This is a genomic window from Polaromonas sp. (genome assembly GCF_012927415.1).
GTDB lineage: Bacteria > Pseudomonadota > Gammaproteobacteria > Burkholderiales > Burkholderiaceae_C > Polaromonas.
This window is the reverse complement of the sequence record NZ_JABBPF010000208.1, coordinates 1-53,313: the sequence shown is the minus strand read 5'-3', so window position 1 is coordinate 53,313 and position 53,313 is coordinate 1. Positions and strand designations below refer to the sequence as shown.

The 53,313-nt window shown below is 59.2% G+C and carries 42 protein-coding genes, 2 tRNA genes, 3 pseudogenes and 1 CRISPR repeat array; of the genes and pseudogenes, 26 read left to right on the top strand and 21 right to left on the bottom strand.

The features are described 5' to 3' along the window. Positions 1–107: 107 nt before the first annotated feature. Positions 108–1,298, top strand: a pseudogene (locus HHJ19_RS17245) (PLP-dependent transferase). Positions 1,299–1,355: 57 nt separating this feature from the next. After that, the gene (locus tag HHJ19_RS17240; RefSeq protein WP_296909087.1) at positions 1,356–1,541 is read left to right on the top strand and encodes a hypothetical protein; all 186 of its coding nucleotides are present in this window, start codon (positions 1,356–1,358) and stop codon (positions 1,539–1,541) included. Between the two features lie 136 nt (positions 1,542–1,677). Here the strand turns inward: HHJ19_RS17240 and mnmH are convergent, their stop codons facing one another. Further along, a complete protein-coding gene (gene mnmH, locus HHJ19_RS17235; RefSeq protein WP_296909086.1) occupies positions 1,678–2,736 on the bottom strand; it encodes a tRNA 2-selenouridine(34) synthase MnmH in 1,059 nt (352 codons plus the stop codon). After that, positions 2,733–3,461, bottom strand: a complete 729-nt coding sequence (locus tag HHJ19_RS17230) for an arylesterase (protein ID WP_296909085.1) — start codon at positions 3,459–3,461, stop codon at positions 2,733–2,735. Before HHJ19_RS17230 ends, mnmH begins: the two co-directional genes overlap by 4 nt. On the opposite strand from HHJ19_RS17230, the gene HHJ19_RS17225 reads away from it, so the two are divergent. The 3 genes from HHJ19_RS17225 (at position 3,460) to rlmB (ending at position 6,136) form a co-directional block, all read left to right on the top strand. Beyond that, on the top strand, positions 3,460–4,203 hold the full coding sequence (locus HHJ19_RS17225) for an ABC transporter ATP-binding protein (RefSeq protein ID WP_296909084.1): 744 nt from the start codon (positions 3,460–3,462) through the stop codon (positions 4,201–4,203). The two genes, HHJ19_RS17230 and HHJ19_RS17225, sit on opposite strands and share 2 nt — an antisense overlap. A gap of 154 nt (positions 4,204–4,357) precedes the next feature. Next, the gene (locus HHJ19_RS17220) at positions 4,358–5,134 is read left to right on the top strand and encodes a hypothetical protein (protein WP_296909083.1); all 777 of its coding nucleotides are present in this window, start codon (positions 4,358–4,360) and stop codon (positions 5,132–5,134) included. Between the two features lie 219 nt (positions 5,135–5,353). Beyond that, positions 5,354–6,136 carry a 23S rRNA (guanosine(2251)-2'-O)-methyltransferase RlmB gene (gene rlmB / locus HHJ19_RS17215; protein ID WP_296909082.1) on the top strand — a complete coding sequence of 261 codons (783 nt, stop codon included), beginning with the start codon at positions 5,354–5,356 and terminating at the stop codon, positions 6,134–6,136. Position 6,137: 1 nt separating this feature from the next. Here rlmB and HHJ19_RS17210 read toward each other — a convergent pair whose 3' ends face one another. The 7 genes and pseudogenes from HHJ19_RS17210 to HHJ19_RS17180 all read right to left on the bottom strand — a co-directional run bounded on the left by HHJ19_RS17210 (position 6,138) and on the right by HHJ19_RS17180 (position 13,772). After that, the gene (locus HHJ19_RS17210) at positions 6,138–7,097 is read right to left on the bottom strand and encodes an aldo/keto reductase (protein ID WP_296909081.1); all 960 of its coding nucleotides are present in this window, start codon (positions 7,095–7,097) and stop codon (positions 6,138–6,140) included. A gap of 22 nt (positions 7,098–7,119) precedes the next feature. After that, a complete protein-coding gene (locus HHJ19_RS17205; RefSeq protein WP_296909080.1) occupies positions 7,120–7,704 on the bottom strand; it encodes a chromate transporter in 585 nt (194 codons plus the stop codon). Next, entirely contained in the window at positions 7,701–8,276 is a 576-nt protein-coding gene (locus HHJ19_RS17200; protein WP_296909079.1) for a chromate transporter, read from the bottom strand. Before HHJ19_RS17200 ends, HHJ19_RS17205 begins: the two co-directional genes overlap by 4 nt. Positions 8,277–8,520: 244 nt before the next feature. Continuing rightward, on the bottom strand, positions 8,521–9,300 hold the full coding sequence (locus HHJ19_RS17195) for an MBL fold metallo-hydrolase (protein ID WP_296909078.1): 780 nt from the start codon (positions 9,298–9,300) through the stop codon (positions 8,521–8,523). A gap of 325 nt (positions 9,301–9,625) precedes the next feature. Further along, positions 9,626–10,369: pseudogene (fabG, locus tag HHJ19_RS17190) on the bottom strand (3-oxoacyl-ACP reductase FabG). Between the two features lie 46 nt (positions 10,370–10,415). Further along, a complete protein-coding gene (locus HHJ19_RS17185) occupies positions 10,416–12,563 on the bottom strand; it encodes a 3-hydroxyacyl-CoA dehydrogenase NAD-binding domain-containing protein (protein ID WP_296909077.1) in 2,148 nt (715 codons plus the stop codon). Between the two features lie 3 nt (positions 12,564–12,566). Further along, positions 12,567–13,772: an acetyl-CoA C-acetyltransferase gene (locus tag HHJ19_RS17180; RefSeq protein WP_296909076.1), complete on the bottom strand. Its 1,206-nt coding sequence runs from the start codon at positions 13,770–13,772 to the stop codon at positions 12,567–12,569. A gap of 97 nt (positions 13,773–13,869) precedes the next feature. On the opposite strand from HHJ19_RS17180, the gene HHJ19_RS17175 reads away from it, so the two are divergent. Then, the gene (locus HHJ19_RS17175; RefSeq protein WP_296909075.1) at positions 13,870–15,033 is read left to right on the top strand and encodes an acyl-CoA dehydrogenase family protein; all 1,164 of its coding nucleotides are present in this window, start codon (positions 13,870–13,872) and stop codon (positions 15,031–15,033) included. 96 nt (positions 15,034–15,129) lie between these two features. Here HHJ19_RS17175 and HHJ19_RS17170 read toward each other — a convergent pair whose 3' ends face one another. Next, positions 15,130–16,182, bottom strand: a complete 1,053-nt coding sequence (locus tag HHJ19_RS17170; RefSeq protein WP_296909074.1) for an Ldh family oxidoreductase — start codon at positions 16,180–16,182, stop codon at positions 15,130–15,132. Between the two features lie 227 nt (positions 16,183–16,409). Here HHJ19_RS17170 and HHJ19_RS17165 point away from each other — a divergent pair, with 227 nt between their 5' ends. The 3 genes from HHJ19_RS17165 to HHJ19_RS17155 all read left to right on the top strand — a co-directional run bounded on the left by HHJ19_RS17165 (position 16,410) and on the right by HHJ19_RS17155 (position 19,104). Further along, complete coding sequence (locus tag HHJ19_RS17165; RefSeq protein WP_296909073.1) at positions 16,410–17,078, top strand: DsbA family oxidoreductase; 669 nt, start codon at positions 16,410–16,412, stop codon at positions 17,076–17,078. Between the two features lie 53 nt (positions 17,079–17,131). Then, complete coding sequence (locus tag HHJ19_RS17160; RefSeq protein ID WP_296909072.1) at positions 17,132–17,860, top strand: glutathione S-transferase; 729 nt, start codon at positions 17,132–17,134, stop codon at positions 17,858–17,860. A gap of 290 nt (positions 17,861–18,150) precedes the next feature. Beyond that, positions 18,151–19,104, top strand: coding sequence for a PA2169 family four-helix-bundle protein (locus HHJ19_RS17155; RefSeq protein WP_296909071.1), 954 nt, complete (start codon positions 18,151–18,153; stop codon positions 19,102–19,104). 126 nt (positions 19,105–19,230) lie between these two features. On the opposite strand, the gene HHJ19_RS17150 is transcribed toward HHJ19_RS17155, so the two are convergent. From HHJ19_RS17150 to HHJ19_RS17140, 3 genes are all read right to left on the bottom strand, one after another. Continuing rightward, entirely contained in the window at positions 19,231–19,572 is a 342-nt protein-coding gene (locus HHJ19_RS17150) for a hypothetical protein (RefSeq protein ID WP_296909070.1), read from the bottom strand. Positions 19,573–19,871: 299 nt separating this feature from the next. Further along, a complete protein-coding gene (ligD, locus tag HHJ19_RS17145; protein WP_296909069.1) occupies positions 19,872–22,472 on the bottom strand; it encodes a DNA ligase D in 2,601 nt (866 codons plus the stop codon). A gap of 27 nt (positions 22,473–22,499) precedes the next feature. Beyond that, positions 22,500–23,426: a Ku protein gene (locus tag HHJ19_RS17140; RefSeq protein ID WP_296909068.1), complete on the bottom strand. Its 927-nt coding sequence runs from the start codon at positions 23,424–23,426 to the stop codon at positions 22,500–22,502. Between the two features lie 278 nt (positions 23,427–23,704). Between HHJ19_RS17140 and HHJ19_RS17135 the strand changes: the two genes are divergently transcribed. Both HHJ19_RS17135 and HHJ19_RS17130 read left to right on the top strand, forming a co-directional pair. Continuing rightward, positions 23,705–24,295 (top strand): CHRD domain-containing protein, encoded by a 591-nt coding sequence (locus tag HHJ19_RS17135; RefSeq protein ID WP_366929421.1) that lies wholly within the window; start codon positions 23,705–23,707, stop codon positions 24,293–24,295. A gap of 735 nt (positions 24,296–25,030) precedes the next feature. Next, positions 25,031–27,385, top strand: a complete 2,355-nt coding sequence (locus HHJ19_RS17130) for a YgiQ family radical SAM protein (RefSeq protein WP_296909067.1) — start codon at positions 25,031–25,033, stop codon at positions 27,383–27,385. 300 nt (positions 27,386–27,685) lie between these two features. Here HHJ19_RS17130 and HHJ19_RS17125 read toward each other — a convergent pair whose 3' ends face one another. Then, positions 27,686–28,564 (bottom strand): CoA transferase, encoded by an 879-nt coding sequence (locus tag HHJ19_RS17125; protein WP_296909066.1) that lies wholly within the window; start codon positions 28,562–28,564, stop codon positions 27,686–27,688. A 150-nt stretch (positions 28,565–28,714) separates the two neighbouring features. After that, on the bottom strand, positions 28,715–29,911 hold the full coding sequence (gene pobA, locus HHJ19_RS17120) for a 4-hydroxybenzoate 3-monooxygenase (RefSeq protein ID WP_296909065.1): 1,197 nt from the start codon (positions 29,909–29,911) through the stop codon (positions 28,715–28,717). A gap of 159 nt (positions 29,912–30,070) precedes the next feature. Between pobA and HHJ19_RS17115 the strand changes: the two genes are divergently transcribed. Continuing rightward, complete coding sequence (locus tag HHJ19_RS17115; RefSeq protein ID WP_296909064.1) at positions 30,071–30,931, top strand: IclR family transcriptional regulator C-terminal domain-containing protein; 861 nt, start codon at positions 30,071–30,073, stop codon at positions 30,929–30,931. Positions 30,932–30,984: 53 nt separating this feature from the next. On the opposite strand, the gene HHJ19_RS17110 is transcribed toward HHJ19_RS17115, so the two are convergent. From HHJ19_RS17110 to HHJ19_RS17085, 6 genes are all read right to left on the bottom strand, one after another. Next, entirely contained in the window at positions 30,985–31,701 is a 717-nt protein-coding gene (locus HHJ19_RS17110; RefSeq protein ID WP_296909063.1) for an ABC transporter ATP-binding protein, read from the bottom strand. Beyond that, positions 31,698–32,474, bottom strand: coding sequence for an ABC transporter ATP-binding protein (locus HHJ19_RS17105; protein ID WP_296909062.1), 777 nt, complete (start codon positions 32,472–32,474; stop codon positions 31,698–31,700). The genes HHJ19_RS17110 and HHJ19_RS17105 overlap by 4 nt, the downstream gene beginning before the upstream one ends. Beyond that, positions 32,467–33,507: a branched-chain amino acid ABC transporter permease gene (locus HHJ19_RS17100; RefSeq protein WP_296909061.1), complete on the bottom strand. Its 1,041-nt coding sequence runs from the start codon at positions 33,505–33,507 to the stop codon at positions 32,467–32,469. Before HHJ19_RS17100 ends, HHJ19_RS17105 begins: the two co-directional genes overlap by 8 nt. Positions 33,508–33,616: 109 nt before the next feature. Further along, positions 33,617–34,480: a branched-chain amino acid ABC transporter permease gene (locus HHJ19_RS17095; protein WP_296909060.1), complete on the bottom strand. Its 864-nt coding sequence runs from the start codon at positions 34,478–34,480 to the stop codon at positions 33,617–33,619. A gap of 142 nt (positions 34,481–34,622) precedes the next feature. Then, positions 34,623–35,810, bottom strand: a complete 1,188-nt coding sequence (locus HHJ19_RS17090) for an ABC transporter substrate-binding protein (protein ID WP_296909059.1) — start codon at positions 35,808–35,810, stop codon at positions 34,623–34,625. 169 nt (positions 35,811–35,979) lie between these two features. Then, positions 35,980–36,477 carry a flavodoxin domain-containing protein gene (locus HHJ19_RS17085; RefSeq protein ID WP_296909058.1) on the bottom strand — a complete coding sequence of 166 codons (498 nt, stop codon included), beginning with the start codon at positions 36,475–36,477 and terminating at the stop codon, positions 35,980–35,982. A gap of 458 nt (positions 36,478–36,935) precedes the next feature. Here HHJ19_RS17085 and HHJ19_RS17080 point away from each other — a divergent pair. From HHJ19_RS17080 to cas6f, 14 genes and pseudogenes are all read left to right on the top strand, one after another. Continuing rightward, a tRNA-Pro gene (locus HHJ19_RS17080) sits at positions 36,936–37,012 on the top strand. Positions 37,013–37,053: 41 nt separating this feature from the next. After that, a tRNA-Arg gene (locus tag HHJ19_RS17075) sits at positions 37,054–37,130 on the top strand. A gap of 177 nt (positions 37,131–37,307) precedes the next feature. Next, positions 37,308–38,549, top strand: coding sequence for an integrase arm-type DNA-binding domain-containing protein (locus HHJ19_RS17070; protein ID WP_296909057.1), 1,242 nt, complete (start codon positions 37,308–37,310; stop codon positions 38,547–38,549). Between the two features lie 212 nt (positions 38,550–38,761). Then, entirely contained in the window at positions 38,762–39,022 is a 261-nt protein-coding gene (locus tag HHJ19_RS17065; protein WP_296909056.1) for an AlpA family transcriptional regulator, read from the top strand. Next, complete coding sequence (locus tag HHJ19_RS17060) at positions 39,019–39,507, top strand: hypothetical protein (protein WP_296909055.1); 489 nt, start codon at positions 39,019–39,021, stop codon at positions 39,505–39,507. The genes HHJ19_RS17065 and HHJ19_RS17060 overlap by 4 nt, the downstream gene beginning before the upstream one ends. Next, entirely contained in the window at positions 39,504–41,336 is a 1,833-nt protein-coding gene (locus HHJ19_RS17055; protein WP_296909054.1) for an AAA family ATPase, read from the top strand. The genes HHJ19_RS17060 and HHJ19_RS17055 overlap by 4 nt, the downstream gene beginning before the upstream one ends. An 877-nt stretch (positions 41,337–42,213) precedes the next feature. Continuing rightward, on the top strand, positions 42,214–43,026 hold the full coding sequence (locus tag HHJ19_RS17050) for a hypothetical protein (RefSeq protein WP_296909053.1): 813 nt from the start codon (positions 42,214–42,216) through the stop codon (positions 43,024–43,026). 18 nt (positions 43,027–43,044) lie between these two features. Further along, positions 43,045–44,082, top strand: a complete 1,038-nt coding sequence (gene cas1f, locus HHJ19_RS17045) for a type I-F CRISPR-associated endonuclease Cas1f (protein ID WP_296909052.1) — start codon at positions 43,045–43,047, stop codon at positions 44,080–44,082. Beyond that, positions 44,079–44,849, top strand: a pseudogene (locus tag HHJ19_RS17040) (HD domain-containing protein); the annotation flags it as partial. The gene cas1f and the pseudogene HHJ19_RS17040, both read left to right, overlap by 4 nt. 548 nt (positions 44,850–45,397) lie before the next feature. Then, positions 45,398–47,479: a type I-F CRISPR-associated helicase Cas3f gene (cas3f, locus tag HHJ19_RS17035; RefSeq protein WP_296909051.1), complete on the top strand. Its 2,082-nt coding sequence runs from the start codon at positions 45,398–45,400 to the stop codon at positions 47,477–47,479. Positions 47,480–47,644: 165 nt separating this feature from the next. Continuing rightward, complete coding sequence (gene csy1 / locus HHJ19_RS17030) at positions 47,645–48,961, top strand: type I-F CRISPR-associated protein Csy1 (RefSeq protein ID WP_296909050.1); 1,317 nt, start codon at positions 47,645–47,647, stop codon at positions 48,959–48,961. Continuing rightward, positions 48,951–50,063: a type I-F CRISPR-associated protein Csy2 gene (gene csy2 / locus HHJ19_RS17025; RefSeq protein ID WP_296909049.1), complete on the top strand. Its 1,113-nt coding sequence runs from the start codon at positions 48,951–48,953 to the stop codon at positions 50,061–50,063. Before csy1 ends, csy2 begins: the two co-directional genes overlap by 11 nt. A 20-nt stretch (positions 50,064–50,083) precedes the next feature. Continuing rightward, on the top strand, positions 50,084–51,121 hold the full coding sequence (gene csy3, locus HHJ19_RS17020; protein ID WP_296909048.1) for a type I-F CRISPR-associated protein Csy3: 1,038 nt from the start codon (positions 50,084–50,086) through the stop codon (positions 51,119–51,121). Positions 51,122–51,126: 5 nt separating this feature from the next. Beyond that, the gene (gene cas6f / locus HHJ19_RS17015) at positions 51,127–51,690 is read left to right on the top strand and encodes a type I-F CRISPR-associated endoribonuclease Cas6/Csy4 (protein ID WP_296909047.1); all 564 of its coding nucleotides are present in this window, start codon (positions 51,127–51,129) and stop codon (positions 51,688–51,690) included. A gap of 129 nt (positions 51,691–51,819) precedes the next feature. After that, positions 51,820–53,287: a CRISPR direct-repeat array (repeat unit 28 nt; unit sequence GTTCACTGCCGCACAGGCAGCTCAGAAA). Between the last annotated feature and the right edge of the window lie 26 nt (positions 53,288–53,313).

The window sequence follows — 53,313 nt, the reverse complement described above, 5'->3', positions numbered from 1 at the left end:
TGGGGGCCATGAACGAAGCGCAGGGCCGCCCCAAACGAAGTTCAACCCCCTCGGGGGGCAGCGCAGTACGCGCAGCGACAAGCGTGGGGGCCAGTTAATATGGAGGCATGAGCGCCATATCCACCCAGCTGATTCACCATTCCTACACCCCGCCCGACGGGTTTGAAGCGGTCGCCCCCGGCGTTCACAAGGCTTCCACCATCATTTTTCCCAGCGTCGCGGCCATGCATGATCGCGACTGGAAGCGCAGGACAGCCTACACCTACGGCTTGCACGGCACGCCCACCACCTTCACTTTGGAAGCGCGCATGGCCACACTGGAAGGCGGTAGGCACTGCGTCCTTGCGCCCAGTGGCCTGGCGGCTGTGGCGCTGGTCGACATGGCTTTCCTCAAAACCGGCGACGAGATGCTGCTTCCCGATAACGCCTACGGCCCCGGCAAAACCTTTGCCGAAGGCGAGCTGGCGAACTGGGGCATCACTGTGCAGTTTTACGATGCCATGAATCCGCCGGATCTTGCGGCCAAACTGAGCCGCAAGACACGTCTGGTCTGGCTGGAAGCGCCGGGCTCCATCACGCTGGAGTTTCCGGACCTACCGGCGCTGGTGGCAGTTGTCCAGGCCCACAACGCCGCCGCCGGTCCGGCGCACCCGCGTGGCGCCGTGACGGTTCTTGACAACACCAGGGGCGCCGGGCGCGCTTTACACGCGTGAGAGCTGGGCGCCGACATTTCGGTGCAGGCGCTCACCAAATACCCCAGCGGTGGCGCCGATGTGCTGATGGGCTCGGTGGTGACGCGCGACGCTGCGCTTCATGACGCAATCCAGCTTTGCCACATGCGGCTGGGCTACAACGTGGGCGGCAACGATGCCGAGCTGGTGCTGCGAGGCCTGGGCAGCATAGCGCTGCGTTACGCGGCGCAAGACGCCAGCGCGCGCGCGCTGGCGGCCTGGCTGCAGACCCAGCCCCAGTTCGAGGCCGTGTTTCACCCTGCGCTGGCAGATTCGCCCGGCCACGCGGCCTGGAAGCGAGACTGCACCGGCGCGGCCTGTCTGTTCAGCGCAGTGTTCAAGCCCGCCTTCACGCAGCAGCAGATCAATCATTTTTGCGACAGCCTGCGGCTCTTCAAACTGGGCTACAGCTGGGCCGGCCCGATCAGCCTGTGCGTACCCTACAACATTCAGGCTGCGCGCAGCATGCCCTGGCCTTATCAGGGAGGTCTGGTTCGTTTCGCCGTGGGTCTTGAGGCGGTTGCGGACCTGCAGGCGGACATGCTCCAGGCGCTGCGCGGGTTATGACTGCCGCCCGAGACCAATGCATTACAGTACGGGTTAATTATTCACGAAAGCTAAGCTGTGGCAACTCCCAATTACTCCTACGAAAAGCGCCAGAAGGAGCTTGCGAAAAAACGAAAAAAAGAAGACAAGCTCAAGCGCAAGGGCGAAGGCAAACCCGATGATGGATCGGATGACGGCGAGCAGACAACGGACATGCCCCATGGCACCCCGCCCGATCTGCCGCCCACTGAATCCGCACCCTGAGTTTTTCAATACTTAGATTTTAAGAAAAAAGGCCGCGGGTCCAATAATTATCGGCATAGCTCGCTATATAAATAATAGCGGCTACAACCCTAAAAAACCGCCATCACCGTCACCGGTGATGGCGGTTTTTTTATCCTCAAGCCTCGCCAAGCAGCGACCGAGCCAGCTCGGTCATGGCGGCCGCGCTGTGGTCGCTCGGCGAAAGCTGGCTCGCCGTTGGATACTGCGCGAAGTTGCGCTGCATCGACTGCAGATAGACCGGGTCGTAATGCATCAGCAGCAATTCGCGCACCACCGACGCGACTTCGCCACTGCGCGCTCGCGCCTGCCAGTCCAGCACCATAGCCTTGCCGCGCGCCTCGGTCAGGGCCGCCAGGCGATCACAGAAAAACTCGATGTCCCTGACGAAAAAGTCGTAGTCCTCCAGCAGCAACGCAACGCGTTCGTCCTCGGCCAGCTGCAGGTTCAGGCAGGGGCTGGAGCGCATCGCCGAGATCAGGCCTTCGGGAACCGCCACATTGCCGACCTTCTTGCTTTCGCTTTCAATGTAAACGGGCCGCGCCGCATCAAAGCCGCGCAATGCCGCCCAGATACGGCTGTCAAAGGCTTTCTGGCTGGGCTGCGGCAGGCCCGGAATCACGCCTAGCACCGAACTCCGGTGATGTGCCAGCGCTTCCAGATCCAGCACCTGTGCACCCTGCTGGCCAAGCGCTTGCAAAAGGCGGGTCTTGCCCGAACCGGTGGGGCCGCAGATGACGCGGTAGCGGTAGCGCTCTGCCAGCTGCGGCAAATCGGCCACCAGCGCGGCCCTGAAGGCCTTGTAGCCGCCATCGACCAGCGTGACCTTGAAGCCGATCTGGTCGAGAATCAGCGCCAATGAGCCGCTGCGCTTGCCGCCGCGCCAGCAATACACCAGCGGCTGCCATTCTCTGGGTTTGTCAAGCACACCCTGCTGGATATGCTCTGCGATGTTCTTGGCAACCAGCGCCGCGCCGAGTTTTTTGGCCTCAAACTGGCTGATCTGCTTGTAACGGGTGCCGACGATCTTTCGTTCCTCGTCATGCAGGCTGGGCCAGTTCAACGCGCCGGGAAGATGGTCCTCGGCGTATTCGCCTTCGCTGCGCGCGTCGATGATGTCGGAAAAATCACCCAGCTGGTTGAGGGCGTCTTCGGCGGAAATGCGGTCCAGGCTCACTTGAGGAGTTTCTTCAGTTCAGGCCATACATTGGCCAGCATCCTGGCTTGCGACTGCTCATTGGGATGAATCCGGTCGGGCTGGAAGTTCGCGGTCGGGTCGTCCGTGTCGCCAACGCCCTTCAGGAAAAACGGCACCAGCGCCACTTTCTCAGCCTTGGCGACCTTGGTGAAAAGGCCGGCAAAGCTGGCGCCATAAGCCGCGCCATAGTTGGGTGGCACCTGCATGCCGACCAGCAGCACTTTCGCGCCCGACTTTTTTGCCGCCTGCGTCATGGCGCTCAGGTTTTTCTCGCTCAGGTCGAGCGGCAAGCCACGCAGAGCGTCATTGCCGCCCAGTTCGATCACCACGGTGGCGGGTTTGTATTGCGTCAACAAGGCGGACAAGCGCGAACGTCCGCCGGAGGTAGTGTCGCCGCTGATGCTCGCGTTGACGACCTTCACAATTATCTTTTCGCCAGCCAGCTGTTTTTCTAGCAGGGGCACCCAGCCGGTGCCGCGCTTGAGACCGTACTCGGCGCTCAAGGAATCGCCGACGATCAAAATCACCGGAGCTGGCTGCGGTTTGGTCTGCGCAGGGATCTGGGCGGACGCAAGGCCGGGGGCGCCCAGCAGGCCGACAGCCAACAGCACAGCCAGGGACTTGCCTCCGATATATCGCAGCACGGCCTCAAGCTTGCTACAGTCGGCAAACACGAATTTAAAGTTTTCAGATAAGGATGACATGTTTGAACCTGTGGTTTCTGTGAGGGGCGACACTTCTTCAACGTCCGCCACGACATCGGCGTCTTCTGCTTCTGTAATTGTTTCCGTTGAGCATGTTTTCAAGTCGGTCACCGACTCCACCGGCACATTGACCATTTTGCGCGATATTGATTTCGCGCTGAACGCCCGTGAAACCGCTGCCATTGTCGGTGCCTCCGGCTCTGGCAAAAGCACGTTGCTGTCCATCATTGCCGGGCTGGATACGCCGACGCAGGGCACGGTTCGGCTGGCGGGGCAGGACCTGTTCGCGCTGAGTGAGGACGACCGCGCCGCCTTGCGCGCACAAAAAGTGGGTTTTGTCTTTCAGAGTTTTCAGCTCATGGGTAATTTGTCGGCGCTTGAAAACGTCATGCTGCCGCTTGAATTATCGGGCGTGCGGCAGGCGCGCGCGCTGGCCACCGACATGCTCAAGCGGGTTGGCCTTGCCGAGCGCTTGGGCCACTATCCCAAGGTGCTGTCGGGCGGCGAGCAGCAGCGTGTGGCGCTGGCGCGGGCCTTTGTCGTCAAGCCCGCCGTGCTGCTGGCCGATGAACCAACCGGCAGCCTGGACTTTGCCACCGGCGAGACGGTGATGAAGCTGATGTTTGAGCTCAACCAGGAGCAGGGTACGACGCTGGTGCTGGTCACGCACGACCCTGCGATCGCGGCGCGCTGCGAGCGGCGCATCACCATCGAGGCGGGGCGGCTTGTGCCTGGCGGTTAAGTGCTGAAAAGGGCTTTGGTCCATGTTTTATGGGCATAAGTAGCTATCAAAAATGTAGCAATTGAATACACGAAGGAAATTCAGGCCGCAGAATCGGAAGTAAAGCCAGTAAACAAGTCTGGAAACATCTCCGCAACAGTCACAAGGAACCACCATGAACACCAGGGCACTCAAAACGATCAAGGCACTTGCCATGTCAGGGGTGCTGGCATTGGCAGCTTGCGGCGGTGGCGGTAGTAGCAACACTGCGCCTGGTCCTTCTGCCAACGCGGAAGGCCTGTGGAGCGGAAGCACCAGCACATCCCGCTCGGTAACGGCCATTGTTCTTGACAATGGCAGCTATTGGTTCCTGTACTCCGTGCCCCGTGTCAACGCTGTCGTCGCCGGCTTCATACAGGGCACTGGTAATGCCGCGCTCGACGGCAGTTTTTCCTCGACCGACGGCGTTGACTTCAATCTCGAGGGGAGGGGCATCAATAACGCCACGCTGGCCGCCAGCTTTGTGGCCAGGCAAAGCTTCAATGGCTCGGTAAGCTACGCCAGCGCGAATCCGCCATTCACATTTACAAGCTCGTACAACGCGGACTACGACCAGACCCCAAGCCTGTCAGCAATCGCCGGCAGTTATGCGGGCATCGCTTCCGTTGCGGGCGGCACCGAGGCGACAACCATCACCATCAGTCCGCAGGGAGTAATTGCCGGCACCGGCCTGACAGCCAGCGCTTGCCAGTTTGTGGGCACTGCCGTGCCGCGCACAAAAGGCAATCTCTACGATCTGTCAATGGTCGTTTCTGGCGGAGGCGCTTGCGCCAGCGGTACCAGCGCGGTCAGTGGCATCGCCTACTTTGATACGGGCTCAAAACGTCTTTACCTGGCCGCGCTCAACAAATCCCGGAGTAGCGGCCTCAGCTTCGTCGGTATCAAGCCTTGAGGGCGGAAGCGGTTGCAGGCTATTCCGATCAGATTTTTGCCATTCGCTGAACGACCCGCAATATCCAAGTTTGCCAAGTTCGCCAGGATCCCGGATCGCTTGTTGAATATCTGCCTTGATCTTCGACCCATTTACAGGGTCCAGCGCTTGAGTACGCTGCAGGGGATCTTGTCTGCAATCCGCATCCGGCCTCCCAAGTCAAGCAGCGATAATCCCTGCATGTCTTCTTCCCCCAAAGTTCTTTTCGGTTTTCATGCCGTCGGCGTGCGACTCAAAACCGCCCCCAAGTCGGTTTTGGAAGTCTTTTTCGACGTGTCGCGCCGCGATGCCCGCATGCGCCAGTTCACCGATCGGGCCCGCGAGGCCGGTGTGCGGTTGATCGAGTCTGATGGCCTGCGGCTGGCCAAGATGTGTGGCAGCCATGGCCACCAGGGCGTGGTGGCGCGGGTCGACGCCGTGTCACAGGTCACATCGCTCGACGAATTACTGGAGCAGCTTGAAGCGGCGGGCATCGCCCAGCCTTTGCTCCTGGTGCTTGACGGCGTGACCGATCCGCACAATCTGGGTGCCTGCCTGCGGGTGGCTGACGGTGCGGGCGCGCAGGCCGTGATTGCTCCCAAGGACCATGCCGCTGGAATCAACGCCATTGTCGCCAAGGTCGCCAGCGGTGCCGCCGAGACGGTGCCCTATTTCATGGTGACCAATCTGGCCCGTACGCTGAACGAGCTCAAAGAGCGCAATATCCGGTGTATTGGCACCAGCGATGATGCTGAAAAGACGATTTACGACATGGACCTGACTGGTCCGGTCGCGCTGATTCTGGGTGCCGAGGGCGAAGGCATGCGCCAGCTCACGCGCAAGACCTGCGACGAGTTGGTCAGCATTCCGATGCGCGGCGCGGTGGAAAGCCTGAATGTGTCGGTTGCCAGTGGCGTTTGCCTGTATGAGGCTTTGCGCCAGCGCAGTACCCAAGTGGTTCAGGCGGCTTCGGCCACACCATAAATCAGGCACTTGCCTGGTTCAGTGCTGCCATCGCCTCTTCATCCAGCGTGAGCCGGGTGGCGGCCACCAGCTCGGCCAGCTGTGCCAGTGAGGTGGCACTGACAATCGGCGAGGTAACCGCAGGTTGCGCCATTAACCAGGCGATGGCGACCTGCGCTGGCGTTCTGCCGTAGCGCGTTGCCACGCCGTCCAGCGCCGAAAGGATGCGCAGCCCGCGCTGATTCAGGTATTTGGCCGTGGTGCTGGGGCCTCGCGCGCTTTTTTCGGCATCGGCCGCCTTGCGGTATTTGCCCGTCAGGAAGCCGGCCGCCAGCGTATAAAAATTGATCACCCCCACGCCCTGCTTGAGGCATAGCGACGCAAGCTCGTCTTCGAATACGGCCCGGTCGTACAGGTTGTACAGCGGCTGTAGGGTTTCATAGCGAGGCAGGTCGTTGCGTGCGCTGATTTCTAGCGCTTCGGCCAGTCGCGGTGCACTGTAGTTTGAGGCGCCTATGGCGCGCACCTTGCCCGCATTGATCAGTTCGCCAAAGGCGGCCAGTGTTTCTGCCAGCGGCGTGTCGGCATCGTCGTCGTGCGATTGGAAGAGGTCGATATGGTCGGTCTGCAGGCGGCGCAGCGAGTCTTCCACCGCCTGGCGGATGTAAGCAGGTTTCAGCCCCCGTTTGCCAGGCCCCATCGGCTTGCCGACCTTGGTGGCAATGACCACGCGATCGCGCTTGCCGCTTTGTTTCAGCCATTTGCCAATCACGGTTTCTGACTCGCCGCCGCTGTGGCCGGGCACCCAGGACGAGTACACATCGGCCGTGTCGATGAAATTGAAACCCGCATCGACCCATGCATCGAGCAAGCAAAACGAGGTCGCCTCGTCAACCGTCCAGCCGAAGACATTGCCGCCAAAGGCAAGCGGGGAAACCTGAAGGCCGGAGCGGCCCAGTTCGCGGTAGTGAGGATGTTTCATGCGGAGTGCTCGATGTTGGCGATTAAATGAGCCCGTACCAACCCAGCAGCGCGCCCGCGCCAAGCAGCCAGAGCAGGTGTATTTTTGTACGCCAGACGATCACGGCGGTCACGACCGTCAGCAGCCAGACCGGCCAGTCTTTCAGCGAGCTCGCATTAACCGTGGTCAGAATCCAGCCGGTAGCGATCAGCAGCGCCACCACGATGGGCGCCATGCCCTGCTTGAAAGCGCGCACTGCCGGCATCTCGCGATTTCGGTGACCCCATTGGGCGGCGGCATAGGTCAGGATGGTACTAGGGATCAAAATGCCCAGCATGGCCAGCGCAACGCCGAGCAAACCGGTCAGCATTCCGCCCGCGTTCATGCCTACATTCCAGCCGAGCAGGGCGACAAACAGCACATTGGGGCCTGGCGCGGCCTGCGCGATGGCAATCGAGGCGTTGAACTGCGCGTCGCTCAGCCAATGTTGCTGCTCCACCAGAAAGCGGTGCATGTCAGGTGCGGTCGTGATGGCGCCGCCAATCGAGAGCAGCGACAGCGTCAGGTAATGAAGAAACAGGCTGAACCATTCCTGCAGGCCAAAAACCACCGGAATTGACTCAGTCACGGCTTGAGCTTTTGATAAACCAGCACGCACGCCACGCTGCCCAGGCCAAACAGCACATAGAACAGGGGCCAGCGCAGCAGCGCGACAGCGACAAAACAAAGCACGCCAAAGACCACGCACAGTTTTGTGCCGAGCGCGTTCTGCCGCAAGGTGCCAAAAAGTTTGACACCGGTGGCTGCAATCAGCCCTGCAGCCACAGCGCCCATCCCGCGCAGGGCACCCGCCACGCCAGGGTGGTCAGCAAACTGGGCATACACCAGCGCCAGCAACAGCACAAGTATCAGCGGCACCGTGAGCATGCCGGCCAGCGCGGCCATCGCGCCTTTCAGCCCGAAGTAGCGCGCACCTATCATCATTGAGAGGTTGACCACGTTGGGACCGGGCATGATTTGCGCCACCGCCCAGTCTTCAACGAACTCCTCGCCCGTCATCCAGCGTTTTTTTTCCACCAGCTCGCGCTGCACGATGGCCAGCACGCCGCCAAAGCCCTGCAGCGCCAGCAGGGTAAATGACACAAAGAGGTCGGACAGCGATTGGGGTTGCGGATGATCTTGCGTCGGCAGGGAACTCATGAGCTCGATTGTCGTCGCTCGCCAAGGGCGTAACGGCACAGGAGTGAAAAAGTCAGTGTGCTTCTAAAAAAATAGCCACCGATGCCCGATTCGAGAAGGCCCCGGTCCTGACCAGCCAGTAACGTGTTGCCACGCGCGCGTTGGCGACCCCGGACAATTCCGGCAAGTTTTGCGAGGTGGGGGTTGGTGAGGACACTCGCGTCAGTTAGCTTTGCTTTCAAGGCAACCCATATGCGACGCAGGATCAGCCCCGCTTGTCGGTGCGGCGTAAGTAGGCCTGTGCGATATGGGTCAGGCGATCGGCACCGAAACTTCCGTCATGGCCGCCATGCACTACGGTAACCGGCAGCGTGAGCAGCCGTTCCATCGTGCGCCGATAGACGGCGATGTCAGCGCCAGGGATTTCGTCCAGCAACGGCCCGTCATAAATAGCGTCGCCCGAAAACAGGATACCGGTCACCGCCTCCCAAAGACCGATACTCCCTGGCGAATGGCCAGGCAGGTGCAATACTTCGAACGCCCGGTTCCCCAAATCGATGACGTCGCCTTCGACCAGAACCCGCGTCGGCGCAACTCCCTGCTGGCGATGGTTGCCAGGCAGATAACCCCGATAAGGCGCGGCCGTTAACAGGCCACCAGCGATGTCGTAGCCGACCTGCGCTAGTCTGGCTCGAGCGCGGTCGTCATAGTCTGCCAGATCTAGCGAATAGGACTCGCGGCCCTTCAAGAGGCTGTCGGCTTCGTCCTGGTGAATCAGGCGCGCGTCGAATTCGTGCAAGCCACCGACATGGTCGGCATGCGCATGGGTTGCGACCGCCAGTAGCGACTTGTCAAAGAGGTCATGCGCAGCCGCGCGCAGGCTCGCTACCCCCAGGCCTGTGTCCACCAGCAAGTCGGCTTCGCGGCCGCGGAGATGCCAGATGTTGCAACGTAGCAAAGGATGGACGTGCGGCTCCCAGATCAGGGTCAGGTCACCATCCACCATGCGCCGCTCAAACCACGGCTCGGCCAAGGGTAGGTTCATGTGAGTTTGCTTCAGGCGGGAATTTCGGCATTTGCCAGTGCTCGGCGCACCGGATTTAGCGTCCCGCAGACTTGGCGTAAACGCCAGAAGAAAGATAAAAGAAACAGGGGGTAAATGCGGACTGCCTTGACGGTTACCTTCGCGGCAATGTCCTCGCCAAAAAAACGGTTAAACCCGACAGAGGGTTTTTGGCGGGCTGCGATCAATCGAGCGGGAAATAGTGAACTTATCATGCGCTTATCGTCAATGAATTATCTGGTTTTGTCCACAGGGTGCCGGATGCATCCACTGGATTAATGATCTATTTATGCGTGCCGCTCGTCATTCAAACCGTCATTCCGCCCGATACCTCGATCACTGCGCCATTGACATAGCTGGCCTCGTCGCTTGCCAGAAAGGCGTACACATTGGCAATTTCCACAGGCTGGCCCAAACGCTTGAGGGGCACGCGGCTTTCCATTTCAGTCAGGACGATTTTGGGAATGGTGGCCAGAATCGGCGTGGCGATGAAGCCCGGTGCCACGTCATTTACCCGAATGCCTTTGGGGCCCAGCTCACGGCTCCAGGTCTTGGTAAAACCGATCACGCCAAACTTGCTGGCGGCATAGTTGGTCTGGCCAAAGTTGCCGTAAACGCCCACCACCGAGCTGGCATTGAGGATCACGCCCTGACCTTGGGCCACCATGGTGTCTGCGACCGCCTGCGCGCAATGAAGCAAACCGCGCAGGTTGACGTCAACCACGCGGTCGAATTGTTCGATCGTCATCTTGACGAGCCGCGCGTCTTAGGTGATGCCGGCGTTGTTGACCAGCACGTCGATGCGGCCGAACTGTGCCTTGACCTTGGACACCACGGCGTCCACCATGCCGCGTTGCGTCACATCCATGAGATAGCCCACGGCCTGCACGCCCAGCGCCATGCACTGCCTGACGGCCTCGTCAATGGAAGACTGTTTAACGTCGCAGATGACGACGTTGGCGCCTTCTTCAGCAAACTTTAGCGCGGTGGCCAGACCGATCCCCTGCGCTGCGCCAGTAATGATACTGACCTTGTTCTTGAGTCTTTGCATGAGCGGCAAATAAAGGAGGGTGAAAAAATAAATTAAATCAATGACATCAATAAACCGGCTGATGCTGGCGGATTGACGCCTTCACCGCATCGGTTAGCAAAAAGCCGGGGCCGAAAGTAATCGACAGTATGTCGCAGCGGGTGGTAAATGTCTCCACGCCCATCCCGTAAATGAACTGCATTGCGCCGCCGGTCCAAGCCGGAAAGCCGATGCCGAAGATCGAACCGATGTTTGCATCATGCACGCTGCCGAGCACGCCTTCGCTCAGGCAACGAGCGGTTTCAACCGCTTGACGGTAGAGCAGCCGGTCTTTGAGCTCGTTGATGTCCCAAACCGTCTGCGGCTTCTCGAACAGGGCTTTCAGTTCCGGCCACAGCGATTTCCTGGCGCCTTTTTCCGCCGGGTAGTCATAAAAGCCGCCACCCGCCGCGCGGCCGCTGCGCTTGAGTTCCTTGACCATGCGCTCGACCAGCAGCTCGCCCGGTGTTGCCGTGTAAGTCTTGCCTTCTGCGATGAAGTCGGCACGTGTCTGCTCCAGCACATGAACGCTCAAAGAAAGTGCGGTTTCGTCGAGCACGGCCAGTGGCCCGACCGGCATGCCGGCCTGGATGCCGGCGTTTTCAATCGCTGCGGCCGGAATACCTTCGCCCAGCATGGCTGCGCCCTCCATGACAAAAGTGCCAAAGGTCCGGCTGGTATAAAAGCCGCGTGAATCATTCACCACGATTGGAATCTTGCCCAGTGCCTGCACATAGTCAAAGGCGCGCGCCACTGTCTCATCATCGGTCTGCCGGCCACGAATGATTTCAACCAGCTTCATCTTGTCGACCGGACTGAAGAAGTGAATACCTATGAATTTTTCGGGTCTGGCGCTGGCTGTGGCCAGGCCACTGATGGGCAAAGTGGAGGTGTTCGATGCAAAAAAGCCACCGGGCGTCAATAAAGGTTCCGCTTCCTGAGTGACCTGGGCTTTCAGTTCGCGGCTTTCAAACACCGCTTCGATGATCAGGTCGCAGCCGGTCAGGTCCACCATGTGGTCAGTGCCCGTAATGCGTGAGAGCAGGGCGGTTTGCTCGGCGGAATTCATGCGGCCCTTGTCAACGCGCTGCTGGGTGGTTTTCTCGCTCCAGGCCTTGCCGGTATCGGCTTTTTCCTGGCTCACATCCTTGAGTACGGTGGTGATGCCGTTGCTGGCCTGGGCGTAGGCAATGCCCGCGCCCATCATGCCTGCACCGACGATGCCGACCTTTTTCGGCTTGAACCTTGGGATACCTTTGGGCCGCGACTGCCCACTCTTGATGGCATTGAGGTTAAAGAAAAAAGTGTTGATCATGGCTTTGGCGTTGCGGCCCGTCATAAGCCTGGCCAGGTAGCGGCTTTCGATACGCAAGGCGGTTTCCATGTCGACCAGCGCGCCTTCAACCATGCACGCCAGGATGGCTTCAGGCGCGGGGTAAAGGCCGCGCGTCTGTTTTTTCAGCATGGCCGGTGCCACGCTCAGCGCGGCAGCTATTTTTGAATTGGCTGGCGTGCCGCCCGGGATCTTGTAGTCTTTGGCGTCCCAGGGATGCTGGGCTGCCGGGTTGGCGGCAATCCAGCTTAACGCCTTGGCTCGCAGCTCCGCAGCGTCGGCTGCCAGTTCATGCACCAGTCCCAGTTCCAGTGCTTCTCGCGGGCCGAAAGTCTTGCCTTCCATCAGGTAGGGCTGGGCCGCCAACAGGCCCAGATGCCGCGTCATCTTGGTAACGCCGCTGGCGCCGGGCATCAGGCCCAGCGTGACTTCGGGCAGGCCAAACAGGATCTTGGCGTCATCCAGCGCCACGCGGTAATGCCCTACCAGCGCAACTTCCCAGCCGCCGCCGAGTGCCGTGCCATTGAGACAGCTCACCACCGGCTTGCCCAGTGTTTCCAGTGCGCGAAAGTTGTGCTTCATGCGCTCCACCTCGGCATACGCTGCGGGCGCATCGGAGGGCTGCAGACGCATCACGGCCCTGAGGTCGGCGCCGGCGAAAAAAGTGTTTTTTGCCGAGGCCAGGACGATGCCCGTGATGGCGTCTTTCCCGTTGATGATTTGCGCGGTGACTTCGTTCAGGTCGTCCTGCCATTGCCGGCACATGGTGTTGACGGGTGAGCCGGGCTCGTCAAAGGTGAGGGTGGCAATGCCCTGGCTCAGTTCGTACTGGATAGTTTGCATGACTCAGATTCTTTCCACGATGGTTGCAATCCCCATGCCGCCGCCCACGCAGAGCGTAGCCATGCCGTAACGCAAATTTCTCCGCTGCAACTCATCGATCAGCGTGCCCAGAATCATCGCGCCGGTCGCACCCAGCGGATGGCCCATCGCAATCGCGCCGCCGTTGACATTGACCTTGTCATGCGGCACTTTCATTTCTTTCATGAAGCGCATCACCACGGCGGCAAAGGCTTCGTTGACTTCAAACAGGTCGATCTGCTCTACCGTCATGCCGGCCCTGGCCAGCGCCTTGCGCGCCGCCGGCATCGGTCCCGTCAGCATGATGGTCGGGTCGGCGCCGCTAAGCGCTGCTGCAACAACGCGCGCCCGGGGTTTCAGGCCATGGGTCTTGCCCGCGGTTTCAGAGCCAATCAGCACGGCCGCTGCGCCATCGACAATGCCTGACGAATTGCCGGCGTGATGCAGATGGTGGATGCGCTCGACCTGCGGGTAACGCTGCAGCGCCACGCTGTCAAAGCCCATCGCACCGAGTTGTTCAAACGCCGGTTTGAGCGATGCCAGCCCTTCCAGCGTGCTGTGGGGTTTGATGAACTCGTCGTGGTCCAGAATGGTCTGGCCGATGGCATCGAGGACCGGCACCACCGAGGGCGAAAAATAGCCGGCGTCCCGAGCTTTGCTGGCGCGCTGCTGGCTCTGCAGCGCGAAGGCATCGACATCAGCGCGGCTAAACCCTTCAATCGTGGCAATCAGGTCGGCGCCTATGCCCTGCGGCACAAACAGCGTGGCGCTGTTGGTTTCCGGGTCTTGCGCCCAGGCGCCGCCGTCAGCCCCCAGCGGCACGCGGCTCATGCTTTCAACGCCGCCGGCGACCACCAGGTCTTCCCAGCCCGATCGCACTTTTTGCGCCGCCATGTTCACCGCTTCCAGGCCGGAGGCGCAAAAGCGGTTGATCTGCACGCCCGAGGCGCGAAAGTCCCAACCCGCTTTGAGCGCTGCCACCTTGGCGATGACGGAACCCTGTTCGCCCACTGGCGACACCACGCCCATCACCACGTCGTCAATGGCTGCCGTGTCAAAGCCGTTGCGCCGCTGCAGCTCGGTCAGCACGCCGGCCAGCAGGTTGACGGGCTTGACCTCATGCAGGCTGCCGTCTTTTTTACCTTTGCCGCGCGGCGTGCGAATGGCGTCGTAGATGAATGCTTCTGTCATGGTGGCTTTCTTCAAATAAGGGGGCTTATTAAAGTATATTGATTTCGCAAAGCAGTTGCTTTTCGTAAATTATCCGCCAACTCTTTTAAGGTGACCCATGATTGAACGCAGTCTTTTTAACCTTGATCATGAAGCCTTTCGCGATGCTTTTCGACGCTTCATGGACAAGGAAATCGCGCCCTTTCATGCAGATTGGGAAGAACAGGGTTATGTGGACCGAGCAGTGTGGAACAAGGCCGGCAGCAACGGTTTTTTGTGCATGACCATGCCGGAGGCCTACGGCGGATCGGGTGCCGACAAACTGTATTCGGTGGTTCAGATGGAAGAGCTGGCGCGTGCCGGCTTCAGCGGCATAGGCTATGGGCTGCACAGCGAAATCGTCGCCCCCTATATTCTTCACTACGGGACCGAGGCGCAAAAGCAGAAATACCTGCCCAAACTGGCTAGCGGCGAAATGATCGGTGCCATTGCCATGAGCGAGCCCTCGGCGGGCTCGGACCTGCAAGGCGTAAAAACGGCCGCGCTCAAGCAGCCCGACGGCAGCTATCTGCTCAATGGCAGCAAGACCTTTATTACCAACGGCTGGCATGCTGACCTGGTGATCGTCGTTGCCAAAACGATGCCGGCGGCGGGTGCCAAAGGAACCAGCTTACTGCTGCTGGAGCGTGGCATGGCAGGTTTTGAGGCTGGCAAACGTTTGAAGAAACTGGGCCTGAAAGCGCAGGACACTTCTGAACTGTTCTTTAACGACGTCAGGGTTCCCGCAGAGAATCTGCTTGGCGGCGCTGCGCAGGAGAACAGGGGCTTCATCTGCCTGATGGAGCAATTGCCCTGGGAGCGCCTGCAAATCGCCATCACAGCAGTTGCTTCGGCACAAGCCGCGATTGACTGGACGGTGGTGTATGTGAAAGAGCGCAAGGTGTTTGGCCAGCCGGTGGCCAATTTCCAGAACACGCGCTACAAGCTGGCCGAGCTGCAGACGGAAGTTCAGGTGGCGCGTGTGTTTGTCGATAAATGCGTTGAACTGGTGGCTCAGGACAAGCTGGACACGGCCACGGCCAGTATGGCCAAGTACTGGTGCAGCGACCTTCAGTGCAAAGTAATGGACGAATGCTTGCAGCTTTTTGGCGGCTACGGTTATATGTGGGAATATCCCATCACCCGTGCCTACGCCGACGCCAGGGTTCAGCGCATTTACGGCGGCACCAACGAAATCATGAAAGAGGTGATTTCGCGCGCGATCGGGCTGGGCGCAAAGTAAGGGCAAAAATGGTTTTCCGTGCATCCTGGCCTTGCAGCCGTGGCAGCGCTGTCTTGCCGGCGCCAGCTTGATCAGCAAGCACCGGCCGTTGATTCTTCAAATGGCAGTCGGTTGCATCACGGCGAGTTTTGCCGCCCAACTTGCCAGCGAAGGCATGATGGCCGGGTAAAGTTCAACGCCGCCAGCCATCTGCCGGGCGGCCAGGGCAATGCCTTTTTCGCCCGGCATTCTGACCGGGACGTTTTGGAGTGCCGGACGTGAGGCGTGGCAGGCCGCGCTGACGTGGCCGGTTTGCCGGTTAAAGGCGTCCAGTCCCGCAAAGGCGCGTGGATCCATGATTTGCAGAAATACGGTCGCGCCCCAGCCTTCCCTGGCGTCCGCCCGCCCATGACCCGCCAGACCGCCGGTCAGTGCTTCCACCAGCAGGCTCAGCCCGTAGCCTTTGTGGCCAGAGTCCATGCCGCCCAGCGGCAGGATGGTTCCCTTGGGTTGGGCAAACAGCACGGCCGGGTCATCGCCAGGCATGCCCTCGCCGTCCATCACCCATCGGGCCGGAAGGCACTGGCCTTCCTTGTGCAAACGGTTGGTCAGACCGTTGGTGGTGGCGGAGGTCGATACATCGACCAGCACCGGAATGCCGCCGGTGGGAATCCCAGCCGAGATCGGGTTGGGTGAAAAGACGGCGTCCAGTCCGCCAAAAGGGGCGACGCTTTCTGCATTCGGGTCCGAGCAGGTCAGTAGCATTAAGAAGCCTTGATCGGTCGCCCGTTTCAGATAGGCCGCAAGACAGGCAATGTGATGGCTGCGGCGAATTACTACGGTGCAGGTACCCAGCGCTGCGGCGCGTTCCATGGCCAGTTTCATCGCCTGGAGCACCAGCCAGGGACCGGCTAAGCGTCGCCCGTCCCATGTAACGGCGGCGGGGTAATCTGCAAGCACCGTCGGCTGGCCATGCCGGAGCATGGAGCCGGACTCAAGTTCGCCGAGGTCGCCTCCCCGAAGAGCCAGTCCATGGGTGTTATGCCCCATCAGGTCGCCCTCGACCAGAATGTCGGCGACAGCCTGGGCTTTGCTCTGTTCCAGGCCAGCGGCGGTGAGCAGCGCGTCGGCGAAATTGACGAGGTCTGCATGGTGGTATCGAGTGGACATGGGATGGTCTTTCTACGTATTGTGGGCAGGCTCGGGGTTGCGCTCGAGCGCATGGCAGGACCTCTGTCAATCCGGAAGCGGGCAGCGACCAGCGCTTGTTTATGTGGTTGGGGCGGACTCGATTCCAGGCGGCAAAAGGAAAAATTACTTGAATAGTTCAGGGTGCAGCACAAGCTAAAAGCTTGAGTCGCAAAATGAGGTTTGCGCGAAATTTAAAGAGGCACTCCATGACTACACCGCTAAAAATCGATTTCGTTTCCGATATTTCCTGCCCTTGGTGCGCGATTGGCCTGAAGTCGCTGGATCAGGCGCTTGAGCGCGTGGCTGGCGACATCCGGGTCGAACTGCATTTTCAGCCCTTCGAGCTCAATCCCCAGATGGGTCCGGCTGGCCAGGAAATCACCGAGCACATCACCGAAAAGTATGGCATGACGTCCGAGCAAGCCGATGCCAACCGTGAAAACATCCGCCTTCGCGGCGAGCAGCTTGGCTTCAGCTTCAGCAAGGCGGATCAGCCGGGTGGCGGGCGGAGCCGGATCTACAACACCTTTGATGCACATCGCCTGCTGCATTGGGCCGGGCTTGAGGGCGCGGGCAAACAGCGCGCTTTAAAGGAGGCGCTGCTCAAAGCCTACTTTACCGATGGCGAGAACCCTGCATCACACGACGTGCTGACGCGTGTGGCCGGCGAGGTGGGACTCGACACCGCGCGTGCCCAAGAGCTTCTGGCGTCAAACCTTTTCGCTGACGAAGTGCGCGAACGCGAGCAGTTTTATCTGACGCAGGGAATTCATTCCGTACCCGCCGTTATCATTAATGACCGTCACCTGATTTCTGGTGGCCAGCCGCCCGAGGTGTTTGAGCAGGCGCTACGCCAGATTGCAGCGGCGGGCTGATTCGCCAATCGGGCCGGTGCGGCGCCCTATTTCCGTTCATCGAAAGAATTCACATGGCTTATGAACTTCATTACTGGCCCACTATCCAGGGCCGCGGCGAGTTTGTAAGGCTGGCGCTGGAGGCGGCTGGGTCCGACTACCTGGATGTTGCGCGCGGTGGCGAAGGCGAAGGGCAGGGCATGCCGGCGATGACGCACTTCCTTGAAAGCCCACAGGTGAAATACCCGCCGTTCGCGCCGCCCTTTTTGGTGGACGGGAAGCGCATCATTGGTCAGACTGCTGCCATCCTGCTGTACCTGGGCCCGCGCTTGGGACTGGCCGGCAAGAACGAACGCCAGCAGCTGTGGACCCATCAGCTGCAACTGACCATTGCCGATGCCGTCGCTGAAGTTCATGACACGCACCACCCCGTAGCCACAGGCCTGTACTACGAAGACCAAAAACCTGAGGCGGCCAGACGCTCGAAAGAATTTTGCAAGTCGCGCATGCCGAAGTTTTTTGCCTGGTTTGAGAGCGTGCTGCTGCGCAACCCCAAGGGCGCTACGCACCTTGTTGGCAAGCGTCTGAGCTATGCCGATTTGTCGCTATTCCAGCTGGTCGATGGGCTGCTTTACGCTTTTCCCAAAGCCTGCCGGCGTGCGTTGAAAAAAGCACCGGGCGTGGCTGCCCTGCATCAGCAGGTGGCGCAGCACCCCAGTGTAGCGGCCTATCTGGGCAGCGAGCGGCGCATCGCGTTCAACCTGGACGGCATCTTCCGGCGTTACCCGGAGCTCGATGGATAGTTTTTCTTTTGCTATTTATCTGATAGCAAGTTGAGGCTGTATTTGTTGGACAAGAAACACTTTTTTTTAAAAAATAGGCAAAGGGGGGTGGGGCAGATTTCCCTGTGCTGCCAGTCTGGCTTCCCCCCTCCGTTTGCGTGCGGCGCTCTCCTACAAACCTCTTTGTGCTTGCCTGACTGATCCAGCTGTCCGTGTGCGCCATGATGCAAGGACGTGTTGCGAGGGGCCTGATTTGAGGGGCCGCTTGTTCAGCAAAAACTGCAGTTTCCGCTCAATTTAAGGACTACCCCATGACAGAAGAAAAATCATTAAATCTTGATCCGATCAGCCGCGAACCCGGTGCCCATCCTCTGGGCGCCGGTGTTGGCGCGGCGATGGGCGGCGCGGCGGCAGGCGCTGCTGCTGGCGTGTTGGCCGGCCCGGCTGGCGCAGTAGTGGGTGGCGTGATTGGCGCGGTTGCCGGAGGGCTGGGCGGCAAGGCCGTAGCAGAGTCGGTCAACCCGACTTTGGAAGAGGCTTATTGGCGCGACAACTACCATCGTGAATCCTATTATGAAGCCGGCCGGTCGTTTGATGACTATGCACCGGCTTACCGTTTGGGCCTGTACGGGCGCACTGAATACGACGGCACTTTTGATGCCACCGAGAGCAACCTGGCAACGCATTGGGAATCGAGAAAGCAGGGCTCGACCTTGTCGTGGCCACAGGCTCGGTTGGCAAGCCGGGCGGCGTGGGACCGTGTGGATAATCGCGCCGGATTGAGCGCGCCCTATGCCGTCGCTGACGAACCGGCTGCTGATGATGAAGTGGTTGACGTGCTTAACGACCTGCTGGAGTCATGCCGCGACGGTGACTACGGTTTTCGCGAGGCCGCCGAGCACGCAAAGGCACAAGACATCAAGATCATTCTGGCGCGTCATGCCGACGAATGCCGTGCTGCTGGGCTGGAACTTGAGACCTTTATCAGGCAACTCGGTGGAACGCCCGATGAAGGTGGCTCGGTTAGTGGCGCCCTGCACCGGGGATGGGTGTCCGTGCGTGGCACCCTGAGCGGCTACAGCGACAAGGCGACGCTCGACGAATGTGAACGCGGAGAAGACACTGCGGTGGCACGTTACCGCAAAGCGCTGAAAGAAAACCTGCCCGCAGGGATCAGGGCGGTGGTAGAGCGCCAAGCGCAAGGCGCCCAACAAAACCATGATCAGGTCAAAGCCCTGCGCGATACATTGAAGGCCAATAACTGACTATTCGTTGGCTTGACAGTGGGTCGTTAGCGGTTTTGAAAAATAAACGGCTCTGCATACCTCGGGGCAACATTTTGATGTTGCCCTTTTCGCGAGTTGACGCCATGGGAAATGACGGGCAATCGGTTATCGAATGATGCGAGTGCCCGCCTTTTCCGTTGGTTTGCCGCATTCCACCTGGGCATCGAACTGCATGCCTTGGCGAGAATAATCGCTATCGGTAACTTTGCACCCCGAAATTTTTTCAATAGCCAGTAACAGGGCCGTTTTGTTGGCCGAGTTGTATGGCAATGGTCGGGCGATTCCAGCGGCGCTGGCAGTCCAGGTGCTTTCGGTCAGCTGGCTGATGAGGAATGGTTCTCCGCCTACCGTCACCCTTGCGGCGGGATCGCTGGTCGACGATATCAACGCGCACGAACTTAAGGCTGTGTACGCCAGAAAAACCACCACACTCGCGTTATGTTTCATGCGCGACTGGATACAGCGATCAGGCACAGAGCCGTGACGCATGATTGTGTGGCGGGCGGACTGTACGAGGTTTTGCTCTCCAATTTAGGCTCAGGCGCCTTGGGTGGCGGCGTCGGCATTTTCGAATCGGGGCAGCCGCTCAACAGCAAAGCGATGAATGCCATCGGAATAATAAGTTTCATGGTGCCTCCAGAAGCAGCTTACCTGCGGATCTTCAATGATAGGCGCTGATCTGGCGACGCACTAGAGAGCCTAAGCAAATGGCGGCGAAGACCTACAGGGCGAGGCCACTTCAGGCGCTAAGCCTGAGGCTTGAATTCCAGTCGCTTCATGGCGGTCGCCAAGCCCTTTCGGGATTTTTCATAGTCGTTCCACGGCTGGTTGCCGGTGCGCAAACGTGTGTCCAAGGTGCTTGCAGACCAGTGTGCGCCGCCTGTAAGCGAGGCCAACTCATCCCAGGCGACCGGTACCGATATGCCCATACCGGGGCGAGCGCGCGCTGACCATGCCGACACCGTGGTGGCGCCAAAGCCGTTGCGAAGGTAGTCCACAAAAATCTTGCCGACCCGGTTTTTTGATCCGCTTTTGTCCGCGAAGCGCTGCGGAATCACCCTGGCCAGATGCGCCACGATGGCATGTGAAAAATCCTTCACCACAGCAAAATCGTAAGCGCGCCTGAGTGGCACCACCAGATGCAGCCCTTTGCCGCCGCTGGTTTTCAGAAAACTGTTGAGTCCGAGTTCGTCAAGAACCGTTCGCACCAGTAAAGCACCTTCCTGAACCTCGGTCCAGCCAACGCCTTCGCCGGGGTCCAGGTCAAAAGTCATGCGGTCCGGCTTGCCGATCGAACCGGATGTGGCATTCCAGGTGTGGAACTCGATCACATTGAATTGCGCCGCTCCCAACAGTGCCTGCGCAGAAGCTATTTCCAGCAGGGGCTCATGACCTGGGTCCAGCGCCGGGTTTAGCAGCTTGATGCCGGGAATCAGGGTGGCCTCAGCGTGCTTCTGAAAAAACAACTCGCCCGCAATGCCTGACGGAGCCCGCACCAATGCAACCGGGCGCGCCTTGAGGTGCGGCAGCATGAACCGCGCCACAGACGCGTAATACTCGATCAGGTCCTGTTTGGTGAAGCCAGTACTGGTGTCGATCACGCGGTCGCCATGGGTGATGCGCATCGATTTCAATGCCGGGCTGGCGTCAGGACGGACCAGCGCGGCTAAGCGGGTTTCTGGCACGGGATTACCTTTCTGCTCGCCTTGCAGCAAGACGGGCGTTTCGCGAATGATGTCGTGGGGCTGTTTGTCAGCGCGCAGTCCCTGGAACACGGCGTGGCGGATATGGCTGGCATGAGTCCATTCACCAAAAGCCACTTCGGCCAGCAGTTGCGGCTGGACCCACTGGCCCTTGACGGAAGACGGCAGCGCGGCAAATGGGGCTCGGTCGGTGTGGATTCTGAAAAGGCGTTTGGTCAGGTCACGCAGGATTTTTTCATCAAATCCGGTCCCTACATTGCCCGCATAAAGCAGCTGGCCCTGTTCATCATGAAAGCCCAGCATTAGCCCAGCCAGTCCTGTTCTCGACCCTTTCGGTTTGGTGTAGCCCCCAATCACAAACTCCTGGCGCAGCTGGGTCTTCAGCTTGATCCAGTCTGCAGAGCGTCGCGAGGTGTAAATTGAATCCTTGCGTTTACCGACAATGCCTTCAAGTCCCAAGCGCTTGGCTGACGCCAGCAGGTCTTGCGGCAATTCCAGAAACGCGTCGCTGAAGCGAATTTCAGTTTGCGGCTTGCTCATCAAAATTTCTTGCAGAATTTTACGTCGATGCATCAGACTGACGTGACGCAGGTCACTACCTTGATAAAACGGCAAGTCAAACACAAAATAAACGATGTTGGCTGTGCGAGCGCTGTTAAAAGCATTTTGCAGCGCGCCGAAATCGGGCAAGCTCTTTGGGTTCATTACCACGATTTCTCCATCAAGCCAGCCCGACCTGATCCCGAGCTTGCCCACGGCCGCAGCCAGTTCAGGAAGCTTTGCGGTCCAGTCTTTGCCGTTGCGCGTCATGCACCGAACCGACGATCCGTCGATCCGGGCAAGAAGCCGGTAGCCGTCGAATTTGATCTCGTAGATCCAGGCTTGCGAATCGGCAGGCACGTTCTTGACCAGCGTGGCCAATTGGGGGCTCAGTGTTTTGGGCAGGAGTGCCTTGATGGCGCCTTCGGGCGCATGCTCTGCTAGCTTTGCGCTGAAAGCTCTTGTTGCGGCAGGTTTTTTTCGCACGACTTTTGGCTGTGTCGCTGCTGTTTCAGGCGCAACTGAGCGCGAGCCCTCGCTAAATAAGGGCCTATCCGTCAACACGCTGTTGGGAAAGGCCCGTAGCACGTCGAACTCCTGCCCGGACCTGGCGTGGTCGTCGCGTTCCTTGATCAACAGCCATGGCTCATGAGTCCCTTCGCTCCGGCCATGCATGCGCACCAGTGTCCAGCCGCCTTTAAGCTTTTCGCCGTGGAGTTCAAATTTGAGCTTGCCGCTTTCAAGGCTGGCGACCGGGTCGCCGACAGGCGTCCAAAAACCGCGGTCCCAGATGATGACATCCCCGGCGCCATATTGTTTCGGGGGAATCGTGCCCTCAAAATCTGCGTAGGAGATCGGATGATCTTCGACATGCACGCCCATGCGTTTGATGCGGGGGTCAAGGCTGGGGCCTTTGGGCACAGCCCAGCTTTTAAGCGTTCCTTGAATTTCCAGCCGGAAGTCGTAATGCAGATTGCGTGCGACGTGTTTCTGGATGACAAAGATCAGTGCCTTGTCCGAGCGCAATCCTCCTTGTGAAGGCTCTGGCGTTTGCCTGAAGTCGCGCTTGGCCTGATAGCGCTCAAGTGAGTGATTGAGAGCCATGGCGCTTGTGTCTGTTTGTGCTTTAGCTTAAGCAGCGCGGCGTTTGGCAGTTGTTCGCGGTGCGGCCTTTTTAGCGATTTTGGGTTTGCCAGGCTTTGCTTCGGGTTTGGCTTTCGGTTCGTTGTTCCTCGCGTTTGCTTGCGCGCCGCCCGCGCGCAGGCTGCGCTTGAGCAGGTCGGTCAGATCTATCACTTGGGCGCCTTGCGAAATTCCAGAAAATTCGCCTGATTCCGAAGGCTGCACAACGGTTTGAAGCTTGCCTTTATTGACTTTGCGCTCGACCAGCGCCATGATTTCGTCCTTGAATGAATCAATGAACCGGTGCGGATCCCACTTGCCCGCCATGTCCTTGACCAGCTGTTTGGCCATCGATAGTTCGCGATCAGAGAGCCCGGCGGCCTTTGCGCCTTCGGGGGGCAAATCCAGGTCTTGCCAGGAACGGATGTTTTCTCCCCAGCGCAGCAAATTCAGGACCAGTCCCGCCCCCGATGGCACCAGTAGCGCCATATGCTGCTTGGTCTGTATGACGACCCGTGCAATTCCGACTTGCCGGGTTTCCAGCAAGGTATCGCGCAGCAGGGCATACACCTTTGCTGCCTTGTTGCCTGGCGCGAGGTAGTAAGGGCGTTCCAGGTAAATGAACGGGATATCGGTATTGGCAACAAAGCATTCAATTTCTATCGTCTGGGTGGCCTGCGGATAGGCCGCAGTGATTTCCTCTTCGCTCAGCACTACATATTGCCCATCACTGTATTTAATGCCCTTGACGATATTTTCCGGCGTAATGTCCTTGCCAGTTTTCTTGTTGATGCGTTTATAGCCAACCGGGTCCATGCTGCGCTTGTCCAGCCAGTCAAAATCCAGGCCGCTGTTGGTCGTTGCCGAGTGTAGGGCCACCGGAATGTGCACCAGCCCAAAGCTGATGGCCCCTTTCCATAAAGCGCGAGAAGTCATTCTTGCCCCGTCTTAAAGATTCGCGTTAACCGTTCACGCCGATATCGGTTGCCTGCCGCAGAGGGCCTGAAACGCGTCATTGAATGCGCGTACGGCGCCTCGTTTTTTACGGCTGATCCGGTTGTCATCGGTTTTGCCATGGCGTGCCTTTGTATTTCGGGCTTCTCGCCCCGCAATAGACTTTCTTCTAAAAATCTGCAACTGTGTGTCGGAAGTCCAAGACCGGTAGCGTAGGAGAGAAGCTTAAGTGCCACTCTTGCGGGCAATAAAGCCGAATCTTGGATAGCGTATCCAACCATTTGACGCTTGCCGATATCACCGACCGGTTATATCGGGTTTGTCCTACCGGTTGGTTATTGATTTGGGAACAGAATGAATCTCAATTTAAACAGGAGTTAATCATGACAACACGTCGCCAGGCAACCCGAATTTCTCTTGCTGCCCTCGCCATAGCGGCAGCGGCCGCCATCACTGGTTGCGGAATGATGGAGCGCCAAGCTCAATCGAGCATGGTCGCTTTCACCACACAATTGCGCGCATCCACCGACGTGCCGTCAAATGCCAGCCAAGGGACCGGATCGGTCGACGCCGTGTTCAACAAAGACACTAACTTGTTGCGCTGGAAAGTCAATTACGCCGGCCTGACTGGTCCCGCCACGGCGGGTCACTTTCATGGCCCGTCTAACGTCGGTGCGAACGCCGGTGTTGCCGTTCCCTGGTCGGGTCCCATCAGTAACCCAATGGAGGGAAGCGCAACGCTGACCGCCGCGCAGGCGGCTGACTTGATGGCCGGGCGCTGGTATGCAAACATCCACACCGCTGCCAATCCTGGTGGGGAAGTTCGTGGCCAAATGACCGCACGTTACTGAAACTACAACTGAAGTTGAAGCGACCGGCATTACTTGCTGCTGTCAAAATCACGCTTTTAGCGGTCTTGTCTTAAAGATGGAGATTGCGCATCGTGTAGTCGCCCAGCCCGTGATTTGCATCACGGCTACATAGCGTTGCCGCGGCAACTTGCGCTTCCGTTTTAAGTACGGCAACGAACCGAGAGATCCAATGCTGTCAACCGTTTACCATTTCTGCGCTGGTCGACAATTCAAGCACGGCGGTGAGTAGCCGCTCAACCGCTACCGTTGTACTTTGAGTTCTTGTTTTCGTCTACACCTTTTACGCAAGCCCGGCACGATCTACAGAACCTGGTCCATCTTTATTTGTGATGCAGGGCGTTTGCGCAAGTTGACTTTCCACTGCACGAAGTGGCCAGCCCTGAATTGATGGACAAGCGACAGTGAGTGAACAGCGCAACTCCGTCACGCATTGATGCTTTTTCTCCCAAGCAACTGCTGATTTTTGGATAGAAGCGCGTATACCCTTGTCGCGGTCGAAGCAGATTGGGTTACCACCCCGGCGTCCTGTGAGGTGACCGCCTTTTGTGGGACAGCGCCACCTTGCGCCTGAAAATCAAAATAACCATGGAAACTAAAGCTCAACTTTTGGTCAGGGCACCCTGATTGCGGTAAGACATTAAAATGAAGGGTTAATCCAAAATCGCAGACTTTGCCCTCCGGCAGTTTTTTGCGGTTTTACAAAAGAATCGCTTCATGAACGCTCCAGTCGACGTCTCCTTTTTTGCCCGCGCCGCAAAGCCTTTGACCAGTTACCGAAAATACTGGGCAGCCCGCTTCGGCACCGCCAAATTTTTGCCCACCAGCCGGGCTGAAATGGATGCGCTTGGCTGGGACAGTTGCGACATTGTTCTCGTCACCGGTGATGCCTACGTTGATCATCCAAGCTTCGGCATGGCGGTGATTGGCCGCGTTCTGGAAGCGCAGGGATTTCGCGTCGGCATCATTGCACAGCCTGACTGGCATAGCGCCGAAGCTTTTAAGGCATTGGGCAAGCCCAATCTGTTCTGGGGCGTGACTGCCGGCAACATGGATTCGATGATCAACCGCTACACGGCTGACCGAAAAATCCGCAGCGATGACGCCTACACCCCCGGCGACATTGGCGGCAAGCGGCCCGATCGCGCCGCCATCGTCTACAGCCAGCGTTGCCGTGAAGCCTGGAAGGATGTTCCCATCATTCTGGGCGGTATCGAAGGCAGCCTGCGCCGTATCGCCCATTACGACTACTGGTCCGACAAAGTGCGCCGCTCCATCGTGGTCGATGCGAAGAGCGACCTGTTGCTGTACGGCAATGCCGAGCGCGCGCTGGTCGAAATTGCCCATCGCCTGGCCGCCAAGGAGCCGGTACAGCAAATCACCGATGTTCGCGGCACTGCTTTTGTGCGCCGTCAGGATGACGAATCGGGCAAGGGCTGGTTCGAGATTGATTCCACCCAGGTCGATGAGCCGGGCCGTGTCGAGTCGCACATCAACCCCTACATGACCACCAGCGAGCAGGCCGCAGGACAAGGCACAACATGCGAGAAGGAAGATGCAGAAAAGGACGGCGGAGCGCCGGTAGCCGTCAAGTCAGCGAACCCGGCCAATCCCGCGATCAAGCCACTGGTTTTCATGCCGAACCCGGCGCTGTACGGCAAGGGTAGCGTCAAGGTGCCGCCGCGTGACCGCACCGTGATTCGCCTGCCTAGCTACGAGCAGATCAAGGCCGATCCGGTGCTTTACGCCCATGCCAATCGGGTGTTGCACCTGGAAACCAATCCCGGCAATGCGCGTGCTTTGGTGCAGGCGCACGGTGAAGGAGTCACCGCGCGCGATGTCTGGATCACGCCGCCGCCGATTCCGCTGACAACGGCCGAGATGGACTATGTGTTCGATTTGCCGTATGCGCGCGGGCCGCATCCTAGTTACGCCGACAAAAACGGCCGCCACGACGGCGCGACCAAAATCCCGGCCTGGGAAATGATCCGTTTTTCAATCAACATCATGCGTGGCTGCTTCGGCGGCTGCACCTTTTGCTCGATCACCGAGCATGAAGGCCGCATCATCCAGAGCCGCTCCGAGGATTCGGTGATCCGCGAGATTGAAGACATCCGCGACAAGGTGGAAGGCTTTACCGGTACCATTTCCGACCTGGGCGGCCCGACCGCCAACATGTACCGCCTGGGCTGCCGCGGCCCCGAGATTGAAGCTGCCTGCCGCAAGCCGAGCTGCGTTTACCCCGGCATCTGCCAGAACCTGACCACCGACCACGGCCCGCTCATCAAGATTTACAAGCGTGGCCGCGCGCTCAGAGGCATCAAAAAAATCCTGATTGGCTCCGGCCTGCGCTACGATCTGGCCGTGCAGAGCCCCGAATACGTCAAAGAACTGGTTCAGCACCACGTCGGCGGCTACCTGAAAATTGCCCCCGAGCACACCGAGTCCGGCCCGCTCACCAAGATGATGAAGCCGGGTATCGGCAACTACGACAAGTTCAAGACGCTGTTTGACAAATACAGTCTCGAAGCCGGCAAGAAGCAGTTTCTGATTCCCTACTTCATTGCGGCCCACCCGGGCACCAGCGACGAGGACATGATGAACCTGGCGATTTGGCTGAAAAAGAACGGCTTCAGGGCCGACCAGGTGCAGACCTTCTACCCCAGCCCGATGGCAACCGCCACGGCGATGTACCACAGCAACAGGAATCCGCTGCGCCGTATCACGCGCGACAGCGAGACAGTTGATATTGTTCGCGGCGACAAGCGCCGCCGCCTGCACAAGGCCTTCTTGCGCTACCACGATGCCAACAACTGGCCGGTGCTCCGCGAAGCGCTGAAAACCATGGGCCGCGCCGACCTGATCGGCAATGGCAAGCATCACCTGATCCCGACTTTTCAGCCGATGACCGATGGCGCTTACACCAGCGCGCGCCGGAAAAACTCGACCACCACTGTGACACAGGCTGTGCCAATCGGCAAGGGCCGCATGCTGACGCAACATACGGGATTGCCGCCACGGGACAATGGCTCGGCCAAGGTTTCCGGCAAACTGGTCCGCCGGTCGCGTTAGGCTGTTCTTTCGGGATTTTCAGTCACCAGCGGTACTGTTTGGCTTGGTGCACTGGCTTGCGAGTCCTGGGTGGTCATGGTTTGCATGTAAAACCGGCTTCATGTCCAATAGATATGGCTATTAATAGCTATAAAAACCATAGCGATCCCGTTTTTTGTGTTGCTCTGGGCGGGCTGATGCGACGGGCTAACCCCACGACCGCCTGCAAGCGACCTGACATTCCCTTGATAGCGATTCCATCCTGCATTTGTGCTTCGCGCCCGCTGTCGCTGAGGCGCTGGCCTCGGGCGGAGCCGCGTATCAGGCCATCGTATGCAGTGGAATGTCCTTGGCCAACGCCAGCGTTTTAAGTTCCTGGCGGGTTTGTGTGAGCAGGAAACCCTCGATCTGTTGACGAGTGTCGGGCTTTAGCAAGCTGCGAATGTCTGAAGCCGCAACGCCCGCAGCAGCGCACAAGGCTGCAGCAAAGTGGGGCTCCAGCGCGGCAACGGCTACGCGGCCATCCTTGCAGGCATAGACACGATAACCTGCATGAGCACCGCCTACCGCGCCATCGGGCTGCGTCAAACCCCAATGCCGGGGCAGGGCCAGATAGGCTGCCGCATCCGACAGGGCCAGTTCGATGAATACCCCCTTGCCGCTGATACGCTGCGTCATTACTGCTTGCAGCGCGGCTTCGCTGGCCATAAGCGAACCGGCCATGTCAGCGTACAGCGTGGCTGGCAGTTCCAGGCCGGGCACCAGGCCGTTGTCGGCCAGATAAGTGAGGTCGTGACCGGGCTCTTCGGCGCGCTCGCCAGGGCTGCCGACAATGGCAATCTGCGACAGGACGGGATACAAGCGGTGCAGCTCTTCCCAGCCCAGGCCGAGCTTTTCGATCGCCGAAGGGCGAAACGAAGTGAGCAGCACTTCGGCCGAAGCCAGTTCGCAATGCAATGTCTGCTGGCCGGCTTCAGTTTTCAGATCGGCAGTCAGCACTTTCAGGCCTTCATGCAGTTGTGCATAGGCCGCCTTGTTGTAGTGGCTCATCGGGTCGCCGCCGGGTGGTTCAAGCTTGATGCATGTCGCGCCCATTTTTCGGCAGCGCATCAAAGCGGCGGGGCCGGGCAGGTTGAGCGCAAGGCTGAGGATGCGAACGTCTTCGAGGGGCTGCGGTGGGTTGCTGTTGGTACTTGTCATTTGCTATTAAATTTGTAGCGGCTTATGCCGGAATCATATGGACCTGGGGGTGAAATCATCTTCAATCTACAACAAGGGCGCCGGCCAGACTGAAGAAGTGTCGAAAGCGCCATCTGGCGCCTGTTGGCGAGCAGCAAACCAGGCGCCTGCTTACTCACCGAAATCGAGCGGCAGGCCGACGTAGTTTTCGGCGAGCGAACGCGAACCGGCTTCGGAGTTGATGAGGTAGTCAAGCTCGGCTTCCTGGAATTTCTGACCCATCTCACCGTTTTCCGGGAAACGATGCATCAGGCTGGTGAGCCACCACGAAAAGCGCTCGGCACGCCAGATCCGGCGCAGGCAGCGCTCCGAATAATGGTCGATACCCGCTTCGCTTTTCTCCTCATAGCACTCGATCAGCGCACTTGAAAGGTATTTGACATCGGTGGCCGCCAGATTCAAGCCCTTGGCGCCGGTGGGCGGCACGATGTGAGCGGCGTCACCGGCCAGAAACAGGCGACCAAAGCGCATCGGTTCGGTGACAAAGCTGCGCAACGGCGCGATGCTTTTTTCGATGGTCGGGCCCGTGACCAACTGTTCGCGAGCTTTCGGGTCCAGGCGCAGGCGCAATTCCTGCCAGAAAGCTTCGTCCGACCAGTCCTGGACCTTGTCCGTGAGCGGTACCTGCAGGTAGTAACGGCTACGTGTTTGGCTGCGCTGCGAGCACAGCGCAAAACCCCGAGGGCTGTTTGCATAGATCAGTTCTTCGTGTACGGGCGGGCTTTCTGACAGCATGCCGAGCCAGCCGAAAGGGTATATTTTTTCAAATTCGCGGAGCGCCCCAGAAGGAACGCTGGCGCGGCATACGCCATGAAAACCGTCGCAGCCGACGATGAAGTCGCACTCAATTTCATTGGCTTTCTTGCCCTTGACACCGTCTTCTTCATAGCGCACGCGGGGTTGGTGGGAGTCAAAGTCATGCACCGTCAGATTACCGGCTGTGTAGATGGTGCTCAAACCTGACGCCTTGCGTGCATCCATCAGGTCACGCGTGAGTTCGGTCTGGCCGTACACCATGACATTCTTGCCGCCGGTCAACCGGTTCAGGTCAATGCGGTGCCGTTGGCCCTTGAACAGCAGGTCAAAGCCGCCGTGAACCAGCCCTTCATGGTGCATGCGCTGGCCGACACCGACTTCGTCCATCAGGTCCACACAGACCTGCTCCAGAACGCCGGCGCGGATGCGCGTCAACACATGGTCGCTGGTCTGGCGCTCCAGAATAATAGTGTCAATGCCTGCCTTGTTAAGCAGTTGGCCGAGCAGCAGGCCAGAGGGGCCGGCACCAATGATGGCAACCTGGGTGCGCATGTCTGTGTCCTTTGAAATGGCGAGCAAGTCGCATTGTCCAGTGGCATGCCTGCTCAAGCATTGTGCTCGTATGACGAGCATAGGTTGCCAAATCTTCCGTGCATCAGGCAGGCAAATGTCTTTGCGCGATGTTTGAGGTAATTGTGCGATGATCGCGCAATGCCTTCGACCAAAACCGCATTTGGGTCCGGGTCCGGGTCCGGGTCCGTCAGTTTTTCGATTGCCAAAGCCGACAAGATTGAAGGCATGGCCAGGGGCATGGCTGTACTCGAGAGTTTTGGCACGCAACGCCAGCGCCTCAATGCCACCCTTGCCGCAGAGCGGGCAGGCATTACCCGGGCGGCGGCGCGCCGTCATTTGCTGACGCTGACGCACCTGGGCTACCTGGAAACTGACGGCAGTTATTTCTGGCTGGCCGCCAAGGTGCTGCGCTTTTCTGGCAGTTATCTGGCCACAGCACGTTTGCCGTGCGCCGTGCAACCCATACTCAACCGGCTGGCCGTGCAGACCGGGAATTCGTTTTCGGTGGTTGTCCTCGATGGCGACGAGGTTGTGATTGTCGCCCGCAGCGGTTTCGGGTGGATGGGTGCGTCGGGTGATAAAGCCGTCAGCGCAAGGGTACTGGCCTATGGCTTGCATCTCGGTGCCCGGTTGCCAGCCCACGCCACGTCGACCGGTCGCGTATTGCTGGCGGCCAAGCCGAAAGCTCAGTTCAAGAGCTGGCTGAAAATCAGAACCGATGGCGGTGGACTTCCCCGGCTGACGCTGCACACGGTCACAGACCCTCGCAAGCTCACGGCGCTGGTCAATCAGGCGCGGCTGGACGATTATTGTGTTGCCAGCGAAGAGCACGAATTTGGGGTCAATGCCCTGGCTGTTCCGCTGCGTGACGTGCGCGGGCGCACGGTAGCAGCGCTGAATGTGGTGACTTCGCCGCAACGTCTGCCTATCGAGGGTTTGCGCCATGACCTGTTGCCCGTGCTGCTGAATGCAGCGCGTGAATTACGGCCGCTTTTGTAGGCACCATTGCGCTGGTGTTATTGATGCGCCGGCGGTGCCGATTCCGTGGGCCCTCAGACGCCGAGATACTGCTGCAACAGTTCAGGTCTGGCGAGTAGTTCTGAAGAGTTGCCCTGGAACACCACCTCGCCCTTGACCAAAATGACGCTGCGATCGGCAATCTGGCTGACGTGCTTCCAGTTTTTATCGACTATGACGCTGCTGATCCCGGTTTCCCGGATGACACCGCAGATGCGCCAGATTTCCCGGGCTATCAGGGGTGCCAGCCCCTCGGTTGCCTCGTCAAGAATCAAGACGTCCGGATTGGTCATGAGCGCACGGCCTATGGTCAGCATCTGCTGCTCCCCGCCGCTAAGCTGCTGGCCTCCGTGGCCCAGGCGCTCCTTGAGGCGGGGGAAAGTATCGAGTACGCGCTCGTAGGTCCAGTCACGCTGGCCACGCGTGCCGGCGCGGGCTGCCATTTTCAGATTTTCCATCACGCTCAAATTGGCGAAGATGCCTCGTCCTTCCGGAACATAGGCAAGCCCAAGGCGGGCAATTTCATAGGACGGGCGCCCTGTCATCGGCTGACCGGCAATATGAACGGAGCCGGAGCGTGGCTTGACCAGACCCATGATGCTTTTAAGCAGCGTGCTTTTCCCCATGCCGTTGCGGCCCATGAGGCCAATGGTTTCGCCGCGAGCGACCGAAAAACTCAAGTCGCGAAGAATATGGCTGGCACCGTAATAGGTGTTGATTTTCTGGGCGTTGATCAGCAGTTCAGAGCTCATGCGCTGGTCTCTTCCAGGGCTTCACTGGCCTCTTCGCCAAGATAGGCGGCCTGCACGCCTGCATCGGCCCGAATCTGCGTCGGTGTGCCGCTGGCAATGACCCGGCCGTTCACCATCACCGTGAGTTGGTCCGCAAGCGTGAACACGGCGTCCATATCGTGCTCCACCAGCAGGATGGCATGGTCTTTTTTGAGCTTCTGGAGCAGCGCGACCATGCGTTCGGCTTCCACTGCCCCCATGCCGGCCAGCGGCTCGTCGAGCAGCAACACCTGCGGCCCGGTCGCCAGAGTCATGGCAATTTCAAGCTGGCGCTGCTCACCGTGACTGATGGCACCGGCAATGCTTTTTTTTCGATTTTTCAAGCCGGAAAGCTCGATAGCCTTTTCAGCCCGGATGTTGATAGCTTCAAATTTTGCAGCGCGCCGGAACCAGTTCGCGGCATGGGGCTCGCGTGACTGCGACGCCAGCCTGACGTTTTCCCACACTGTGAAGGGTAAAAAAATATTGGTTTTCTGGTAGCTGCGACCCAAACCCTGGACTGAAATCTTTTCGGGGCTCCAGCCCGTTATGTCACGCCCCGCCAGCATCACGGAGCCTGAGGTGGGCCGCAGATCGCCCGACAGGAGGTTGGTCAGCGTGGATTTGCCCGCTCCGTTGGGGCCAATGACCGCGTGGATGTGGTTGCGCCGCAGCTCCAGCGACACGTCATCAACAGCCGCCAGGCCACCGAAGCGTTTGGTGAGATTTTTCGCACTAAGTAGCACTTCACTCATGCGACGCCTCCTGGTTTGTTTGCGCATCCTTGCTTCGCCGGGAGTCGCCAAAACGTCCCGCAAGCCCCAACAGCCCGCGCGGCGCAAAAGTAATCAGCAGCACAATAAACAGGCCCATCCAGAGCTGCCAGTGTTTGCCCAGGTTGACGTCGCCATGTTGTGGCAAATCCTTGAAAACATGCAGCAAATAATCAAATGCAAACGCCCCCACAACAGCGCCGGCGATATTGCCCATGCCGCCCAGCACCACCATCATGATGGCATGTGCGCTCATTTGAAAGCCCATGAGTTCGGGGTTGATGAAGCCGGTCTGCATGCCCCACAGGTAGCCCGCCAGCCCGGCCAGCGCACCGGCCAGCGTGAAGGCAGCGAGCTTGTAGCCAAAAGTACCAAAGCCCATGGCTCGCATGCGATGCTCGTTGACACGAATGCCCGCCAGCGCCCGACCAAACGGGCTCCAGAGCAGTCTGCGCAAGAATGCGTAGACCATCAGCATCGTGACCAGCGTGAAGTAGTAAAGCGCGGGTTTGCTATCCAGATTGAATGGCACCCAGGCTGAAATTTGTGTGCTCGGTTTGAAGTTGATGTACACGCCGTCGGAGCCGCCCAATACCTTGTTATCGAAAAACAGGAAGAACACCATCTGGGCAAAGGCCATGGTGACCATGATGAAGTAGATGCCGCGCGTACGCACGACGAAAAATCCGATGACCAGTGCGGCGAGTCCGGACGTCAGCACGGCCACCGGCAATGTCCACCAGAGACTCACCGGCTCGCCCTGAGGTGTCAGAAAGGCCAGGACGTAACCTGCGAGCCCGAAATAGGCCGCGTGTCCCAGCGAAACCAGTCCCGTCACACCTTGCAAAAGGTCCAGACTCATCGCGAAAATCGCCATGATCATCATGCGCGTGACCATCTCGGTGTAATAGCCAGTGCCGACGAACGGAAAGGCGAGTAGCGCCGCCAGCCCCAGTGTTAGCGCCACCTGCACGCCACGCGGCAGGATTTCGAGGTTGGCTTTTGCGGCACTCATAAAATCCGCATCGACAAAACAGGGTCAATTTTTCGCATGGCCGACCCGGCGAAAATTGGCTCGTCCGTGAAGCTTGGCACGCGAAGCGGCAAGTTTGGGAGGTAGTTCATCATTGTTTGAAAAGTCCTTCCGGTTTCCACAGCAGCACTGCGGCCATCAGCACGTACACCAGCATGCCGGCCACTTGCGGCAGCAGCACTTTGCCAAAGGTATCGACCAGACCTACTAGCAGTGCGGCGATCAGGGCGCCGCGCACCGAACCAATGCCGCCAATGACCACAACGACAAAGCACATGATGAGCACCTGCGAGCCCATGTTGGGATAGACGCTTGCAATTGGCGAAGCGATCATGCCCGCCACAGAAGCAAGCCCCACGCCCAACGCAAACACGACAGCATGAATCAGTTTGATGTTGATGCCCAGCGCTTCAGCCATGTCGCGGTTAAAGGCGCCGGCGCGTATCTTCATGCCCAGGCGGGTTTTTGAAATTAGCAGGTAAAGACCTGTCGCCAGGGCAATGCACACGCCCGAAATGAATAGGCGGTAAACCGGATAGGACAGATTGTCAGTCAGCGGAATCGATGCGCTGAGAAAGTCAGGAATCGTGACCCCGTGTACGTCATCGCCCCACAGGATGGAGCGCATTTCCTCAAAGATGTAGATCAGGCCAAAGGTCAACAAGACCTGATCCAGATGGTCTCGTTCATAAAAATGGCGAAACAGCAACCATTCAAGGGCGAGGCCAAACAGTACCGACAGCACCGCCCCACCGAAGATGGCTAGCGTCAGACTGCCCCATTGAGCGCTTAGCGACCAGGCGAGGTAGGCCCCGAGCATGTAAAAGCTGCCATGCGCCAGATTGACCACGCCCATGATGCCGAAGATCAGCGTCAGGCCTGCGGCCAGCATGAACAGCAGCAGCCCATATTGCACGCTATTCAAAAGCTGGATAAAAAAATTGACTAAATCCATCGCAGTGGTCGCTGGGCTTTTAAAGGAAGACTCATGGGGTACGCGTCGGTAAAAGTGCAGGGCCTGAACTGTCAAAAAAGACGGTTGGCATTAAAAAAAATGGGAGGCCCTAAAACCTCCCACTCGTTCCCATGTCAATGCATCAAGTCATTTTGCAACCTGCGCCCGAGTCAGACAACGCTTTCGCAGCAATGCCGATGACCTTGTTTTCCTTGTTTTCTACCACGCGCAGATACATGTCCTGCACCGGGTTGTGGGCCTTGCTCATGGTCCACTTGCCGCGCGGGCTGTCAATGCTTGCGCCTTCCATGGCTTTATACAGCGCCGGCTTGTTGCTCAGGTCACCCTTGACCGCATTGGCACCCTGTATCAGCAGCAAGCCGGTGTCATAGCCCTGCACCGCGTACACATCGGGCTGGCTGCGAAAGGCCTTGGCGTAGTCGAGGCGGAATTTCTTGTTGCGCGGCGTGTCGAGCGAATCGCTGTAATGCATGGTCGTGACAATGCCTTCGGCGGCGGGCCCGGCGGCGTCAAGCACGCCCTCGGTAAGGAAGCCCGAACCGTATAGTGGAATCTTGCCCTTGAGGCCCGCGGCAGCGTAGTCGCGGATGAATTTGGCAGCGCCACCGCCGGCGAAAAAGCAGGCTACGGCATCGGGTTTGAGCGCAGCGATTTCAGTCAGGAGGGCCTGGAATTCGACGTTGGGGAAGGGCAGGCCCAGTTCCTTGATGATGGTGCCGCCCGCTTTGGTATAGCTTTCCTTGAAACCTTCGAATGCTTCGTCGCCAGCTGCGTATTTCCAGGTGATCCAGACTGCTTTCTTGTGCCCCCTGGCGACCATGGCCTGGCCCAGCGCAAGTGTGGGCTGCGAATTGGTGAAACTGGTGCGGAACACGTTCGGTGCGCACAAGCCCCTCGTGGCGGCATGCACTCCAGCGTTCGGAATCAGGCTCAGCACGCCACTGTCGCGCACAACTTTCTGGATACCCATCTGCACACCGGAATGCACTGTGCCAATCAGCACGTCCACCTTGTCGCGTTGAACCAGTTTGTTGGCGTTTTCGATGCCTTTGGAAGGGTCGGACTCATCATCTACCTTGAAGTATTCAATTTCGCGACCACCGAGTTTTCCACCCTGTTCATTGATAGCCATGCGGAAACCATTCTCGATGGCGACGCCAAGCTGGGCAAACGTACCGGTATAGGGAAGCATGAAGCCGACGCGCACCTTGCCAGACTGAGCCCGAGCAATTTCTGGCAGCAGCAGACTGGTCGATGCGGCGCCGATCATGGCAGCGCTGCGGGTGAGAACGAAGCGGCGAGTGGACATTGAAGATGCTCCTTTTAGTTTAGGCTTAAAGCAGTTTATCGGTCTCGGTCACGAAAGTAACTTATGAGTTACCCGGGGTTCTGATAACAGCCTTGCGAAGAGTGTCAATGGATAAACCATTTCTGGACACGCTCGCCTGTTAACCCTTGCATCGATGCTTGCCAGGCAGTCATTCACCATGGAGGGCCTGCACGGAGATGGTCCGCAGCGTGTCTGACAACCACTCTCTGCACCATTGCGCTGCTCGCATTTCGGGAAGCGCTTCGTTTCCGGCATCGAGGTAGCAGATTTCACCCATGCGATGGGCCCCAAGATCCTGCAGACGCGCATCGAATTTTTTGCCGCCAAAGCAGAAGGTTTTTGAGTGGCTGCTGTTGTCGCCCAAGGCAATCACCCCGTAGCGAACATGGCCCAAAAACCGGGGTTGCAAATCCAGTGATTCGTAAAACGCGAAGGCATTATCCGGTACATCGCCCATGCCATAAGTCGATGTGCATATGATGTAAAGTGCATCTCTTGCTTCTGCTGGTGCAAAGACGCTGATATCCAGGTCGTCCATGAGCCGGACTTCGATACTGCTCACCAAATCCGCGCATTCCATTTTTATCTCCTGCGCTACATAGCTGGCGGTGCTGGTCACGGTGCCTACGAAAATCTTGAGTTGCATCAAGGTGGAGTGCTGAAGAAGGTTGAACGAGTGCTACATTTTTGACGATGATATGAAGTATATTGCAACCAAATTGGGATTGATAACTGATTTGGAGGGGGTTTCCCCTTGGTAGTACTTACTGGACATACAAGCCGTCCTTGCCGTGATAAATGCTTGCTGGATTGGCGATTTGCCACGTCAGCTTGAGGGCGCACCGCGTTTGAGCAAAAATTCACGCGGCAGGGCACGCCGCGCGTTGGACAACGGACCATTCCGATCCGTAGCGCGTAATCGGTGTTTCGCTCGGTCCCTGCCTCCCGATGTTCAGGTTCATCAGAATCTGAAACCGGCAGCACTGTTCGTGCCGCGTTGTGGAGCATGAACCCGGTGCTGTTGAAGGGTGAACGCGTAGCAGGCAAAAAAATCAAGGGAATTGCTGAAACCGGAGGCAATTGGCATTATAATTTCGGTCTTGGCGGAGTGTGGCGCAGCCTGGTAGCGCACCTGGTTTGGGACCAGGGGGTCCAAGGTTCGAATCCTTGTACTCCGACCAAAATCTTTCAAAAAAGCCCACTTTGTGGGCTTTTTTCATATCTGCCCGTAGCTCAGTTGGATAGAGCATCAGCCTTCTAAGCTGAGGGTCGGGGGTTCGATCCCCTCCGGGCAGACCAGACCTTCATTTCATACCGTCTCACAACCCCCCAAAAACTCGCATTTTTATTGGCATGGCGGGTTTTTTGTTGTCTCACACGGTTTCACGGGATACTATGACATACCGCCAAAAAGGCGGTATTTATGACGGTATGTCCAAGTACCGACATCCCACATACCGCCAAAGGGGAGGATTCGTGCCACTGTCAGACACATTCCTGAGAAATAGTACCAAGCACAGCGGCGCGGCTGGCGATAAGCACACCGACGGCGGCGGCATGTACCTGCTGGTGAACAAGGGCGGCAAATACTGGCGCATGAATTACCGCTTTGCGGGCAAGCGCAAGACCCTTGCCCTGGGTGTGTACCCAGCGGTATCGCTGGCCAAAGCCCGGCAGCGGCGCGAGAAGGCCCGTGAACTGCTGGCAGACGGCATCGATCCCAGCACAGCCAAGAAAGAGGAAAAACAGGCCGATGCGATTGCGGCGGCCAACACCTTTGAACTGGTGGCGCGAGAGTTCCACAAAAGCATGTGCGACGCCTGGTCAGCCAGCTACGCCGAAAAGTGGCTCAGAGGGCTGGAGAAAGACCTGTTCCCTTATATTGGCGGGCTGACGTTGGCAACCATCACGGCGCCCGTCCTGCTGGACGCCTTGCGCCGGGTTGAAAAGCGGGGGGCCATTGAATCAGCGCATACGCTGCGTCAGACCTCGGGGCAAGTGTTTCGTTACGGCATTCAAACCGGGCGCTGCGAGCGCAGCCCGGCGACAGACCTTCAAGGCGCTTTGAAACCCGCCATCGTCAAGCACATGGCCGCCATCCTGGAGCCGTTCAAGGTAGGCGAGCTGATGCGGGCCATAGGCGGCTATTCGGGCCAGCCCATGACCCGGGCGGCGCTGGCGCTGTCGGCCTTGCTGTTTCAGCGGCCCGGCAACATCCGGCAAATGGAATGGGCATGGGTGAATTTTGACAATTCCTTGTTGACCATCCCCAGCCAGGACATGAAGCGGCGCATTCACCAGAAAATCAACGGCCGGCCGCACTTAGTGCCACTGGCCCCGCAAGCGTTGGCTTACTTGACTGAGTTGCGCCCGCTGACCGGGCACGGCCGCTACGTGTTCCCCAGCCTGCGCACGGGCGAGCGCCCCATGAGTGACAACACGGTGAATGCAGCGCTGCGGCGCATGGGTTTCAACCAAGATGAAATGAGCGCCCACGGTTTTCGCGCCACCGCAAGGACGCTGATGATTGAGCGCATGCCCGGCATTTCGGCAGATGTCATTGAAGCGCAGCTGGCACACGGGAAATCCGGGCCGCTTGGCATGGCCTACGACCGGGCCGAGTTCTTGGAGCAGCGGCGCAAGATGATGCTTGAATGGGCCGACTACCTAGACAAGCTGCGCCTTGGTGCTGAGGTCATCCAACTCAAGAAAGCCTGAAAGGTGGCGGCACAACCACTGCTTGTTTGACAAGCTGTGTCGTATAATTTTAAGAAGTAGCGGGGCGTCAATCCCCGTTCCATATCACCCGCTTGATGGAAATGAAGCGGGGGCGCCCAAGTTCAGTCAGCTACGACACCCGCTGACAGCTTGCGAATACGTCAAATGCACACGGCACAGTGGCCGTAGGGAGTCCTTCACCGGACATACCTATGCAGCACCCCTTTGATGCACTGCCCAACAGCGCACACATTCGCCAAACAGATTTACTCCAAAGTCCCAGAAGCCCAGCGGCCCCCGTGCCGTTTTCGCACTCTACCTTGTGGCGAAAAGTTAAAGACGGCACGTGTCCCGCACCTGTGAAATTGTCCGCAAGGGTTACCGCATGGCAGGTGGGGGCTGTCCGACAATGGCTTGAATCCATGACTGAGGCAAACACCTTGCCCCAAAAAGCCCACGGCAAGGCAGCATGAGAGCCGGTGACCATTACGGCGACTTATCTAGAAACTCGCAAGAGTTTTCTCTAAAATCCCCGCCAAATGAAAAAGCCGCCCGGGCTTCACAGACCCAGACGGCTTTCGAAAACACAACGACCGCCGCCGAGATTACCAAAAACGCATCAAAGATTCCAGAATATAGGTGCGGCGCGTGTGGGCAGTGGGTCATAGCTTCAGGTGGTGAAATACGCTTACCTGGCGCCGACATACGTGTGTGTGCCACCTGCACCGACCGCATGAATAGTCAGCTTGATTTTTTTGCTCAGACGATGCACGACGTTCAGCAAAAGCTCGATTTTGTATTTTTAAAAATAGCGGGCACTCTAGGGATTGACAGTCGACTACTATTTCAATCGGCCGAAACCTGCCCGTCAGATTTAGCGATTGATATTCATCTTGAAAAGGTTTTTTCACTCACGCCCGGTAGCGTTCAGCGTGCTCTGCTGGAGGGCGCGCAATGACCGAAATTCAAGCTGCCATTCCCCCAGTATTCGAGCGTCTGCCTGCTGAATTAAAAACCCTGCCGCGCTGGGTTGGGTGGCGATATGAGAATAAAAGCGGAAGTGAAAAAGCTACAAAAATTCCCCGTATGCCGCACGGTGGAGGTGGTAACGCCAGTTCAACAACACCAGCAACATGGGGCACGTTCGAGCAGGCACACGCCGCGTACCTTAATGGTGGTCTGTCCGGTATCGGCTTTGTGCTGGACGGTGATGGCCTTGTTGGTGTAGATATTGACCATTGCGTCAGTGATGGAAAACCAAGCACTCAGGCGATGGGTTTGCTCGACAAACTGGGGGCGGCCTACATCGAAGTGAGCCCGTCCGGAACTGGCCTTCGGGCCATTGGTTACGGCGAGCAACTCGACAAGGGGGTGAATGGTTCGCTCGATGGACTGAAGGCGGAGTTCTACTCTAAGGGCCGTTTTCTGACGATGACGGGCAAGACCATCAAAGCCGGGCCGATAACGCCGCTCAAGGGCTTTAGAGCCACCGCGGAGGCATTCGCCGCAACCAAAAGGGTCAAGGTCAACCCGGAAACGGGCGAGATTGAAACCATCACTACTGACGAAAAACAGGCCGCCCTGGTGCAGCGCCTTTTGTCCGGAGATGTGTATCACGATAGCTTGCGTGACTTGGCGGCCGCGTGGGTATCAGGCGGGATGACAAAAAAAGCCGCAATAGCTGCCCTGGAGGCGCTGATGGACCACGCCGTGCAGCGCGATGAATGGAAAGCGCGGCGTAACCAGATACCTGACCTCGTGGTCAGCGCCTATGAGAAGTATGTGGTGAAGCACACAGCCGCGGATATTCAGCGTTACAAGCTGCTGGGGGCTGATGACCTGCGCAACCTGCCGCCGCTGGCCTGGCGGGTGCGTGGTGTGCTGCCCGCTGTGGGGCTGGCCGGGCTGTATGGGCCAAGCGCCAGCGGCAAATCATTCCTGGCGCTCGACATGTCTGCCGCCATCGCCGAGGGATGCCGATGGTTCGACTGCCGCGTCACCGCCGCGCCCGTGGTCTATTGCGCCCTTGAGGGCGAGGCCGGGTTCAAACTACGTGTAGCTGCGTGGGAACAGCATAATGGCCGCCCCCTGCCTGCTGTCTTGTCTATGGTGTTGCAGCCGTTCATGCTGACCCAAGCGCAGGATGTAGCAGACCTGGCCGCCGCCGTGCCTGTTGGTGCAGTGGTGTTTCTCGACACGCTGAACCGGGCTGCCCCTACTGCCGATGAGAACTCATCAAAGGATATGGGGGCCATATTGCAGGCCGCTAAAACATTGCAGGCGCTGACGGGTGGTCTGGTGGTGCTGGTGCATCACACAGGTAAGGATTCAAGCCGGGGGTTGCGTGGGCACAGTTCCCTGTTCGCAGCCCTGGATGCCGCCATCGAAGTCTCACGCGATGGCGAGCGCCGGGAATGGAAGGTAGCCAAGTCCAAGGACGGACAGGACGGCGGATTACGCGGCTTCAGCTTGGTGGACGTTGACCTTGGGCTTGATGACGATGGGGAAGACATGAACTCATGCGTGGTGGCACCTGCGACCGCGACGGCTGTTCAACTGAAACCTCTGACCTCAAGCCAGCAACAAGCAATGGACGCGTTAATCACTGCGCTGAAAGCTGATGTGTTTGACACGGGGGTTAGTCGGAACACATGGAGGGAGTCTTTTTATCTGCGTACCGACCGGACAGACGCGAAGCGCAAGGCGTTTACTCGTGCAGTGGATGAGTTGCAGGCGCAGTGGCGCGTGTACGAACTGAACGGTTTGTTTTCTATTCCTGACCTTTGAGGTGGACAAACCGGATATTACCCGGACATGTCCGCTTTGTCCGGCCCCACAACCTCACTTACCCCGGACGGACAGGACACAACTCTTTAGAGTGTGTCCGGCTGTCCGGGTGGTGCGACAGATAAAAAAGATAAAAACTCGTTTCTGCATAAATTTGCAAAAACGATATTTAGCGTTTGCGCGACGCCACGACCTGATGCCACGACCACGCTGATGCTGGCGCTGGTGCTGGTGCCACGGCGCTGGTGTTGGTGCTGATGCCACGACCACGCTGGTGCTACGACCATGCGCCAGCCGCTGCAATCATTCCGATCATGAAAAAAAAGCGTGAGGCTCCTGGCGGTTCGCTGTTGACCAAGCGGGTGACAAAGAGCGCATTGAACGCGAGTTTCAAAAATCTCAAATTTGATAAATTCAAATCTGAAGCTATCGCCTTTGATAATTTCATACCTTGCCTTGTTTCAGCTCCGTGCAGCGAGCAACCCTACCCCATACCGGGCCACATAGGACGGTAACTGGGCCTATCAATGGATGAGCAAGCCAGACGGCCCATATCTGGCTTGAAGGACGCGAAATTGTGCCGCAGTGACCAATTGGCCACCCAGCCCCACTCTTGGGGCATGCAAATTCACGACACACCCATCCCAGCCAGCGGGCTACTCCGCCTGGCAGCTTCCGCCCGACTGGCCGGCCTCACCACAGACGTCTTTCGCGGTGCCCTGGCCCGCGGCGATATTCCCTTGCGGCCTATCCGCATCGGCCATCTGACGTTCATCCGAGCTACAGCCTTGGAAGCCTGGCTCAACCCGCCCCCTGCACCAGCCCCTGCACCAGCCGCCAATTCCCGCGATCTTTTCTCTGATTAAGGACTTTCCCCATGAAGAACTCACAGCACCCGACTATCCGGGCCGAAATCGCCACTCTCCAACAACAGATTAAGCACTTGGACCTGCCCGGACGGATTAATCGCGAGGACCGCGCCGCCGCCCAAGTTGACAGCTTGAAAGCAGCAAATCGTCAGATTCAAGCACTGGGCGCTGCTGAAAGGCAACTGCTGGCGCTGGGCGCCGAGCACCAACAGGCCCGTGAGCACCATATCGGGGCAGAGCGGGAAATAGCTTCAGTCAACCGTGAAATCTGTCACCTAACCCGCATGCTGAATGCCTATGCCCGGGTAGCAGGGGCACACACCGCAATTGCAGCTTTGGCACCGCTGGCCGACGCTGCCCAAAACGCCGTAGGCATCGCCCAATCAATACATGCCGAAATCGAAAGCCTGGTGGCCACGGAAGCGCTGGCGCTCGACAGGGCTAAAAGTGATGCGGCCGGCGCCGTGCTGTCGCAGATCAAGGCCGGCAAGTCGGGCACGCTGCCGTCTGTCAGCCGTGACCGCCTGGACGCGTTGACCCTGGCGCTGGAGGCAGCCGCAGCCAAACTGCTGGACGCGCAGGAAGCCTCCGCAGAGGGTGCGTCAAAGCTTGCTGATGCAAAGCATGCCCATGCGATCTGTACCGTGCCTGTTACCTGCTCGATAACTTCTTTGTCCGACTCAAGCAGTAGCGCGCCATCGCCATACGCCACGACAGATCAGCGCCCAATTTCCTGGGCGCTAAGCATTTGGCTATCGCTTGACTCATCAATGACACGCCTTAAATTCGATGACATAAAACAATGTAACTTTCCGTTTTAAAAGTCATAATACGTTTTCATGAACGACTTTTGTTCCGCAGACTTCAAGACCATTCTGCATTCAAAGCGCGCCAATCTCTACTACCTTGAGCACTGCCGAGTGCTCGTTCATGACGGGCGCGTTGAATACGTGACCGACGAGGGCAAGCGCTCCTTGTACTGGAACATTCCCATCGCCAACACCACCACCGTACTGCTGGGCACCGGCACGTCGGTGACGCAAGCGGCCATGCGCGAGCTGGCCAAGGCAGGTGTCATGGTCGGTTTTTGCGGTGGAGGTGGCACGCCGCTGTTCAGCGTCAACGAATTCGAGCAAGAGGTGGCGTGGTTCGCCCCACAAAGCGAGTACCGGCCAACGGAATACCTGCAACACTGGGTGCGTTTCTGGTTTGACGATGGATTGCGCCTGGCCGCTGCCAAAGCCTTGCAGTCGTCGCGCCTGCGCTATCTGCAGCAGCACTGGGGCGAGCACGCGCGGGCCAAAGCGGGCGTGTTTTCCGTGCCCATCGACCTTGTTGCCGCGCTGGTGACGCAGACCACCGCCGCCGTGGCGGCGGCACCCGACGTCACGCACCTGCTGGCCCTGGAAGGGCGCCTGACCAAGCAGCTCTACAAGTTGGCGGCGCACGCCACGCAAGCGGGCGAGTTCACGCGCAGCGCGCGCGGCGAAAGCCGCGACCCAGCCAACGCGTTCCTGGACCACGGCAACTACCTGGCATACGGACTGGGCGCCACCGCCACTTGGGTGCTGGGCCTGCCCGCAGCGCTGGCGGTACTGCACGGTAAGACGCGGCGTGGCGGCTTGGTGTTTGATGCAGCCGATCTGGTCAAAGATGCCATCGTGCTACCGCAGTCGTTCATTTCAGCGGCGCGTGGCGACACAGAACAAGAGTTCCGCCAGGCCTGCATCGAGCAGCTCACCCGCAAAGAGGCGCTAGACTTCATGATTGACACCCTCAAAGCCATTGCGCTGGAGACAGGACGCTTGGCCGCGCTTGGCACTTCACCCGGTGCCGTAGCCCTCAGCCTGCCCGCAGCATCAGGGCCGTCCGCATGAACGTTTTGCTTATCTGTGAATGCGACAAACGCGCCTTGGTCGAAACCCGGCGCATCCTCGACCAGTTCGCCGAACGCCGGGGCGAGCGCACCTGGCAAACCCCGATCACCAAAGAGGGCCTCGACACCCTGTGCCGCCTGCTGCGCAAAACCGCACGCAAAAACACCGCCGTGGCCTGCCACTGGATTCGCGGGCTCGACCACAGTGAACTGCTGTGGGTGGTGGGCGATGCGCGCCGCTTCAACACCCGGGGCGCTGTGCCCACGCACACCACGCAGCGCAACGTGCTGCGCGCGCAGGACGAAAACGACTGGCACAGCGGCGAGGCCATTCATCTGTTCACCGCACTGGCCGCGTTGCTGCACGACCTGGGCAAGGCCAGCAAGGCATTTCAAGACCGGCTGCGTAATAAAGGCGATATGGGGCGCAACGACTACCGCCATGAGTGGGTATCGCTGCGTATGTTCCAGGCCTTCGTGGGCACGGATACCGATTTGCAGTGGCTGGCCCGGCTGGTCAATCCCACGCCGGCTGATCACGCCAGCTGGACTGAACGGCTGGTGCGCGACGGCCTGGACACACCCGCCCCGCAGCCCTTTACGGCGCTGGCACACGCCCCGCTGGCCCAGGCCATCGGCTGGCTGGTGGTAACGCACCACCGACTGCCACAACCGCCCAAAGACGAAATTTTCAATCCTGGCCATCTGGCGCAGGTGCTGCACCGAATCACTGTATCGTGGAACGAAGTACCCACCCACAGCGAGGCCCAGTGGGTAAAGCCGTACTGGACGTTCACTCCCCAAGATCTGCCCGTGCACTGCCCCAACTGGCAGAAAAACGCTGCCAGGCTCGCCCGGCGTTTGAAGGTGCTGGTGACCCAGCCGGCGCAGGGCGACTGGCTGGCCAACCCGTATGTGATGCACATCTCGCGCATGTGCCTGATGCTGGCAGACCACCACTATTCGAGTCTTGATGCTCAAGACTCCACGCGCGTCCAAGTCGCGCAGTGGGGCACGCTTTATGCCAACACAGACCGAAAGACCGGTGCGCCGCTCCAGCCTCTCAACGAGCACTTGATCGGTGTCGCCCAGCACAGCCAGCGCGCCACGCACGCCCTGCCGGGGTTTGAGCTGCACTTGCCGCGCATGAAGGGCCACCGGCTTTTTCGCCAGCGCAGCACCAACAGCGCTTTTCGCTGGCAGGACAAAGCCGCCGACCTGGCTGCCTCGCAGCGCGAGCCGGCAGCCATGCACGGCGCCTTCATCGTCAACATGGCGTCTACGGTTGCGGCAAAACGCTGGCCAACGCCAAGGTCATGCACGCGCTGGCCGATCCGGTGCGCGGCATGCGCTGCGCCTTTGCCATGGGGCTGCGCACACTCACGCTGCAAACCGGGCGGGCGTTTCGTGAGCTGCTGCAACTGGACGACGAGCAGCTGGCCATCTTGGTGGGCGGCGCGGCCAGCCGTGCATTGTTTGAGCACTATGAAGCACAGGCCGAGGCCAGCGGCTCGGCCTCGCGCCAAGACCTGGTGAACGAGTTTGCGCAGGTGGAGGGCATCGAAGGCAACGAAGACGCGCACCCGCTGCTTTCGCGCGTCACGCGCGACACCAAGGTGCGCCAACTGCTGGCAGCTCCGCTATTGGTCTGCACCATCGACCACCTGGTGCCCGCCACCGAGAGCCAGCGCGGCGGCCGCCAGATCGCGCCCATGCTGCGGCTCATGAGCAGCGACTTGGTGCTCGACGAGCCCGACGACTTTGACCTGGGCGACCTGCCCGCACTGGGCCGTCTGGTGCATTGGGCAGGGCTGCTCGGCGCGCGCGTGCTGCTGTCCTCGGCCACGCTGGCGCCCGCTTTGGTGCAGGGCCTGTTTGAAGCCTACCTGGCCGGGCGGCGCGAGTACGCCAGAAACCGGGGCGCGCAACCCGGCAACGCGGCGCCGCCTGCCGTGTGCTGCCTGTGGCTGGACGAGCACGACCAACGCCATGCCGACTGTGCCAGCGCTGACGCGTTCATGGCGCAGCACGCGAGCTATGTGCAAAGCCGCAGCCAGCGGTTGGCCAGCGTGGCCGAAGTGCGCCGCCGCGCTGCGCTGCTGCCCCTGCGCATAGCCAACGCCCAGGACGCTGAGGCCCGCCATGCCGGTTTTGCCCAAGCCATGCTGGCAGCAGCCATGGCGCTGCACGCCCACCACCATAGCCTTGATCCGCACAGCAGCAAGCGCATCAGCTTTGGCTTGGTGCGCATGGCCAACATCGAGCCGCTGGTGGACGTGGCGCTGGCGCTGTTTCGCCAGGGGGTGGCCGCAGGCTGGCAGGTGCATCTGTGCGTGTACCACGCGCGCTTTCCACTGCTGCTGCGCTCGGCCATCGAGCAGCGGCTGGATGCAGTGCTCAACCGCCGCCAGTCTGAAGCGGTGTTTGACCGCCCCGACCTGCGCCAGTGCATTGATGGGCATGAGGCCGTCGACCAGATGTTCATCGTGCTTGGCTCGCCTGTGACGGAAGTGGGCCGCGACCACGATTACGACTGGGCCGTGGTCGAGCCGTCCTCCATGCGCTCGCTCATCCAGTTGGCAGGACGCGTGCGCCGCCACCGCACAGGCGCCTGCACGCAGCCCAACATTGCCGTGCTGGACACCAACCTGCGCCACTTCCAGGCGCCCGGTGGTGCAGCGTTCCGATGGCCTGGGTTTGAAGACGGCGATACATTCTTACTGGCATCACATCGTCTGGGAGAGTTGCTTCGCCCGCACGAAATCGATGGCCTGAACACCATCGACGCACGCCCGCGCATCCAAAGCCCCGCGCCCGAGCAGTTGCAGCCGCAGCGTTATTGGGTGGACTTGGAGCACGCCCGCCTGCGCCAGACCTTGCTGCGCGCCGTGCCGGCAGCGGCTGCCACCGCACTGCATGGCCGCGCCCCAGTGCGTGGAGTCGCGCGCCAGCCACCGGCAGAGCCGTTATTCAACGGCGCCACCTGGTGGCTTGCGCCGCCACAGGACGCCCTGCTGACCCATGTGCTGCCGCAACGCCAACGTTTTCGCCAGCAAACCCGGGAACATGTCGATGTGATGCTGCTGCTCAACGACGACGAGGACGGCATGGAGCTGCACTTGGCGCTGGAGTGGGTCAAACGCGGCACCGGCCCGCGCAGCGTCAACGTCACGCGCGAGTGTATGGAACTGCTGGACGACCGGCTGGTGCAAGGCGAGCGCATTGCCGTGTGGGGCGCGTTTGACTACGTGCAGGCGGTGAGCGCGCTGGCGCACAGCCTGGGTATCGCCCCGGCCGGTTGTGCGCAGCGCTACGGCGGCATGGCCTTGCCCGTGAGCGACAAGGACTGGCGTGTGCGCTTTCACCCGGCGCTCGGGTTTACCTCGGCCAAGGCATGAAAAATGGGATAAAAACAGGCTACAGCGCTTTTACAACGGGCGCCAGTAGCTATTAATTCAATAGTAATTAGAGGCGTTGACCCATGTGATATACAGAGCAAGGAGATGACATGTGCGCGCGGTGTGCAGCCAGTGTGATTGTTTTTTACCAAGGATTTTTGCCCTATGCCTATTTCTGACCCCCAGCGTCAGGCCCAGCTCAGAGCCTTGATCCAGACGTTCCTAACGGAACGACTTGACGGCAAGCTCGAACCGCTGGAACCTGACGACCCTAAACGCGCGAAAGAGGAAGAGAAATTTTCAATAACGTCGTGGATTCCAAACGCTGCGAAGAAATCTCTTTTCCTACGATACGTGACCCACACGCTAAAACCCATTCATGGCTATGCCGAGGGAACGGAGCTAAAAGTTGAGCTTCAGTCCTTGGCCTCACTTGATGAGGTGGGAAGCCACTGTTTAGGCGAGATGTATGAGCTGGATGTGACAGGCAATGCAGCCTATCTCGATGTTCCAAAATTTCTAAAGTTGGAGTACGAAGGGCAAACATTGCTGGAGCTTGCCTGTGCTAACGATATTGATCTGGGAGCGGTATTCAGCAGTAACCCAGAAGAGGCAAACGGTTTACTCCAAACTTTTGCCTCACTACTGCAGCCGCGCGGCACCCGGGCCTGCCACGGCTATGCCAAGCAGCTGTACTGGCGCGTGGAAGACGACGCGCACGACGATGCCAGCTACCACCTGATCGCGCCGCTGTTTGGCAGCGCACTGGCCCACGCAGTATGGCAAACGCTGCAAGAACACCGCTTTGGGGACACTGCCAAGGCAGCGCGGCAGGCCCGCAAAGAAGGCGCTGACAGCGACACGCCCGTGCATGAATACCCGCACCTGGCCGTGCGTAAGATGGGCGGTACCAAGCCGCAAAACATCAGTCAACTCAACAGCGAGCGTGGCGGCAATAACCCACTGCTGGCCTCGCTGCCGCCGCTTTGGCAAACCCGCGAGCAATTGCCCCTCAGCAGTAAGCGCCTGATGGCACGGTTTGGCTACCGGCCCGAGGTCAAGCACACGCTGCAGCGACTGCGCCAGTTCCTTGCATCGAATCCGGCCGCCAACCTGGACACCCGCCAGCGCCGCGACGCCATGGTGTTCGACCTGCTGGACGAATGGCTGCAACTCACCGCCACGCTGCGCACCGTGGCGCCGGGCTGGAGCCAGCGGCCTGAATGTCAGTTGAGCGCCGCGCAAACGCACTGGCTCGACCCAGAAGGGGTAGCGCAGGCCGTGCTGGACGCGTCCAGCCGAACGCCCGAGGTGGACGACACGCTGGACGCCGTGGCCCAAGACCTGGCGCGCTGGATCAATGGCCAATTGCGCGACTCGCTGCCGCTGGGCGACCCGGAGTTTGCCCACTGGCGCACGCTGGTGCGCGATGATCTCGCGCAAGAAGCTTGGGCACTGCGGGAGGTTGCCGATGCCTGCTGATCTGAACCCCACCTTTGACCGTGCGTTGCTGCTCGTGCCGCACTTGCAGGTGCAAAACGCCAACGCCATTTCCAGTCCCATGACCTGGGGTTTTCCCGGCATCACCGCCTTTGTGGGGTTGATGGCGGCGCTGGAGCGCAAGCTAGGCGCCGACTGCGGCCTGCAATTCAACGGTGTTGGCGTGGTGTGCCACCGCTTTGAAGCGCAAACGCACCGGGGTTACACGCACAGCTTTCACCTTTCGCGCAACCCGGTGCGCAAGGACGGATCGACCGCCGGTATCGTTGAAGAAGGCCGTATCCACCTCGACATCAGCCTGGTGTTTGACGTGAGCCTGTCCAGCTACTGGGCGGACGATACCGCACGCCAGAAAATGGCGCAGACCGTGGCCGACCTGCTGGCCACCATGCGCATCGCCGGTGGTAGCGTGATTGCACCACACACCCTGCGCGCGCGCCGCGCGCTGCAGCCACAACTGCGCCTGGAGGCCCAAGAGCCCGAGCAGCAGCGCAAAGAGTTCACCCAGCTCAGCCGCCGTTTGCTGCCCGGTTTTGCCTTGGTAGCGCGCGACGACCTGCTGCAAGCCCACCAACGCACACTGTCGCAGCGCCAGACCGACGGCCAGCCCACGCCCGCCACGGTACTGGACTCCTGGCTGGACCTGTCACGCATCAACACCCGCGCCGTGCGTAGGCCTGCGTCGCCGGTGGAGGGTGAGGCACCGGCGGCGGAAGCTACGAGTACCAAGTCCGTCGCTGCCGAGCGCATTGAATGGCAGCGCGACGAACGGCCTGGCTGGCTGGTGCCCATTCCTGTCGGCTACGCTGCGCTATCGGCCCTGCATCCGGCGGGCAGCGTGGCACAGGCACGCGACGCGACCACGCCGCTGCGCTTTGTTGAAAGCGTGTTTTCTATTGGCCAGTGGATCAGCCCGCACCGTTTGCGCGATGCGGCGCAGCTCATCTGGTGGCCCACCTATGACGAGGCAACCGGCCTGTACCGCTGCCGCAACACCTGCGCACCCGAAACCTTCAAGGGCAGTGCCACCGCTTTGGCGGTCGAGCCGGCCACAGCGTCCCCTCCCGAAACCGTATCTGCATAAATTGACCTGGAGAAAATTTCATGGCTACCACCGCTCTCAAAACCGCTTCAGTCCTCGCCTTTGAACGCAAGCTCGACCCCTCGGACGCCCTGTTTTTCTCGGGCATCTGGGCACAGCGCGACCAATCCAGCACCTGGCCCGCCATTACCGTGCGAGAAAAGTCCGTGCGCGGCACCATCTCCAACCGCCTCAAGAGCGCCAAAGATGCCGATCCAGCCAAACTCGACGCCGCCATCCAGAATCCGAACCTTCAAACCGTAGATGTCGCCACGTTGCCTGGAAACGCCGACACCCTCCGCGTGCGCTTCACACTGCGTGTGCTGGCCGGTGTAGGTGCTCCGTCGGCCTGTAACAACGCCGACTACCAGGCCAAACTGCGCGCCACCGTGAAAGGTTATGTGGACACACACGGCCTGGGCATGTTGGCCGCGCGCTACGCAGCCAACCTGGCCAACGGGCGTTTTTTGTGGCGCAACCGCCTGGGCGCCGAGCAGGTCGAGGTGCGCATTGCGCAGCTCAAAGACGGCCAGCCCTTGCAGCAGTGGACGTTTGACGCCTTGGCCTGGTCTCTGCGTGACTTCAACGTGCCAGCCGGACAAGAAGGCGCGGCCGAGGCACTAGGCCAAGTTGTAGAGCAGGGCCTGTCTGGTCTGGCGCATGTACTGCTGCGCGTGGAAGCCTTTGTGCGCCTGGGTGATGGGCAAGAGGTGTTTCCGTCGCAAGAGCTGATACTGGACAAGGGCCAAAGCAAGAAGAGCAAAACGCTCTACACCGTAGACGATGTGGCCGGCATGCACTCGCAAAAACTGGGCAATGCCCTGCGCAGTATTGACACCTGGTACCTTGATGCTGCCGAGCAAGGCCCGATTGCCATCGAGCCCTACGGCTCCGTCACCACCCAGGGCAAGGCCTACCGCCAGCCCTCCGACAAGATGGACTTCTATACGCTGCTGGATGGCTGGCTCATCAAAGACAAGGCGCCCGTCGCGGAGCAGCAGCACTTCGTCATGGCCACGCTCATTCGCGGCGGCGTGTTTGGCGACGCGGGCAAGGACTGAAAATCATGGACCACTACGTTGACATCGACGTGCGGCCAGACCCAGAATTTCCGGCGAACCAGCTGATGAGCGCGCTGTACGCCAGGCTCCACCGCGCGCTGGCGGCGCAGGCAAGCGCTGGCATTGGCGTGAGTTTCCCGGGCTTCGACTCGAAGGCGCCACATTTGGGTACACGCCTACGCCTGCACGGGAGTCTGAAGGACTTGGCCACGCTGCTGGCCGTCGATTGGCTGGCGGGTATGCGCAACCATGTCGCCTTGACGCCGCCCACGCCAAACCCACCCGCCGCGCAGCACCGTCGCGTCAGTCGGGTGCAAATCAAAAGTAGCCCCGAGCGCCTGCGCCGCCGGCTGATGCGTCGGCACAGCTTGGACGAACATGAAGCTCGCCAGCGCATTCCGGACAACGCTGTCCGTCTAACGCAGTTGCCTTTTCTACAACTGCGCAGCACCAGTACCGGCCAGAGCTTCAGGCTGTTCATTGAACACGGGCCGCTGCAGTCCAGCGTGCAGCCTGGCACCTTCAATGCCTACGGGCTGAGTCAGAAAGCCACAATCGCCTGGTTCTGACCCTTTTTTCAAAGAGTCGAAGCGTCCTTTAAAAATCAATGACTTACATGCCACCCAAGTTTTTGGGTTGGCACGCTGTTTTTCAAAGAATCTTCTTTCCCGGTAGGCGCTTGCGCAATTCATAGTCGAGTTCACTGCCGCACAGGCAGCTCAGAAATATCCCAGACAACCCCATGATGGGCAGTGACTGTTCACTGCCGCACAGGCAGCTCAGAAATTGTGAAGATAAGTCTTCCTCCGCGATTAAATGTTCACTGCCGCACAGGCAGCTCAGAAAGTCAAGAACGGCGTGGAAAGCGCCTACGCCTCGTTCACTGCCGCACAGGCAGCTCAGAAAGTCCGTATTACCTCCCCCGAATTCCGTGAAATGTTCACTGCCGCACAGGCAGCTCAGAAATCGCGGTGCTTGCAGTGCTAAACATACTGTTCGTTCACTGCCGCACAGGCAGCTCAGAAATTTACGGCGACACGGACTCAATCACGATTAAAGTTCACTGCCGCACAGGCAGCTCAGAAATACGGGGAAAGTAGGCCACCACCCGCCGCGATGTTCACTGCCGCACAGGCAGCTCAGAAATCGACCCCATAGCAACGCACGCAGCAGGAAACGTTCACTGCCGCACAGGCAGCTCAGAAATAACATTTGGGATGGTGAATTTTGATGTTCTAGTTCACTGCCGCACAGGCAGCTCAGAAAAGCTGCGCCTCGTAGCCCAGCGTGCCACTGACGTTCACTGCCGCACAGGCAGCTCAGAAACTAGAACTGACCGGCGATCTTGAGCATGTTGCGTTCACTGCCGCACAGGCAGCTCAGAAAACCAGGTGATCCAGCAAATGCAGATGCGCCAGGTTCACTGCCGCACAGGCAGCTCAGAAAGCAGAACCTCAGCGATAAAAGCAACGCCTGAGGTTCACTGCCGCACAGGCAGCTCAGAAATATGGGCAGCGCTGCGCTCAAAGGGTGCCACGGTTCACTGCCGCACAGGCAGCTCAGAAATTTATTCAAAAAGAAAAACTCTGGGAGATTATGTTCACTGCCGCACAGGCAGCTCAGAAATTGGAGCCGATACCCAGGCCTACGTTGATATTGTTCACTGCCGCACAGGCAGCTCAGAAAACATGGAAAAATAGAACCATGCTCGGCAATACGTTCACTGCCGCACAGGCAGCTCAGAAATTCCAGCGATTGAATGCGTCTTCGCGCGCATGGTTCACTGCCGCACAGGCAGCTCAGAAAATGCCATCGACAGGAGCCGACACATTGCTTGCGTTCACTGCCGCACAGGCAGCTCAGAAAACCCTGGACGATCTGCGTACACAAAGCCAACGGTTCACTGCCGCACAGGCAGCTCAGAAATGGTACGTGGCCACCAAGACGGCGGACTTCTCGTTCACTGCCGCACAGGCAGCTCAGAAACTGGACTGGATCTACGCCCGCGTCAGGCAAAAGTTCACTGCCGCACAGGCAGCTCAGAAATTGGCGCCGACCTGACCCACGGCCATCCAAGAGTTCACTGCCGCACAGGCAGCTCAGAAAACATAAAACGCAGGGCAGACTGGCAACGCGGTGTTCACTGCCGCACAGGCAGCTCAGAAATGCTTGGAGTCCTGCTAATTTGTTTT

What these genes read in the sequence shown, in the direction of transcription:
- HHJ19_RS17225 (WP_296909084.1), top strand. Translation starts at nt 3,460, where the DNA reads ATGTTTGAACCTGTGGTTTCTGTGAGGGGCGACACTTCTTCAACGTCC.
- HHJ19_RS17230 (WP_296909085.1), bottom strand. Translation starts at nt 3,461, where the DNA reads ATGTCATCCTTATCTGAAAACTTTAAATTCGTGTTTGCCGACTGTAGC.
- HHJ19_RS17220 (WP_296909083.1), top strand. Translation starts at nt 4,358, where the DNA reads ATGAACACCAGGGCACTCAAAACGATCAAGGCACTTGCCATGTCAGGG.
- rlmB (WP_296909082.1), top strand. Translation starts at nt 5,354, where the DNA reads ATGTCTTCTTCCCCCAAAGTTCTTTTCGGTTTTCATGCCGTCGGCGTG.
- HHJ19_RS17210 (WP_296909081.1), bottom strand. Translation starts at nt 7,097, where the DNA reads ATGAAACATCCTCACTACCGCGAACTGGGCCGCTCCGGCCTTCAGGTT.
- HHJ19_RS17200 (WP_296909079.1), bottom strand. Translation starts at nt 8,276, where the DNA reads ATGAGTTCCCTGCCGACGCAAGATCATCCGCAACCCCAATCGCTGTCC.
- HHJ19_RS17195 (WP_296909078.1), bottom strand. Translation starts at nt 9,300, where the DNA reads ATGAACCTACCCTTGGCCGAGCCGTGGTTTGAGCGGCGCATGGTGGAT.
- HHJ19_RS17185 (WP_296909077.1), bottom strand. Translation starts at nt 12,563, where the DNA reads ATGCAAACTATCCAGTACGAACTGAGCCAGGGCATTGCCACCCTCACC.
- HHJ19_RS17180 (WP_296909076.1), bottom strand. Translation starts at nt 13,772, where the DNA reads ATGACAGAAGCATTCATCTACGACGCCATTCGCACGCCGCGCGGCAAA.
- HHJ19_RS17175 (WP_296909075.1), top strand. Translation starts at nt 13,870, where the DNA reads ATGATTGAACGCAGTCTTTTTAACCTTGATCATGAAGCCTTTCGCGAT.
- HHJ19_RS17170 (WP_296909074.1), bottom strand. Translation starts at nt 16,182, where the DNA reads ATGTCCACTCGATACCACCATGCAGACCTCGTCAATTTCGCCGACGCG.
- HHJ19_RS17165 (WP_296909073.1), top strand. Translation starts at nt 16,410, where the DNA reads ATGACTACACCGCTAAAAATCGATTTCGTTTCCGATATTTCCTGCCCT.
- HHJ19_RS17160 (WP_296909072.1), top strand. Translation starts at nt 17,132, where the DNA reads ATGGCTTATGAACTTCATTACTGGCCCACTATCCAGGGCCGCGGCGAG.
- HHJ19_RS17155 (WP_296909071.1), top strand. Translation starts at nt 18,151, where the DNA reads ATGACAGAAGAAAAATCATTAAATCTTGATCCGATCAGCCGCGAACCC.
- HHJ19_RS17150 (WP_296909070.1), bottom strand. Translation starts at nt 19,572, where the DNA reads ATGAAACATAACGCGAGTGTGGTGGTTTTTCTGGCGTACACAGCCTTA.
- ligD (WP_296909069.1), bottom strand. Translation starts at nt 22,472, where the DNA reads ATGGCTCTCAATCACTCACTTGAGCGCTATCAGGCCAAGCGCGACTTC.
- HHJ19_RS17140 (WP_296909068.1), bottom strand. Translation starts at nt 23,426, where the DNA reads ATGACTTCTCGCGCTTTATGGAAAGGGGCCATCAGCTTTGGGCTGGTG.
- HHJ19_RS17130 (WP_296909067.1), top strand. Translation starts at nt 25,031, where the DNA reads ATGAACGCTCCAGTCGACGTCTCCTTTTTTGCCCGCGCCGCAAAGCCT.
- HHJ19_RS17125 (WP_296909066.1), bottom strand. Translation starts at nt 28,564, where the DNA reads ATGACAAGTACCAACAGCAACCCACCGCAGCCCCTCGAAGACGTTCGC.
- pobA (WP_296909065.1), bottom strand. Translation starts at nt 29,911, where the DNA reads ATGCGCACCCAGGTTGCCATCATTGGTGCCGGCCCCTCTGGCCTGCTG.
- HHJ19_RS17115 (WP_296909064.1), top strand. Translation starts at nt 30,071, where the DNA reads ATGCCTTCGACCAAAACCGCATTTGGGTCCGGGTCCGGGTCCGGGTCC.
- HHJ19_RS17110 (WP_296909063.1), bottom strand. Translation starts at nt 31,701, where the DNA reads ATGAGCTCTGAACTGCTGATCAACGCCCAGAAAATCAACACCTATTAC.
- HHJ19_RS17105 (WP_296909062.1), bottom strand. Translation starts at nt 32,474, where the DNA reads ATGAGTGAAGTGCTACTTAGTGCGAAAAATCTCACCAAACGCTTCGGT.
- HHJ19_RS17100 (WP_296909061.1), bottom strand. Translation starts at nt 33,507, where the DNA reads ATGAGTGCCGCAAAAGCCAACCTCGAAATCCTGCCGCGTGGCGTGCAG.
- HHJ19_RS17095 (WP_296909060.1), bottom strand. Translation starts at nt 34,480, where the DNA reads ATGGATTTAGTCAATTTTTTTATCCAGCTTTTGAATAGCGTGCAATAT.
- HHJ19_RS17090 (WP_296909059.1), bottom strand. Translation starts at nt 35,810, where the DNA reads ATGTCCACTCGCCGCTTCGTTCTCACCCGCAGCGCTGCCATGATCGGC.
- HHJ19_RS17085 (WP_296909058.1), bottom strand. Translation starts at nt 36,477, where the DNA reads ATGCAACTCAAGATTTTCGTAGGCACCGTGACCAGCACCGCCAGCTAT.
- HHJ19_RS17065 (WP_296909056.1), top strand. Translation starts at nt 38,762, where the DNA reads ATGCAGCACCCCTTTGATGCACTGCCCAACAGCGCACACATTCGCCAA.
- HHJ19_RS17060 (WP_296909055.1), top strand. Translation starts at nt 39,019, where the DNA reads ATGAGAGCCGGTGACCATTACGGCGACTTATCTAGAAACTCGCAAGAG.
- HHJ19_RS17055 (WP_296909054.1), top strand. Translation starts at nt 39,504, where the DNA reads ATGACCGAAATTCAAGCTGCCATTCCCCCAGTATTCGAGCGTCTGCCT.
- HHJ19_RS17050 (WP_296909053.1), top strand. Translation starts at nt 42,214, where the DNA reads ATGAAGAACTCACAGCACCCGACTATCCGGGCCGAAATCGCCACTCTC.
- cas1f (WP_296909052.1), top strand. Translation starts at nt 43,045, where the DNA reads ATGAACGACTTTTGTTCCGCAGACTTCAAGACCATTCTGCATTCAAAG.
- cas3f (WP_296909051.1), top strand. Translation starts at nt 45,398, where the DNA reads ATGCACGCGCTGGCCGATCCGGTGCGCGGCATGCGCTGCGCCTTTGCC.
- csy1 (WP_296909050.1), top strand. Translation starts at nt 47,645, where the DNA reads ATGCCTATTTCTGACCCCCAGCGTCAGGCCCAGCTCAGAGCCTTGATC.
- csy2 (WP_296909049.1), top strand. Translation starts at nt 48,951, where the DNA reads ATGCCTGCTGATCTGAACCCCACCTTTGACCGTGCGTTGCTGCTCGTG.
- csy3 (WP_296909048.1), top strand. Translation starts at nt 50,084, where the DNA reads ATGGCTACCACCGCTCTCAAAACCGCTTCAGTCCTCGCCTTTGAACGC.
- cas6f (WP_296909047.1), top strand. Translation starts at nt 51,127, where the DNA reads ATGGACCACTACGTTGACATCGACGTGCGGCCAGACCCAGAATTTCCG.